Source organism: Streptomyces jumonjinensis (assembly GCF_009600885.1).
Lineage (GTDB): Bacteria > Actinomycetota > Actinomycetes > Streptomycetales > Streptomycetaceae > Streptomyces > Streptomyces jumonjinensis.
The window spans coordinates 1-57,671 of the sequence record NZ_VCLA01000023.1 but is presented as its reverse complement, the minus strand read 5'-3'; the positions used below and the strand labels follow the sequence as shown (position 1 = coordinate 57,671).

The following is a 57,671-nucleotide window of genomic DNA, read 5'->3' as shown; positions in this document are numbered from 1 at the left end:
CCGCGATCATCTCATCCGGAGACCGCCGCGGGCGGCACCCAGTCGCGTCCTCAGCCGAGGCCACTGCCGTGCAGTGCGCCCGCCACAGCTACGGTATGGGCGGTCGCCAGCTGTGCGGTCGATGAACAACGGAACCACTCGGGCAAACACAAGTGCCACAGCGTGGGCGTGTAGCCCAAGCACCGGGCACCGTACCCTCGACGAGCCTCATCATGAGCCAGTAGGTGTCACCTGCGGCGACCGCGCCGTGAACGGAGGCGGTGTCGAGCGCCGCCGCGACCTTCGCTTCCCGTATGAAGTAGCGCTGCGCTCGGTCGCGATCCTCCGACTCGGCGAGGAGCTCTGCGGTGACCGTCTTGAAGGCGACCGTACCCCCGGCGCAGGCCGCTTCCCTGCCAGACCCGTCCCATGCTGCTGCGTACGAGCGGACACTCCAGTGCGTACCGATCACCGAGCACGGCGCACTGGCCGGTAGCGGGCACGCACCCTCCTGATAAGGCGGTCAGAAGGATGGGCATAGTTCCTGAAGGGCCTGCGCTGCCCCAACATCAGTCCCGATTGCTGAGCAGGCTCGACGAGGAACGCCGTTGAACTACTGCCACTCACATGGCTGATCGCAAGCTACTCGGCCCTGGAGGCGGGGACCCACCCAGCAATATGATCCTGCAGTCCCGCAAGATCCAGGAGGTTACACAGATGGTCGCCGTCGCTCTGGTGCACAGCACTGCGCTGATGATGGAACGGCTCCCCGAAAGACCTCCAGCGTGGCTGCACCGCGGTGAGCGAACATTCGCATACCCCCACAAAGAATGGAGAAAGCCGCGCGTATGGTGTCTCGCCTTCTTCACGGACCGTCATGCCCGGCACGAGCAACGCAGGATCATCGGGGTGGGAAGCGTCTTCCCTGGCAGACGGTCAGGTACATACGAGCGGGCCCTTATCACACGCGACTTCACCGCACTCCAGTTGCCACTGCCACTCATTGATCTCCAGGGCGTCATGGGTGCCAGCCGGCGCTATCTCCGCGACGACGGCCGCATGTCTCCTGCAGCCGGCGAGAATTTGCTCGATGCCGTCCGGCACCTGCGGCCGGAACTGAACGAGACACTGGCCGGCCTGGAGAGCAGCCTGGGAGCCAATCCTCCGACCGGGGAGGTGGGAGAACGACTGAGCCTCGAAAAGGATGCCGTAGGCACCCTCCTTGAGACATTCGGCGCAGATCGCGACCCGCTCGAAGCGTGGCAGCCACCGCTGGGTGAGAACGATCCCCATTCACGATCCGTGCCCTTCCTCGAAGGGCTTCCCACCCTCCGTCAGATCGAAGACCAGCAGATCGTCCATGACTACATGCGCTTCCCCGGCATGGAGGGCGAGGACGCCGTGCAGGTCGGCTGGCGGATCTACCGCCGCAGCTCCGAATCCCCCCACCGGTTGTTCGTGTACAACGCCAACCGGACGCATGCCGAGACCGTCATGGGCGTCGACATGATCTACGTGAACGAGCACGCGCGCAGTGTGGCGACGGTCCAGTACAAGCGCATGCGGCAGAGCGGACGCAGCTGGGTCTACTGGCACGACGGCACCGGTGAGCGGGAACTGAAGAGGATGGAGGCAGTGGACGAAGAGTGCAGGGCCACGGACGAGTGGGCTCGGGCGAACCACCAGGGCTCCGTGGCGCTGGGAGACCCGCGCCTGGTCACCACGCCAAGCATGGTCAAGCTGTGCCGAACCGTTCCCTTCATGATGAACTCAGCCACCCTCATACCCGGCATGTACCTCACACGGCAGCATTTCTGGGAGCTGCTCCAACGCCCCGAAGCCGGTGGACCGTCCGGCGGGACACGTATCGTCGAGGACTCGGTTCCCCGGTATCTGAACAACACCACCTTTACCACCTTGCTCAGGGACGGGTGGATCGGCACACGCGACACCGGCTGGGACTACATCATCGACCTGATACGCAAGAGTCTGTCCCCCGGGGGTCCGGGCTCTGTCGTCGTCGGAATGCACCGGAGCGAAGTCCCGCCCGGAAATCGTCGAGTCAACTGACTTGTGCAGAAATCGAAACCACCAGCCCTGCCGATGGCATGTGCAGACCTGTTCTCCCATCCGACGCCGGTCAGTAGTGCGATCGTAGTTCCTGGCAGGGCCGATCGGAGAAGCGGCAACGCTGCGCAACGACGGCTCGATGAGGTGAATTCAGCCTCGCGGGGACGGGCTAGTCGAGGTTTCCGTTTTCGCCAGCTGACTCCGGCGAGTTGGGTACGGTCCTTCGGCAAGGAACATCGCAAGTCCACGATGCCGAAGCCGGCCTTCTCGATGAGCTAGTGCCGCATCAGACAACTTTTGCCCCGTAGTGACGTGACGCGCTGTTCGGATGTCGGTCCGGACGGCGCGATGTCGCCAGGTTGTCCGGGTGGCGGAACGAGTACGTGTCCGCGAGATCGATGACGACGAGGGGACGACGGGCAGTGGGATTTCCCTGGGACTTTTCTGGGACTTCCGGCTACATCAACGGGCATGACCATGAAACAACCGAAAGAACATTTACACAGGTCAGCAACCTGACCCCAGCAAACGCGGCAGGTCACAGACCTGGCTGGTCTCTTCCGCGACATCTGATCGGGACGATCCGGCTCGGTGCACCACTCCTTGTCGCACCACCACCGGCGGAAGGGACGCAACCGCCTACGGCGCTGAGGGAATGACGGCTCCAGGCGCCCTTCACGCAGAGTGAAGAGCCGGCTCGAACGACGACCGGCACCGAACCCCGTCGCTCGCCCGAGCCCTCTTGCGCTTGACGCTCATATGACGCTCGTGACCCAGAATCAGCCGCAACCGCGCTCACCAAATAGCCTCTGACCTGCACTTATCTTCAACCACACCCAGGCCGACATCTTCCCGATGACGCACCACGTGGAGTGCGTGGCAATCCTGGAGCCGGTGAAGAAGGACGCCTGACCTGCGGTTTTGTCGATGTGCGTGAGGTGCGTTGTGGGCCTCGTCCGTTCGGGAAGGACGAGGCCACTGGGCGGTTCGTGCTGTCGGCCGGGGCCTGCTGACCTCGGGAACCTCTCGATACAGGCCATGGCGGCTGCCGTCAGTCCTCGTCGCCCCACTGCGGCCCACGCCACTCCGCCGGGGCGACCTCCACAAGCCACCGCGCCGAGCGGAGTGATCCCCGTACCGACCGGCCCCCACGCGCTCGGGAACCGGTCGATCCTGGCCGCTCCCTTCACCGAGGAGACGACCGTCAGGCTCAACAGGACCAACGCGGCGGTGATCACTGGAGCCCTCCGGCAGCGCGCGGGGCGGGAGCACTGAGCGGTGGAGCGGCGGTGTCCCCGGCCGGACGTACCCCGGCGGAAGGGCAGGTCGCCCGCGCGCACCCTAGGGGGAAGTAACTCGGCTTGTACGACCGATGGTTGACGCGGGTGGCACCCGCAGGTGGACGCGGTGGCCGCGCCGGCGCCGGAAGGATGCTCGGTGACCGACCACCGGAGGAACACAGTGACACCAGAGATATCAGCCGCATCCGCCGTCGAGGACCGCCGGGGCAGGCGTCCGGCGTCCCGGCGCGGAGTCCTCATCGCCGCCGGGACGGCACTCGCCCTCGCGGGCTCCCTGTCCACCGCCGCCGCGGCGCCCGCCCCCGCCGCGGTACCGCGATCCGGGTCCGGGTCCGGGTCCGGGTCCGGGTCCGGGTCCGGGGGAGTCTCGGTCGAGGGTGTCTGGCAGATGGACGGATACGGGACCGTCGTCTCCATTCACGGCCGTGATCTGCGGGTCTGGGACACCACCGAACTGAGCTGTCTGCCCGGACCCGCCGCCCGGAGCGCGGGCGGGACCGGCCCTGGCGGCGCCGTGCGTTTCGACAGCCCGGAATACAGCCTGACGGTGACGCCACGGGCCGGCGACCGCGCAGCACTGCGCGTCCACGGCTCTCTGGGCCCCCGCTCCCTGCGCCGGATCGCCGCACTGCCGCCGCGCTGCGAACAGCCCCCGCTCACCGGTCCGGTGGCAGTCTTCGACGTCTTCTGGCAGACCTTCAAGGAGAACTACGCCTTCTTCGAGCGCCGGGGCGTCGACTGGGACGCGATGCGGGCCCGGTACCGCCCGACGGTGCACGCGGGCACCACCCAGGAGGAGCTGTTCGGCATACTCTCCGCGATGGCCGAGCCCCTCCAGGACGCCCATGTCGGAGTGGAGGCCTCTGATCTGGGCCGTGTCACCTCCGGGCAGCGCGCCGGGACGGTCCTCCCCGACGACGCCTACGACGAACGGGTCCGTGCCTTCGTCGAGCGCCGCAACCTCGGCGGTACCCCGCTGGAGACCCATGCCGGGGGTGCCATCGGCTACGCGGAAGTCCCGGGCGGAATCGGCTATCTGCGGATCGGCCGGTTCGGGGGGTACACAGCCGGCTCTCCCACCATCGAAACCGACGCCGCCGAACTCGACCGGGTGCTCGACCGTATCGTCACCCGGGCCCGCACCCGGGGTCCCGGTGCCTGGCGCGGACTCATCGTCGATGTCCGGGTCAATCAGGGGGGCAGCGACGAGCTGGGCCTGCAGATCGCCGCCCGGCTGACCGACCGCGGCTATCCGGCCTACCGCAAGGAGGCCAGGAACGACCCCGATGACGACACCCGTTTCACCCCCCGGTACACCGCCCGCGTGGCCCCGGCTCAGGGAGTGCCCCGCTACACCGGCCCGATCGCCGTCCTCGCCTCGGGAGCCACCGTCAGCGCGGGTGAGACCTTCGTCAAGGCCCTCGCCGAACGCCCGCTGCCGACCACCCTGATCGGCGAGCACACCCAGGGCGCACTCTCCGACATCCTGGCCCGGGCCCTGCCCAACGGCTGGCGCTTCGGCCTCTCCAACGAGCGGTACACCACCCCGCGCGGGAACTCCCACGAAGGCCCGGGCATACCCCCGCACATCACCGTTCCCGTCTTCACCGCGGAGGAGTTCGCCGCCGACCGCGACTCCGCGTTCGACCGGGCGGTCACCCTGCTCACCCGGCGCCGCTGAGCCCCGCCGACACCCCGGTGGCGCCGGCCCCGATGGCCGGGGCCGGCACCACCGCCCGTCGCCAGGTGTCTTCGCTCTCCACGGAGCCGAGGAGGTGGCCAGTAAATCGGTTGCCACTGCTCCGGGGGCTGTTGTTAACCTGGCGGAGCTCCGTCGATCTGTTCTGGGCCCGCTGTGCCCTGGAAGAGGGATTTTTATGTTTCGGCCCGCGCCGAGCGCGCCTCGCTGCACCGCCTAGCCGTCTGTTTCCCTGACGCCGTCCTTGCCGGACGGCGGACCGGACGTGATTCTCCGGTGCTCTGAACCAGCCCACGCTTCCAAGTCCGCACGTATGTCGCGGCGAGCGGGTGGGCGTCTTCGTCGAGCCGCTCGGCCTGCTCTTGCTGTCATGACGGACTTCTCAGCAAGGAGCACCCCGAGTGTCCAGTACCCAAAGGACTCTCCTACCCCTTCCACACACCGTCCCGACCGGCGCGTTCATCCGCGCGTGGGCAACTCGCCGGGAGCTGCCATGCGTCCGATGACCCGGGAAGAGGTACGCGGCGCGATCGTGAACCTGGACTCAACCGACAACAAGGTTCGGCTGCCCACCTGGTTCGACGACGTCCGCTGGGACCGAGTCGACTACCTCGGATGGCGGGACCTGCGCTCCCCGCAGCGTGCCTACCTCGTCACCGAGGCCGACGATCAGGCGTTGGGAGTGCTGCTGCGGCAGGCCCCGAACGACGCGGCACACGGATCGCGCGCGATGATGTGCGACCTGTGCCGGTTCACCCGCCGGTTCAACGAGGTGTCACTCTTTACCGCTCGACTCCCGTCCCGGGACAAGCGCAAGCGTCTGAATACGGTGGGCCTTCTCCTCTGCACCGACCTCGACTGCGCGGTGAAGCTGCACAGCAAGCCGATCCGCCAGCCTTTCGATCCCCCGGTCGAGGAAATGATCGAGCAACGCCGTGTGGGCATGCGTTCCCGCACGATCACCTTCGTCCATTCGGTGTCCGAAAGGGAACGAACCACTCGGCAGAAAAGGTGATGGGGTCACCCAGGGGAAGGCCCTGAAACATCCACTGCCGTCGCGGTCGAGGACGGCCGCCCATCCATCGGGGCCGAGCTCACTACGGAGCTCGGCCCCCGTGGCACGGGCCGCCCCGCGCAGACCGGACCGTGGCATGTTGACCTCGGCCGTGATCTGGTGCCGATTCCCGCTGGTCTTGTGGACGGTGAAATTGTGTCCCTTACAGAGGATGCCGACGGCCGTTGACTTGGTGGTGGCCAGGAAGGGGATGGTGACCGCCCTTGTCTTGCGCCCACCCGTGGGCGGTGCATGTCGACGGATGGCGTGGTCAGCGGGCCCGGCCCGGAGGCGGCGAGGCCGGTGTCGGTACGGTGGGCAACGCCCCGCCGCCACCACCCACCTCACCGGCCCCACCCGGGCCGCCGCCTGGCGGAACATCCTGTTCTGGGGCCTGGTTGCCGCCGCGGACAAGGCCATACCGCCCGCCCTGCAACGCTGGGAGTACGACCGCGCGAACATGCGGGGCCAGGTCGAGGTACGGGGAGCCTCCCACTCCGTCATGGTCAGCCACCCCGGCGCGGTGGAGAAGCTGATCCAGACCGCCGACCGCGCCATGCGCTGAACCGGAAGGGCTGACGCGCGAGCAGGCGCCGTCACCCAGGCGTTTTCCCAAGCCGGGCGGAACGCCCCGCCCCCGTACGGCAACCGGAACCGTTCACCGGCAGACCTCTCCGGTCACACTCAGGCAACGGTCCGGATGAGTTTTTTGTTGACGAACTCCTCGATCCCGAGCCGTCCGAGCTCGCGCCCGAACCCGGAGCGCTTGACGCCGCCGAAGGGCAGTTCGGCCCCTTCGGCGCCGACGCCGTTGACGAAGACCATGCCGGCCTCGATCCGGTCGGCGACCCGCTCGGCCTGCGCCGGGTCGGTGGTGAAGAGATACGAGCCGAGACCGTAGGGGGTGTCATTCGCTATCCGCACGGCATCCTCCTCGTCGACGGCGGCGAAGACCATCGCCACCGGGCCGAACAACTCCTCCCGGGCCGCCGGGTGTTCGGTGGTGAGACCGGTCAGGACCCCGGCCGGGAAGTAGGCGCCGCGTCGCTTCCCGGTGCTGTGCAGGGTGGCTCCCTGGGCCACCGCCGCGTCGACCTGGCGGCCCAGGTTCTCGGCTGCGGCGGCCGACGACAGCGGCGCACCGGTCTCGCTCGTGAGCAGCCTGGCGGTGAACCGCTCGACGAACGCGTCGTGGAGGTGGTCGAGGACCACGAACCGCTTGGCGGCGTTGCACGCCTGCCCGGTGTTGTCGAGGCGGGCGGCGACGGCGGAGTCGACGACCGCGTCGAGATCGTCGGCGGACAGGACGATGAAGGGGTCGGAGCCGCCGAGTTCGAGGACGACCTTCTTGAGGTGCCGCCCGGCGATCTCCGCGACGGCCGCGCCCGCCCGTTCGGATCCGGTGAGCGAGACTCCCTGGACACGGGGGTCGGCGATGACGCCGGCGATCTGCTCGTTGGTGGCGTACACGTTGACGTAGGCCCCGGCCGGGAAGCCCGCCTCGGTGAACAGCTTCTCCAGCAGCGCTGCGGTGGCCGGGCACTGCGGCGCGTGCTTGAGCACGATGGTGTTGCCGAGCGCCAGGTTCGGGGCGGCGAAGCGGGCGACCTGGTAGGCCGGGAAGTTCCACGGCATGATGCCGAGGAGTACGCCCACCGGGCTGCGCCGGATGACGGCGGTTCCGGGGCCGGAGAGGACGTCGAGCGGTTCGTCGGCGAGGAACTCCTCGGCGTGGTCGGCGTAGTAGTGGTAGATGTCGGTGCAGAAGTCGATCTCGCCCTCGGCCTCCTGGAGCGGCTTGCCCATCTCCTGGACGATGCTCGCGGCCAGCTCGTCCCGGCGCTCGGTGTGCAGATCGCCGAGCCGTCGCAGCAGTGCCGCGCGCTCGGCCACGGAGCCGGTGCGCCCCCAGGCAGTGGCCGTGTGGGCGGCCTCGACGGCCGCCGTCACCTCTGCGTCCGTGGCGGTCCGGTAGGTAGCGGTGACCTCACCGGTGGTCGGGTCGGTGACGGCGTACATCATGCCTCCTGGAACTGGTTGGGACGGCCGCGGCCTCCGTCGCTCCTGCTTGTGCGCATGTGTGTGCCGTGCCGCGCCGGGCGAGGGGGTGGTGTCTCACGGTTCGAGAATCGTTCTGACGCCGGTGTTCGACCGGAGGTCGTCGAACGCCGCCGCCGCCTCGTGCAGGGGCCGGGTGCGGCCGACGAGGTCGTCCAGGGGCAGTTGGCCTGCCAGGTAGAGGCGGGCCAGTTTCGGGATGTCGATCTCCCCGATGCTGGAGCCGTAGTTGCAGCCGAGGATCCGCTTTCCCTGGTCGGCGAGGTCGAAGGGGTCGAACGAGGCTGTCGCGCCGGTCGCCGCCATACCCACCAGAACCGCCGCCCCGCCCGAGGTGAGCATGGCCGGGAGCGTGCCGATGACCTTGGGGCTTCCTATCGCCTCGAAGGCGTAGTCCACCCCGCCGAACTCCTGCCGGCACCAGGCGGCCACATCGGTCCCGGCGCCGTCGAGGATGTGGGTGGCGCCGAACCGCCGTGCCGTGGCGAGGCGTTCGGCTGAGAGGTCGACGGCGATGATGGGGTCGGCTCCGATCAGGCGGAGGCCCATCACGACGGAGAGTCCGACTCCGCCGGTGCCGATGACCACCGCGGACTCGCCGGGGCGGACGCCCGCGGTGTTCACGACGGCGCCGATGCCGGTCGTGACGGAGCAGCCGAGGAGGGCGCCGATGCTGAAGGGGAGCTCGTCCGGGACCTTCACCGCAGCCACTTCCGGCACGATCAGCCGCTCCGTGAAGGCACCAAGACCGAGGTAGGGCCAGAGCGGCTCGCCCTGGTCGTCCGCGAACGCGGTGGTGCCGTCGGGGAGCATGTTGGCGACGGCCTTGGTGCCGGTGCACAGCCACGCCGTTCCGGCGACGCATCTGCGGCAGCGGCGGCACGGTGCGAACCAGGACAGGACCACATGGTCACCGGCCTTCAGCGAGGTGACGTCGGCCCCGACCGAGGTCACCACTCCGGCCGCTTCGTGCCCGAGGACGAGGGGGCGGTCGCTGGGCCAGTCGCCCGTCACGACATGCAGGTCGGAGTGGCACACGCCCGCTGCGCGTACCTCGATCTCGACCTCGCCCGGCCCGGCGGACCGGATGGACACATCACGCGAGCCCAGTCCCGCGGTGGGATCGAAGACGATGGCGGGGGAGAGTTTCGACGACATCAGGACGTCTTCACCTTTCCGGGGTCGGGGTGGCGGGCTGGGAGGTCGCGGTGGCGGGGAGCTTGGTGTGGGGCTTGACGATCACGATGTACAGCAGGCCGGCGACGAAGAGGGCGGAGAAGACCAGGATCACGGCCCAGACCTGGACCCAGCTGCCGTCGGCCGGGGCGAGCTCGGCACGGGGCCAGGCGATGTTGACGGCCTCGAAGAGCAGCCACACGACAGCGAGCACGTTGATCACCAGGCCGGCCCGTCCCAGCCTGAGCTGTCCCGCGGCAGGGTTCCAGCGGCCCGTCAGCCGGGCGACGAGCGCCACGACCGCGACAGTGAGGAAGATGAAGTAGAAGCCGCCGGAGCCGAACGCGATCAGTGTCGCGGCGGCGTTGCCGTTCAGCCCGAGGAGAAGTCCGAGGCTGGCGAGCACGGCCGTCGCGATGAGTGAGACGTAAGGGATCTGGCGCGGCCCGACGGTGGCGAGCTTCGCGGAGAAGGGCAGCTGGCGGTCTCGGGCGAAGGAGAAGACGGCGCGGCCGATGTACGTCTGGATCGAGATGGCGCAGGCGATGAACGCGATCAGGACGAGGAGGATGAAGGGCTTCTCGCTCCAACCGCCCAGCCCCTCGGTGACGGCGGTGAAGACCGGGTCCGCGAGGGTGCCGGAGACTGCGTCCTCGGGGCTGCGCAGCGCGAGCGTCACAGCGAGCCCGGTCAGCAGGACCGTGAGAGCGACGAAGAGATAGGCGCGCAGTAGCGCCCTGGGTACGTTGCGTCGCGGCTGCTCGGTCTCTTCGGCCACCTGAGTGGTCGCGTCGAAGCCCAGGAACGCCCAGCCGGCGACCGCTAGAGCGGTCAGGAAGCCCGCCAGGGCGGAGCCACCGGAGGCCGACTCCGCCCCAAGCGTCTCGAAGAGGATCCCGAAGCCGTTGTTGTGCACGAAGAGCAGCAGGAACACGCTCACCGCGATCGAGGCGACGCCCTCGGCGATGATGCCGGCGTTGAGGAAGTGCTTCACCGGGTTGACGCCGAGGAGATTGATCCCGAGCGCCACCGCGACGAAGACCACGCCCAGGAGCACATGGGTGGCGCTCGACGGAGTGCCTTCGCTGAAGAGCATGTACAGCCAGGCGGCCCCCAGGTAGGCCACGGTGGTCAGGGATGCCACGGCGGAGGCCAGGTAGATCCAGCCGACCAGCCAGCCGAGTCGTGGCCCGCCCAGCCGGCGCACCCACTGGTAGACCCCGCCCGTGACCGGGAACTGGGACGACAGCTCGGCGTAGACCAGGGCGACCAGCAGCTGGCCGAGGAAGGCGACGACGACCGCCCAGATCCACGCGGGGCCCGCGAAGACGAAACCCAGCTGGACGACGGCGTACACCCCGACGACGGGGGAGATCGTCGCGAATCCGATCGCGAACACGGCCCACGCGGACAGGGTCCGTTTCAGCTCTTGCTGGTAGCCGTACTCGGCGAGTTCGCCGGCATCGGTGTGAGTGTCGTGCACGTTGGTCTCCTGTACAGGTGCTGTGCGCCGGTCTGCGTGCGCGGGCTGTGCCCGTGCCGCGAGATCGAGGGTCGGCACGATGCGCCCCAGGTGCCGGTTCCAGGGGAGCGGGGATTCGCTCCCCTGGTGTCGGGGCGGGATGCCGACCCGAGCTGCGGTTTTCCACAGCCCTACCGCTATTGGTCACCTGGCCAATTGCCGATTGGTCACTCACTCAATAGCATTCGCTCCATGACGTCAAGGGATTCCGGCACACGAACCCGCAAGGCGCCGACCGAGCGCCGCCAGGAGATCGTCCGCGCCGCCGCGCTGGTCGGGCTCACCGAAGGACTGGAGTGCATCACGCTGCGGCGGGTCGCCGACGAGCTCGGGGTCCAGCCAGGACTGGTCAGCCACTACTTCCCCGCCGCCGACACCCTGGTGGCGGAGGCGTTCACCAGCGCCACCAGGGCCGAACTCGACGGGCTCCTCCCGGAAGGGCCTGCGGGCCCCGGGCACGAGACCCCGTTGAGTACTCTGCGGCGCTTCTTCGTCCTCATTGCGGGCACCGAGTTCGACAACGTCAGCAAGCTCTGGCTGAACGCACGGCATCTGTCGCGCTATCGCCCCGTGCTCCGCGACCACGTCGTCGACCAGGAGCTGCTCTGGTGCCGCCGCATCGAACAGCTCATCGCAGCGGGCACGGGCACGCGGCTCTTCCACTGTGCGAACCCGTGGGCGGCGGCCGTACGCATCCTCGTCGCGATCGACGGAAGCAGTGCCTACATCAACACCAGCGCCGGCGCCCGTACCGACCCGATCTCGGACCTGGCCCGCACCGTCGCGGAGAGGGAACTCGGACTGGCGCCCGATACCCTGGCCACCCTCTGAGGTCCCGAGCACTCACCACCGCTCGCGCATGCAGGTCATCGGAGGGCCCGGTGGATGCCTCAGCTCTGGACGGGTGTCTGTCGGTACCGGCCCGTCGACAGGGACCAGGTGAGGTTGCCGCGCATCCATGACTGGAGCCCGTCCAGGTAGCGTTCCAGTTCCGGTCCTGCGGTCACACGGCTGCGGAGTTCGACGTAGGCGGCGACCTCGTCGTCGTGCATCCGGGCGGCGAGGTCGATCGCCGCCTGGACCGTGCCGCCGTCACGGCGGTGCAGCAGGGTGGGCAGGTTGACCGGATGGCTGCTGCGGGCGGCTTCCTTCTCGTAGGAGTGGATGTCATTGGCCCAGCAGACGACGTTGACGGCCTTCGTCGTCAGTGCTTTCACCTCGTGACGCGCCAGCTCGGCCGCTGGGAGTTCGAACCGTCCCACGACGTCGATCAGCGCCAGACAGGTCGGCACCGCGCCCGTGTGGACGCGCATGGCCGTGTACTCCTCGACGGTGGGCCACACCGCGTCAGCCCGGTTTCCGGCCTCCCAGACCTGGGCGAACCAGTAGCCCAGCACGGAGGTGATGAAGCGGTCGAGCTGTAACGGGCCCGCGACCAGGCCCAGGTGGCGGCGGAGATCCCGCAGGGCCGCGGTGAACGGATCCTCGTCCCGTACCGGCGTATCCGGGTCCTCAAGGATCCGCAGACAGGGCACCAGGCTCCGGGCCATCCGGCCGGGATGGCCGCCCGCCTCGGACTCCTCCGATCGGACATCGTCGAAGGCGAACAGCCACATCTGCCAGTCGGAGTGCAGCTGCACCAGCTCCGCGTCGGCGTGCGGTGTCGTGCGTGATGCCTGCCAGCCGATCTTCGACTGGCCGAAGCGGGCCCGCGTGGCGGGATCGGTGATGAGGCCGAACCTGTCGAGCCACCTCAGCGAGGTGCGGTCGATCGTGTCGGCCTCGGGATGGACATCGTCGGGAAAGGGGCAGTGGAGCGGTGGAATCCTCAAGGGCGGGGCCATGACGCCTCCTTCGGTTCGTTCACCTTCATGTCAGCTCATTCGGGCCAGCCGGAGTTCTCGATGACCTCCACGAAGTCGCCGCGCTGGAACCCGGGGGCGAAGTGCGCGAGGACGTCCGCCTTGACATTGCCGAAGGTGGTCCGCGGACGGTCCTTGACGCCGTCGGTGAACGCGGCGAGGATCCGGTTCTTGAAGTCCGGGCGCGGGTGCGCCGCGACGACGGCCGCGCGCTGTCCGTCGGAGACCGCCTGGTAGCCGATGCCCAGGACGTCGAGCTCCACGCCGCGGGTGACGAGAGCCACCTCGGGCGCCATGTGGAGTGGGATCTCAGGGGTGGTGTGCAGGGCGATCGCCGTCCAGACCCGGTCGGCCCGTTCGCCCGTGATGCCGTGCCCGCGGAGGAAGCGGCGGGCCTCGTCGGCGCCGTCGATCTCGAACCGCTGGTCCGTACGGCGGAAACGCTCGGTCAGCCCCAGGTCGTGGAACATCGCGCCCACGTACAGCAGCTCGGGATCGAACTCCAGCCCCTGCTCCCGGCCGCGCAGCGACCCGAACAGGAACACCCGCCGGGAGTGATCGAACAGCAGCGGCGGGGCGGCGTCCCGCACCAGCTCGGTAGCCTCGCGCGCCAGGGCGCTGTCCGGGATCCGCACGCCCGCAATGGTCTCGCCCATGATGTGTGTGCGCCCTTCCATGATGTCCGCGGATGTCCGCGGATGTCCGCGGATGTCCGCGGTCATCCGCGCTCTCGCTCCGTGTTCGCTGATGACCTCCACCTTCGCGCGTGCCCTAACCTGTTGCCATGTCTATTGAGCCAGGGAAACCACGGATTCGGACATGACCGACGTGACGGGGCGCGTGGCCATCCTGGTGTTCGACGGCGTGACCATGCTCGATGTCACCGGCCCCGGGGAGGTGCTGCACCAGGCGGGCCGGCTCGGCGCCCCGTATGCGTACGACGTGGTGCTGGTCTCGCCGCGCGGCGGCGAGGTGAGGACGTCCTCGGGGCTCACCCTGACGGGGGCGGCGCCGGCGGCCGATGCCGGCCCCGTCGGCACGCTCGTCATCGCCGGCGGCGACCGGCTCGCCGAGCGGGCCGTCGAGGACGAGCTGCTGTCGGCGGCCGGAGCCCTCGCCGAGCGGGCCGCCCGGGTCGCCTCGGTCTGCACCGGCGCCTTCGTCCTCGCCGCCCTCGGCCTGCTGGACGGACGCCGGGCGACCACCCACTGGCGGCACGTCCAGGCCCTCGCCCACCGCCATCCCCGGGTACGCGTGGAGCCGGACGCCCTCCATGTCCGCGACGGGCGGTACCTCACCTCCGCCGGGATCAGCGCGGGCATCGATCTGACCCTCGCGCTGGTGGAGGACGACCACGGGGCGGACACCGCCCGGGAGATCGCCCGCGAGCTGGTCGTCTTCATGCAACGCCCCGGCGGACAGTCGCAGTTCTCCACGGCCGTCACGACCCCGCCGCCCCGCAGCCGGGTGCTCCGCCCGCTGCTCGCCGCCGTCCTCGCCGACCCGGCGGGCGAGCACACCCTGCCCGCCATGGCCCAGGCCGCGGCCGTCAGCCCCCGGCATCTGACCCGCCTGTTCCAGAACGAGCTGAACACCACCCCCGCCCGCTGGGTCGAACGCGTCCGCCTCGACCGCGCCCAGCAGCTCCTCCTGGACGGACACAGCGTCACCTCGGCGGCACAGCACAGCGGCCTCGGCAGCGACGAGACCCTCCGGCGTGCCTTTGCCCGCCATCTCGGCACCACGCCCAGCGAATACCGCAGACGCTTCGGTACGACTTCGGCGACGGCTGCCGCCCCCCTCCTCACGGAACCCGGTGATCGCGGGGAGTAACGGTCATCGCCGCCCGGCCGGGTGAACTCCCACCCGGCCGACAGCCCTCCATGCAGGGTACGGACAGCTCGGCCCACGCGGTCTTCCCCGGGGCTCCAGCGCGCGGCGAGATCGCCCAGCGGTCCGCCAGCCGGGCCACCAGGAGGAGCCCGCGCCCCGACTCGGCGTCACCCGGCGGCTCCTCGCCGGAGAAGAGCGGTACGCGATCGGTGCGGCTGTCGCTCACCTCGATGCGCAGAGTGCCGGCCTCCCACGTCAGTCGGAGGTGGAAGTCCCGGCCGGGGACATGGCCGTGCCGTACGGCGTTGGAGGTCAGCTCGGCGGCGATCAGCGTCAGCGCTTCGTTGGCAGAGGAGGAGTAGGGGTGGCCCCAGCTGTCGAGCCGCTGCGAGACCAGCCGCCGTGCGAGGCGCGCACCTCGGGGCGAGGAGGTGAAGCGCATCGAGAACTCCAGGGCTACCGGTGTGAGGGAAGTTTGGCCGTTCATGCGGTAAACGCTTCCGCCGCGCACCTACCGTGGGGAAGGAACGGCGCGCATACGGCCGGTGGCGGTAAGCGATCGGCGTACGCGTGTAAGCGGGGCAGGGCGTGACGGCGAACGCGGAACGGCGTTGGCCGGTGGAGGTGATGCCGGGCATGAACGAATCGACACAATCGGCAGACGACGAACCGGGAGCCGAGCCGAAGCCCGAGCCGGGATCGGGCATGCTGCGGGTCTTCGGCCGCCAGCTCAAACGCTTCCGGCTACGGGCCGGCATGGAACGCACCGAGTTCGGCGCGCGGCTGGGTTACTCGGCGTCCACGATCGCCGCGTACGAGCAGGGACGCCGCATTCCGCCGCCGCAATTCATCGACCAGGCCGATGAACTGCTGGACGCGGGCGGGGTCCTGAAGGAGATGAAGGAGGAAGTCGCGCGGGCGCAGTATCCGTCGTTCTTCCGCGATGCGGCAAGGCTGGAGACGGAGGCGGTCGAGCTGCACGCCTATGACACGCACGTGGTGAAAGGGCTGATGCAGACTGAGGAGTACGCCAGGGCCGTGTTCACCATGAGACGCCCCTTGTTGAGCGAGCGCACGATTGAGGAGCGGGTTCAGGCCCGTCTAGCAAGGCAGCAGATCTTTGCCCGTCAACCCTTGCCGACCATCAGCTTCGTGATCGAGGAATCGGTGCTTACAAGGCCGCTGGGTGGTGAGCGCGTGATGCGCGGCCAGCTGGAACAGCTTCTGTTGTACGGCCAGAGGCGCAACGTGGAGATTCAGGTGATGCCCAACAAGCGTGATGAGCACGCCGGGCTGGCTGGTCCATTCACCTTGATCGAGACGGTTGAGGGGCGGAGGATTGCGTACGTGGAGGCGTACAAGGACAGTCGTCTGTACTCGGAGCGGAAGTCTGTACGCGAGCTGGAAGAGCAGTACGGTCTACTGAGGGCCCAAGCCCTCACCCCGCGTGAATCGCTGGCCCTCATCGAGAAGTTGCTTGGAGAGTGATGATCAATAACGAGCGCGATCCGGCCATGCCAGGTCTGGTCTGGTTCAAGAGCAGCTACAGCAGTGGCGAGGGTGGGGATTGCGTCGAGGTCGCCATGGCGTGGCGCAAGTCGAGCCACAGCAGTGGGGAAGGGGGACAGTGCGTCGAGATGAGCATCTGCCCCCACGCCATCCACGTGCGTGACTCGAAGGACACCGCCCGCCAGGGTCTCACCGTCAGCCCTGCCGCTTGGACCTCATTCGTCGGCCTCGCACGCCAATAGGGGTCTTCAAGGCAACAAGGTCTGCCTCCGATGCGACCATTCGGGTCGGAGGCAGACCTTTTCTACGTCCGGTCGCCTCGGTGCGCGCGGACATGCGCCAGCGCATACCGTCATGAATCAGCCAAGTGATCTCGCCCCTGTCCATGAGCCCGCCCGGTTACAGGACAATGGCCGATGATGAGCGTCACCACCACCGCCCCGGAACCCGGACCGGGCGGGTACGGCCCCTTCGCCCACCTCACCGTGCAGAACACCGTTCTCTACCGTCAGGTGATGCGGGTGTTCGTCGTCGCCAAGGAGCGGTTCGCGGTCCATCTGCGCCCCGAGGACGTGCGCGCCGCGCTGCCGGCCGAGGCCGGATCCCCTGAGCCCGACGCCGTGGTGAAGGCGCTGGACGCCCTCGTGGGCTGGGGGAATCTCCGCGCCGACCCCGACACCGCGCGGGTCACCGCCGTCGAGGACTTCTACCGGAAGCGGTTCATCTACCAGCTCACACAGGCCGGAGAAGCCGCTGAGGAGGCCCTGGGCGTCTACGACGAGGCGCTCGGGTGGCGCGGCGCCCTCCAGGCCGTCGCCCTGCACGACATCGTCACCCAACTGCGGGCCCTTCTGGTGCTGGCTGCCGAGGAGCAGCCGGATCAGGCCAAGACGCATCTGGCGCTTGACACGCTGGCCAACAGGTTCGCCGCGCTCGCCGACAACGCCCGCGCCTTCATGGGATCCCTTCAGCGGACGATCGATCTGCACAACGTCGAAGAGGAGGTCTTCCTCGCCTACAAGGACCGGCTCATCCAGTACCTGGAGCGGTTCATCCAGGATCTGATCACCCTCGGCGGACGGATCGCCCGGCTGATCCTGGAGCTGGAGGAGGCCGGGAGCATCGAGCCGCTGCTGTGGGCCGCCGCCGGTCGTGAGGCGGCGGACGCCGCACCGGAGGAGGCCGAGCACGCCGAGCGGGAGGCGTACGACCGCTGGGCCGGGCGCTGGACCGGCCTCGCCGCCTGGTTCATCAGCCGGGACGGGCGCGCGTCGCAGGCCCGGCTGCTGCGCGGACGGGCCCTCGGCGCGATCCCCCAGCTCCTCGCCGTCGTCCGGTCGCTCAACGAGCGCAGGGCCGGGCGCTCGGACCGGTCCGCCGACTTCCGTACGCTCGCCCGCTGGTTCGCCGAGGCCCCCGACGACGACGCCCGGCACCGGCTGTGGCGCACGGCCTTCGGGCTGTACCCCGCGCGGCACCTCACCGTCGATGCCGACACCCTGGCCGCCCGCGCCGCGCTTCCGGTGCCCGCCGCCACCCCGTGGGCCGAGGCCGAGCCGCTGCGGATCAGTCCCCAGCTGCGCCGCACCGGCAGCTATGAGCGGCGCGGAAAGCCCCGCAGGGTCGAGAACCGGGAGAGCTCGCGCCGCAGGCTCGCCGCGATAGCCGCCAAGCAGGCCGCCGAGACCACGGCGGCCCGTGCCCGGCTCGTCACCGGCGGCGTCACCCGGCTCTCCGGGCTCGGTGAGCTCGACCCCGCGTCCTTCGGCCTCTTCCTCCAGCTGCTCGGCGACGCGCTGGCCACCTGGCGGCCCGGCATGCGGCACACCGTGGCCACCAGCAACGACGGCTCCATGGAGATCAGGCTCAGCGCTCTCGACGACGGCGCGACCGCGGAGATCCGGACGGTGGGAGGCGTCTTCCGCGGCCCCGACCACCTCATCGAGATTGTGGACCTGACGGACGGAGACGGCGACCGATGAACAGCACCCCGGCCGCCGAGGTCCTCGACGGCCAGCACGCCGCCGACCTCCGCAAGGCGGCCCGCGCCCTGCTCAAACAGCCTCTTCTGCTCGCCGGCGGGCGGTACGCCGACGAGTTCCGGCTCGTCCGCCGGCACGCCTCCGAACTGCGCGAATGGTTCGACCGAAACACCGGCTGGTCCCTCCAGACGGACGCCGGGGCCGCCCGTCTGCGCAAGATCCCGGGTGTACTCACCGACTCCACCCACCCCGCCCGCGAGGCCACCCGGGGCGCCGCCCCCTTCACCCGCCGCCGCTATGTCCTGCTCTGCCTCGCCCTCGCCGCCCTCGAACGCGGTGAGGCCCAGATCACCCTCGGCCGCCTCGCCGACCAGGTCGTCCTCGACGCCGCCGATCCCCGGCTCGCGCGGTCGGGAATCCAGTTCACCCTGGACCGCCGCGACGAGCGCCTCGATCTCGCGGCGGTCGTCCGGCTCCTGCTCGGTCTCGGAGTGCTGCGGCGCGTCACCGGCGACGAGGAGGCGTACGTCAGCGGAGCCGGGGATGTGCTGTACGACGTTGAACGGCGGGTGCTGGCCGGGCTGCTCGCCGCCCGCCGCGGTCCTTCCACGGTGCACGCCGGGACTCTCGCGGACCGCCTGACCGAACTCGTCGCCGAGACCGCCCTGGACAGCGACGAACTGCGCTTCCGCGCGATGCGGCGCTCACTGACGCGCAGGCTCCTGGACGACCCGGTGCTCTACTACGACGAGCTGAGCGACGCCGAGCTCGGCTATCTCACCCGGCAGCGCGGCTTCCTCACCTCCCGCATCACCGAGCTGACCGGACTGGTTCCCGAGGTGCGGGCCGAAGGCATCGCGATGGTCGACCCCGAAGACGATCTCACCGACCTCCGGATGCCCGAGCAGGGCACCCACGGCCATGTCACCCTGCTGCTCGCCGAGCACCTGGCCGCGGCGGACGGCCCGGTCCCGGCGGACCGGCTGGCTCAGAGAGTCCGTGAACTCACCGCCGAGCACGGCGGGTTCTGGGCCAAGTCCGCACGACAGCCGGGCATGGAAGCCGAACTCGTCGAACAGGCCGTGGCCCGGCTCGCCGCCCTCGGGCTCGTCTCCCGTACAGCCCACGGCGTGGCACCGCGCCCGGCCCTCGCCCGGTACGCGGTCGGCGAGACCGTCGTACGCGAATCCGGCGCCGCCGATACGCCCGCGCGACGAGCCGCCGCCCGTACGCCCGCACAGCGAGCCGACCGTACGTCCGCCCAGCAAGCCGCCGACCGTACACCCGCGCAACAAGCCGACCGTACGCCCGCCCAGCGAAAGGCCGGCAAGCCGTGACCCCGCTCCCCGCCCCACCGCGATCCCGCTGGCAGCCTCTGCGGATCGGACTCGTGGACCTCTTCCACTACGACGTGGAGGAGTTCCACTTCCGGGACGGCCGGCTGCTCCTGCGCGGCAACAACGGCACCGGCAAGTCCAAGGTGCTCGCCCTGACCCTGCCGTTCCTGCTCGACGGGGACCTCAGCTCACGCCGCGTCGAACCGGACGGCGACCCGGGCAAGAGGATGGAGTGGAACCTGCTGCTCGGCGACGAGCATCCGCACTCCGAGCGGCTCGGCTACACCTGGATCGAGTTCGGCAGACTCGACGAGACCAGCGGCGAGCCCCATTTCCGTACGCTGATCTGCGGACTCAAGGCCGTCAGGGGGCGCGGCATCGCCCGCCACTGGTACGCGCTCACCCGCCAGCGCGTCGACCACCGCCCGGAGGGACCCGCCGAGGCGTCCCTCAGCCTCCTCGACGCCACCGGCACGGCCCTGACCCGGGACCGGCTCGCGGAGGCCCTCGACGGCCGGGGAATGGTGTACGACCAGGCCAAGTCGTATCGCAGGGCCGTCGACGAGGCGCTCTTCGGCCTCGGCGAGCAGCGCTACGGCGCCCTCGTCGACCTGCTCATCCAGCTGCGTCAGCCGCAGCTGTCCAAGCGCCCCAACGAGGCGTCCCTGTCCCGCGCCCTCACCGAGGCCCTGCCGCCCATGGACCAGGCCGTCATCGCCGATGTGGCCGAGGCATTCCGCTCCCTGGACGAGGAGAAGGAGGAGCTGGCGGCGGCCTCCGCCGCCGAGCGGGCCGCCTCCGCCTTCCTGGACCACTACCGGCGCTATGCCAGGATCGCCACCCGCCGGCGGGCCCGGCTGCCGCGCGGTGAGCACTCCCGGTACGAGCACCTCCAGCGGGACCTCGCCGAGGCGCAGACCCAGCGGACCCGCGCCCAGGAGGAACGGGCCGCCGCCGAGGAGCGCATCGCCGCCCTGGAAGAGACCGGCGCGCGCTTGGGGGCCCAGGACGCGGCCCTGCGCGAGGGCCCCGACATGCGCAGCGCCCGGGAGCTGGAGCAGTCGGCCAAGGCGGTGGAGCGGACCGCCCACGGCCTGGACCGGGCCCGCGACGACCGGGATCAGGCCGCCCGTCTGCACAGCCGGGCGCTCGGGCGGCTCGGCGCCGCCGGGAACCGGCTGGACGCCGCCGGGCGCCGTGCCGAGGACACCCTGCGCCAGGCGCGGGAGGCCGCCTCCGCCGCCCGGGTCCACCTCCCCGGCGACGACCGGCTGCCCGACCTGCTGTCCGACCTGCTGCCCGAGCCCGAACTGCGCCGCGCGGCGCAGGAGTCGACCGACCGCGGTCATCGCGCGCTCACCCACGCGGAGGGCCTCGCCGAGACGGCCGAGCGCGCGGCCGAGGACCGTCGGCGGGCCTCCGTCCGCCTCGACGAGGCGGACGCCGATCTCGACCAGGCCGCGACGGCGCTCGGTCAGGCGGAGGAGACCACGGCCCGCGCCGGCCGGTCCCTGCTGGACGGTGTACGGGAACACGCCCGCTCCTGGGCCGAGCTGGCCTGCCCCGACCCGGTCGGCCTGCTCGAAGAACTCCAGGAGTGGACGCGGCATCTGGACGGGCCCTACCCGGCCCGCGCACACGCGGCACGAGCCCACAGCGCCGCCTCGCTGCACCTGGCCGACCTGGCGGCCGGCGCCGCACGCCGGAGCGCGGAGCTGGCGGCGCGCACCGACGAGATCCGCCGGGAGCTGACCGCGCTGGAGGCGGGCGGGCGGCGCGGCCCCCGGGCCCCGCACACCCGCACACCCGGGCTGCGCGAGCGGCTGCCCGGCACGCCGCTGTGGCGGCTGGTGGACTTCCGCGACGGCCTCCCGGAGCCGGAGCGCGCCGGACTGGAGGCGGCACTGGAGGCGTCGGGGCTGCTGGACGCCTGGGTGCTGCCCGACGGCTGGGCCCTCGCCGCGAACGGGCACGACGTACTGCTCTCCCCGGCGACCGGGCCGGTGGCCGGGGACTCGCTCAACGGGCTGCTGCGCCCGGCCGTGGACGGCGGCGACGCGCGGGCCGCGGAGGTGGGCGAGGACACGGTGGCGCGGCTGCTCGCCGCCATCGCCGCCGCCCCCGCCGTCCCTGCCGTCGCCGCCGTCCCCGCCGTCGCCCCGGGAGAGGACGGCGGAGCCGGAACCTGGGTGGGAACCGACGGACGTTTCCGCGTCGGTACGCTCACGGGCCGCTGGGCCAAGCCTGCCGCCGAGTACATCGGCGAGGGCGCGCGCGATACGGCGCGACGGGCCCGTACAGCCCTACTGAGCGCCGAACGGGAACGGCTTCAGCAGGAGTCGGAGACGGTCGCGGCGGAGTCCGAGCTCGTGGCCGCGCGCCGTCGCACGCTCGACGCCGAGCTGGCGGGCGTACCCGACGAGACCCCCCTGACCAGGGCGCATGCCCGGGTGACCGCCGCCGCGGAGTCGGTACGCCGGGCCCGGCTGCGGCGCGAGGAACGCGCCGCGGACCTCGCCACGGCAGCCGAGCGGGACGAGCGGGCCGTCACGGAGCTCACCCGGACCGCCGCCGAACTGGGTCTGCCCGCCGACCGGGCCGGCCTCGCGGAGGTACGCCGGGCCCACGGCTCCCTCGCCGTGGCCCTGGCCGCCCTCTGGCCGGCCCTGCGCGAACGGGGTGAGGCGGTCCGCCAGACGGAGGAGGAACGCGCCGAGGCCGGGCAGACGGCGGAGCGGGCCGCCGAACTCGCGCTGCGCGCCGAGGAGGCCGGACGCGAGGCAGCCGCGGCGGACGAGCGCCACCGGACGCTGCGCTCCACCGTCGGCGCGGCCGTCGCCGAACTCCAGCGGCTCCTCGCCGAGACGGCCGGGGCCCTGCGCGCCTGCGAGGCAGACCAGCGGGCCGCCCGCAAGCGCCACGCGGAGGCCGACCGTGCGTCGAGCAGGGCGGAAGGCCGGATCGAACAGCTGGAGAAGGGCCTCGCGGAAGCGGCCGAGGCGCGCGCGGAAGCCATCGCGGGACTCCAGCGGTTCACCGCCACCGGGCTGATCGCCGTCGCCCTGCCGGACCTCACGGTGCCGGCGGCGGCGGACGGCCCCTGGGCGGCCACCCCGGCCATCGCGCTCGCCCGCGCCATCGAGTCCGGTCTCGCCTCGGCCGACGACTCGGACGGCGCCTGGGAACGGGTGCAGCGGCGGCTGAGCGAGGAGCTCAAGACCCTTCAGGACACACTGTCCCGGCACGGGCACACCGCCTCCGCCCGCATGGTGGAGGACGGCATGGTCGTGGACATCCTCTACCAGGGCCGTGAGCGCGCCGTGCCCGAACTCGCCGAGGCGCTCACCGCCGAGGTCGGCGAACTCACGCGCATTCTCTCCTCCCATGAGCGGGAGATCCTCGAAACCCACCTGATCACCGAGGTCGCGGGCACCCTCCAGGAGCTCATCGGGGCCGCCGAACGGCAGGTACGGGACATGAACGCCGAACTGGAGGACCGCCCCACCTCCACGGGCATGAAGCTACGGCTGGTCTGGAGGGCTTCCCGCAAGGCTCCGGCCGGCCTGGCCCGGGCCCGTGAGCGGCTGCGTCAGTCCGCCGACGCCTGGACCCCGGAGGACCGTACGGCGGTGGGCGAGTTCCTCCAGGCGCAGATCGCCCGGCAGCAGACCGACGACACCTCCGGCAGCTGGCTCGAACACCTCACCGTCGCCCTCGACTACCGCTCCTGGCACGAGTTCGGGGTCGATCGGCACCAGCACGGCCGCTGGGTGCCGGCCACGGGCCCGGCCTCGGGCGGCGAGCGGGTCCTCGCCGTGTCCGTACCGCTGTTCGCCGCGGCTTCCTCGCACTACGCGAGCGCGGCCAGCCCGTACGCGCCGCGCCTGGTCACGCTCGACGAGGCGTTCGCGGGCGTCGACGACGACTCGCGGGCCAAGTGCCTGGGGCTGCTGCACGCCTTCGATCTGGACGTGGTGATGACCAGCGAGCGCGAGTGGGCGTGCTATCCGCAGGTGCCCGGCATCGCCATCGCCCAGCTGTCGCGGATCGACGAGGTGTCGGCGGTGCTCGTCACCCGCTGGGAGTGGGACGGCGCCAGGCGGCGGCGCAGCGAGGATCCGGTGCGGTCGCGGCACGCGATGGGAGACGTGCGTACGGGGGCGGTCGGCGACGCGGGATCGGAGCCGGTCTCCGAACCGGAGGCAGTCACCGGACCGGAGGCAGTCACCAACGCCGGACCGGGGGCAGTCGCCGCCCCGGAGCCGGTCACCGGACCTGAGCCGCTATGGACGTGACGCCCGCCGCCGGCCCGGTGGACGGACCGACCCCGGTGGACGGGCCGAGGCTCCGCCGTCTGCTGGGTGATCCGGAACTCGCCTGGCTGGTCGACCGGGCACGCCGGCGCCTGGCGCGCGAACAGCCCCTCACCGGCTCGGTCTTCCTCCGTACGCCCACGCCGGCCCAGCGGACCTCGGTCGAGCGGCTGCTGGGCCGCTCTCCGGGCAGCGGGCGCTCCCTGACCGTTCGGCTGGACGAGGTGGACGCCGTCCTGCGCCGCTCCGGGGTCAGCCCGGACGGCCTCGCGTCGGCGGTGGTCGCGCTCACCGGGCCGGTAGTCCTCCTCGGCCCGGCCCGTGCGGCCGAGAACCGGGCCTGGCAGGAGGCGTACGCCCCGCTCGACGCCCTGGCGGCAGAGCTTCCCGCCCTCACCGCATGGGTCGAACGGCTCCGGGCCGAGGGCCTGGTACGGCGGCTGGCCGGCACCCCCGCCGCAGCGCAGGCGCTCCTGAGTCGGGTCGCCGTCGCCCTCGGCGCCCTCCCCGCCGGGGCGCCCGTCTCGCTTCCCACGTTCTCGGCCCGGCTCCTGGGCGGTGCCCACGCGCTGGACGACGGCACCCCGCTGGCCACCATCACCCTCGCCGGTGTGCGAGCGCTGACGGGCTTCCCCGACGGCACCGGCGCCGCATGGCGCCGGGATGCCTGGGCATCGGCCGGTCTGCTGCGCGACGAGCTGTCCTCGACCGTCCTCACCCTGAACCTGCGGGGCACCCCCGCCCTGGACTGGATGGCCGATGCGGGAGAACCGTCCGTCCTGACCCTGCGGCAGCTCATCCGCCGCTCTCCGAACGTGTCCGCTCCGGCCGTCCGGATCTGCGAGAACCCCGCGGTGCTCGCGGCGGCAGCCGATACGCACGGCGCGCACTCCGCGCCGCTGGTATGCCTCCAGGGCCAGCCGTCCGCCGCGGCGCTCGCCCTCCTGCGCCATCTGCACGAGGGTGGAGCAACGCTCCTCTACCACGGAGACTTCGACTGGGGCGGGCTCCGTATCGCGTCCGCCCTGCTGCGCCGCGTCCCGTGGCGGCCCTGGCGTTACACAGCCGCCGACTACCGCGCCGCAGCGCTCACGGCACCTGACGGCCCGCCGCTCGCGGGGCAGCGGGCCGAGGCTCCCTGGGACCCGGATCTCCCGCAGGCCCTCATGGAGTCGGGCGTCCGGGTCGAGGAGGAGTCGGTCCTCGACCTGCTGCTGTCCGATCTGGAATGACGACGGTTCGGGGGCCTGCGGTCATCCTGGGACACACCATGGGGAGTACGCGGTGCCACGCGGGCTCACGCCGGTGCGGGCTCCTCGTCGGTGTGTCCGGATGCGCCGGCCCGTACCGGCATCGGGTGGGTCTCCGGCAGTGCGGCGAAACAGGCCGTGCTGAGGAGCGCGACTCCGGTGAGCCAGGCGGCCACACCCCACGGCGGGCGGACGCCGTCCGAGAGGGCGGTCGCCACGATGGGCGTGAGCGCGCCGCCGAGCAGACCGGCGAGGTTGTACCCGACCGCCGCTCCCGTGCACCGCACCCTCGGCTCGTACAGCTCGGGCAGATACGCGGCGACCACCGAGAACATCGTGACGAGCGCGATCAGCGCCACGAGCGAGCCCAGGAACATCAGCAGCGGCTCCCCCGTGTTCAGCAGCGAGATGAAGGGGAACATCCATACGGCCGCGAGGGTGCTGCCCGCCAGGCACATCGGACGGCGGCCGAAGCGGTCGCCGAGGAGCGCGGCCAGCGGTGTCAGCATGCCGTTGACCCCCGCGGCGGCGGTCACCAGGATCAGCATCGTGGTCCGGCTGACTCCCAGCTGTTCCGTCCCGTACACCAGGGCCCAGGTGGTCACGGCGTAGAAGACGGCGTAGCCGACCGAGAGGCCGCCCGCGGTCAGCAGCAGCAGGCGCCAGTGGTGGCGCAGCACCTCGGCGGCGGGGGCGACCGCGCGGCTGCCCGTCTCCGCCAGTTCGCGGAAGTGCGGGGTCTCGGCGAGCGAGGTACGGAGCAGCAGGCCGCCCACGGTGAGCACACCGGCGGCCCAGAAGGGCACCCGCCAGCCCCAGGCGAGGAACTGCGCGTCGGAGAGCACCGCGGTCAGCGTCAGCATCGTGCCGTTGGCCAGCAGGAAGCCCAGCGGCGGCCCCATCTGGGGAAAGCTGCCCCACAGAGCGCGCCGCCCGGCCGGGGCGTGCTCCGCGGTGAGCAGCACGGCTCCGCCCCACTCGCCGCCGAGCCCGAGGCCCTGGAGGAATCTGAGCAGCAGAAGCAGTACGGGCGCGGCCGTGCCGATGGTGGAGTACGCCGGCAGACAGCCGACGGCGGTGGTGGCGAACCCGGTCGTCAACAGGGACGCGACCAGTACGGGGCGCCGTCCGTACCGGTCGCCGATGTGCCCGAAGAGCACGGACCCGAGCGGACGTGCGATGAATCCGACGGCGAAGGTGCCGAAGGCGGCCAGCGTTCCGGTGAGCGGGGAGAAGGTGGGGAAGAACAGCGGTCCCAGGACGAGCGCCGCGGCCGTCCCGTAGACGAAGAAGTCGTAGAACTCGATGGCGGTCCCGACGAGCGACGCCGAAGCGATCCGCAGCATCGACGGCCCCCCGCTCCGGCCGGGCTCGGATGACGCAGCGCTATATGCAGACACACCGGGTCAACTGTCCGCGCATACGGGTGGTTACGGGGTGCCTTGTCCCGGGATTCCGGCGCTGTCAGATCAGGTACGGGACCGTGCGCGGCGTGGCCGGTCAGCCGCCCGCGCCCCCGGGAGTCGCCGGACTCCACGCGCTCGGCGCTTCAGCGATGGACCGATTCCGCCGATTCCGCCGATTCATCCGATCTGGAATCGCACCGGCTCCCCGAGCACGGTGCGGGCTCCCTCGAAGTCGGCCAGTCGCGCGGCGAGCGTGGCCACCGCGAGGCGCTGGGGCAAGGCGGCCGAGAACTTCAGCCCCTGCACCGCGCGGTGGTCGACATCCGGCAGTACCAGGGCGGCGCCCCCGTCGGCCCCTTCGAGAGCGGTCCGCCACAGGTCGGGAGTCAGATCCTCCCGGAGCCGCACCCAGCAGTCGGTCGGCCGCTGGACGGGGTCCGTGATCGACGCGAGCGTGGCCGCGAGGGTCGCGTTCGCGCGGTGGCCCGCCCAGGTCCACCAGCGCACATCGGTTCCCAGGCGGGTCACCAGGGTTCCGCCGGGGTGGGCCATGTGCGGAGCGTCCTCCGTCCGCCAGTCCGTCAGGCACGCTTCGGCCCGCCCGGTGAGCGAGACCGGCGGGTCCGCTCCGAGGAGTACCTCGCGCATCGCTCGGGTCAGGGTGTAGGAGAGTCCGGCGAGCGAGCCGCTCGTCCACTTGGCGATGCCGCCGCCGTCGACCGCCTCGACGAAGACCCGTCTGCGACCCCAGTCGATGAAGGTCACCTGCCAGCTGCGCCCGCCGAGCAGCAGCCGGCGTGGCCCCGGCCGGTCCTCGGTCAGAACGGAGGGGTCCGTCTGTCCGATCTCGGTGCGCCCGGACAGAACGGTGAACTGCGGGGGCGCGGTGAACGAGGCGGTCAGTTCGATGAAGTGGCGGCGGCCGAAGCGGCGTTCCGCCTCGGGGCCGATGAACAGCATCCCGCCGTCCTCGTCGAGGAAGCCCTCACTCCTCAGATGCCGCAGGATGGGGGTTGCCGAGCGGTCGAAGGGCGCGAGCCCGTTCCACAACCCGGGCCAGAGCTGATCGCCCATCCGGTGCTGTTGCAGGGCGGCGGCGAGGAGTTGCTGCGCCACGAGGTGGCGGGGCTCGGGCGGCGGGGTCACCGCTTCGACCCAGCCACGCCCCCAGAGCAGCAGGAGCGCAGCCGCTTGGAGCAGCGTGTCCTTGGTGGTGGCGAGGAGCAGGCAGTTGCGGGTGCTTCCCGGCCGCCGCCCGGTGCGTCCGATGCGCTGGAGGAACGAGGCCACCGTGCGGGGCGAATCGATCTGGATGACACGGTCCAGGTCTCCCACATCGATGCCCAGTTCCAGCGTGGACGTGGAGACGATGACGCAGTCCCGCGCCTCCGCGAAAGCCTGCTCCGATCTGGCTCTCTCCCCGGCCGACAGGGAGGCGTGCGAGAGGAACACCGTCACCTCGCGCGCTCGCAGCGCCGCACCGAGCTCCTCCACCTGGCGTCTGGACTCGCAGAACACCAGCCGCTTCTCGCCCCGATGCAGCGCGGCGATCAGTTTCGCGGCGTTGCCGAGGGAGCCCACATAGTCCAGCTCCACCTCACCGGGGGGTGGTGTGCTCCCCTCACCGGTACCGGGTACGGGGGCGGGTACGGGGGCGGCGTCCGGAGGCGTGGTGAGGTCCGGGGCCACGACCCGTCCCGGGCGTTCGCCCGCGCCGGATCCCTGGAGCCAGGTGAGCAGCTGCCGCGGATTCCCGACGGTCGCCGACAGCCCGATCCGCTGGATGGGGCGTCCCGTGACCTGCTCCAGCCGCTCCAGTACGGCCAGCAGATGCCAGCCGCGGTCGTCCCCCGCGAAGGCGTGCACCTCGTCCACCACGACGGCCCGGACGCCGCCCAGCAGCCGGGTGTGGTCGGTCTTCACCCCGATGAGCATGGCCTCCAGCGATTCGGGGGTGGTCAGCAGGATGTCCGGCCCATCGTTGCGGATACGTCGCCGCTGTGACTCCTTCGTGTCCCCGTGCCACAGCTCCGCGCGGCGCCCGAGCCATTGGGCGTAGGCGTCGATGCGGGTCACCAGGTTGTTGAGCAGCGCTTTGAGGGGGCACAGATAGAGCACGGAGGTACCGGACCAGCGCTGCTCGGACATGGCCGAGAGGATCGGCAGGCAGGCGGCCTCGGTCTTGCCGCCCGCGGTGGGTGCGAGGAGCACGGCGTCCTCGCCGTCCATCAGCGGGTGGATCGCGGCCCGTTGAAGCGGTCGCAGATCGGGCCAGCCGAGGGTGTTCACCACATGGTGAAGGACGACGGGATCGAGCCGGTCGACGGGGTCACCCGGGGCCGACGGGGCAGGGTCGAGCCGGTCGACGCGGTCGCCCGGGACCGATGGAACGGGGTCGCCCCGGAGCAGGGCGTCGTGCTCGTCGGAGCCGCTCATCACACGTCCAGGTCGATGTCACCGGCTGACACGGCAGTCGCGAGATTTCTCTCGACGTCGGTGAGTTCGCCGCTCGTCACCGTGAGGCGGTAGTGCCGGCGGGGGTCGAAGTCCTCGAACTGATCGACCCGGTCGAGAACATCGCCGACCAGCTTCTTCAGGAAGAGCCGGGGCGCGACTCCGGCCTTCCCCCCGAGGGCTCCGCCGACCGCCCGTGCCAGGTCGGCGACGTACGCGTCGTCCGCGAGGGCCTTGACGCGGTCGGGGGCGCCGGCCCCCTCGGCGTACAGATCGCGGATGGTCGTCCCGAGACCGATCAGCGACTCCTGGGTGAAGCCGGGCAGGCGCAGTTGGACAGCGCGTGGATTGTCGAACCGCGGGTCGGTGGTGAGGTCGGTGGCGAGACGCTGGGCGAGCGGGGCGAGGCGCTGCACTCCCTGCGGGCCGTCGTAGAACGCCGGTGTGCCGGTGATCACCAGATAGAGGCCGGGGAATCGGCCCGAGTGAACCTCGTCGATGAGCTGCCGCAGCGCGTTCAGCGCCTTGTCGCGAGCGTCCGACCGGACGCGCTGAAGGGTCTCCACCTCGTCCAGGACGACGAACAGTCCCCGGTGTCCGGAGTCGCGCAGCACGGTCAGCACTCCCTGGAGGAAGCCGAAGGCCCCGAAGTGGTCGAGGTCGCCGCGGACCCCGGCGGACCGGCGTGCCGCCGCGGCGACATGGGGCTGGCCGCCCAGCCAGGCCAGGACCGCGGCGGCGGTCGCCTCGTCGCCGTCCGTGAGAGCGGAGCGGTAGCCGCGCAGGGCGGTCGCGAAGGACGGAGCGTGCCGGGACACCTCGGCCAGCCGCGCGGTCAGCAGCTTCTCGACTTCGTCCGGCAGATCGTCCTCGTCGGCCCCGGCGGCGAGGGCGTCCTCCTCCAGTGCGTAGAACCAGGAGTCCACGACCGGTCGGAGGGCGCTCGGCGGGAAGCTCGCGGTGGCCAGCCGCTCGGTGAGCCGCCGGTAGACCGTCTCCAGCCGGTGCAGCGGGGTCTCGGTCTCCGAGATCTGGATCTCGGCCACGGCGAGACCCCGTCGCTTGGCCCGCTCGCCCAGCCACCGGGTGAAGAAGGTCTTGCCCGATCCGTACTCGCCCCGCACGGCCTTGAACACCGACGCCCCGGAGGCGACCGCGTCCAGCTCCGCGTTGAGGGCGGCCTCATACCGGTCAAGGCCGGTGGCCAGCAGGTCCAGTCCACTCTCGGGCACGGCGCCACGCCGCAGCGCGTCGAGGACGGTGCGGCGGCGGGCGGCGGAGACGGAGATGGTGGGACGGGGCTCGGTCACCGCCCCAGTCTCCCATCCGTGCCTGGCCGCGTCCGCCTGTCCGCCCCACCCGACCTGCCGGAGCCGCCGCCCTCACCGGCGGCGGCCCCGGCAGGTCGGTGAACGGGGCGTCAGCCCAGATCGAACTGAGTACGCAGCAGGGAGAGATGGAGCCGGAGCGTCCGCCCGTCGGGGAGCGTCTCCAGTACCTGTACTCCGTCGTAGTTGAGGAGCTGGCGCAGGACTGCGGCGAAGCCGTCCGCCCGGGTGGCCGGGTAGTCGACGCGCTGCGCCAGCGCGGTCACCGGAAGGGTGCCCCCGGCGTCGAGGAGGGCGCGGACCGCCTTCTCTACCCGGTCCATCGGCGGTCTGCGGGCGAGCAGCCCGACTTGGTCCTTGAAGGTGTCCGACGCGAAGAGCACGGTGAGCAGGGCGTCGTCCGGCGAGACCAGGACTGGGCTGATCAAGGTGGGCGCCCCTTCGACCGCAGGTACGAGAGCGACGTCGAAGAGGGAGTCGTGCGTCTCGGCCAGTGCGGCCTGTGCCTTCGTCGGCCTCGCCCGGCCCGGCTTCTCCGGGACCACGGCGGGATCGGCGGACGGCTGCGCCGGGATCGGCGGACGGGCGTCCTGGCCGTCCGGCAGCCACCAGTCCGGGCTCGGGTCGCCCAGTTCGCGCCAGTCCGCGGGCGGGGTGGCGCCGAAGGGGAGGAACGCGAGGACTGGGATGGTGAATTCCCGGAGGGCCGCGCCGCCGTGGTAGCCCGCCTTGAGGGCGGTGTAGCGCGAGTCCGCGTCCCACAGCGCGACGATCGAGGCGCCGGGCTCGGGCCAGACCACGCGCGGGCCGGTGAGCGCGACCTCGGATGCCCCAAGCGGTCCATCGGGAGTGCGATGGCGGGCGGATTCCGGCTGGACCGCCTCCGCCTTCGTGCCGTGCCGGTCCACGACATGACCGTGATCGCTGGTCAGGATCACCGCCATGCCCTGCGCGGCGGCGACCCGCAGCAGATCGCGGAGCCGCCCTATCTCATCGAGGCGCCAGGCGCCGTCGCCGAGTTTCTGCTCCTTGGCGAGGCGGTCGTCGATGGTGTTCAGGACGACGGCGACATGGGTCCGCTCGTCGCCGAGGGCGTCGGTGAGGGCCGGACCGAAGGTGTCTCCGGAGCCCTCGGCGCGCAGGTCGTCCTTGTGGAACACGGCGGCCGGCGCCCCGCCCCAGAAGGCGTGGGCGGGGAACAGTCTCCGCTCCTCCGCCTGTGTGCCCTTCATCAGCTTTCCCGCGAAGAGGGACGTTCGGCTGACGGCTGTCAGTGTGGGCAGCGCCGCCGCCATCGCACGGCGGCCCGGCGCACCCTCCTTGACCGGATCGAACTCGGCCCACGAGGCACGAAGCTCCTCGCCGAGTTCGGTGGCGATGGCCGCGCTCATCCCGTCCAGGACGAGCAGCAGTACGCGCCTGCCGCTCCCGTCCCGTACGACGGGTCCGACGACCCGGTCGAGGAAGGTCTCCACCGTCAGCATCGAGCCGGGCGGGGTCCCCGCAGCGGTCCAGTTCGCGAGGGTACGGGCGAAGTCGCGGTCGATCTCGTGCCGTTTCCGGCGCACCCGGGTGCCGAGCGTGTCGTACGCCGACCTCAGGACCGGGTCCGGGTCGCCGCCCGCCTCGACGTGTTCCAGCGCCCGGTCCACCCATCCGGTCTCGGCGATCTGCCGCTCTATGGCGGCGGCCACCGTGCCGGACTCGGTGTCCGGGTCGCCGGCCAGCCACTGGGCCAGCCGCTGTCCCATCCGGGCGCGCTCCAGCCGCGCCCGGGTCTCCGGCCCGTCGGCACGCTGGTGGTCGCTCAGGGCGCGGACCGCCTCCGAGACCGTGGCGGACCGGCCGGACGCGAGGGCACGCCCGACGGCCGCGAATCTGGCCTCCAGGCCCGCGGCCAGTACCGGGCTGGCCTCGGCGGCGGCCTCGGCGCCGAACTGCCGGACCAGCGCGGACGCCCGGTCCAGGACGGTGTCGCTGAGCCGACGGGCCGCGCGGGCCTCGTCCTTGTCCCCGGCTCCGCCGCGGGCGGCGGAGGCGAGCAGGGCGCAGACGTAGTCCTCGGCGGCCAGGGCGAAGCGGGACACCAGGGCGTCGAGCTCCTCGCCGACGGCCGGAGGCCGCTCCCCGAACCAGCGCTCGGCGCGGCCCCGGGCGCGATAGGCGGCGGCGTCCGGTTCGCCGTGCAGCCACAGTGCCGCGCAGACCAGGCCGAAGGCCACCGCTTCCGCGCCGTGCTCGGCATCGACCAGGGCGAACAGGGCCCGTCCGGCGGGACCGGCCTGGTCCTCCTCGCCGAGGAACGCGGCCAGTCCCGCGCGTTCCGGGCCGCGCAGTTCCAGCAGGCGCTCCGGGCCGCCGGGGGTCAGGGACCAGCCGAACAGGGTGTGGGTGTCGAGGCTGTCGCCCGTCGGCGTACGGCCCGTGCGGTCCGTCTCGGCGTCGTATCTGCCGAGTCGCAGCCGGCGCAGCGCCAGGGCGGAGAGCGCGGTGCGCCGGGAGAGCATGCCGCCGGCCAGCGCCGGCCAGCCGCCCGGCGGGGTGGCGCCGAGAAGGGCCTCCGCGGCCCAGTTGGCGTCCTTGAGGCGGGGGTCGACCTGCTCGGCGCCGAATGCCTCGCGGACCACATCCCAGGTGTCGACGTTCTCGATGCGCGGTTTGTGGGCCCGTGCGAGGATCGCCGGGTCGAGTTCGCTCTGCTCGCGGTCGGTGAGGACGACGAGAACCAGCGGACCGGTGGCGGCTCCGGCTCCGGCTCCCAGATGATCGAGGAGCAGTTCGTGAACGGCGAGCGGGGAGGACGCGGCCACGATACGGGCGGTCAGCCCGTCACCCCATACGGGTTCGGCGGGGCCGTCCCACTGCGGCGCCGAGCGGAGCAGGACGACCCGGCGCTTGCCGCCTCCGGCCAGGGAGGCGGCGAGTGAACTCTGGGACGACAGATACTGGGTGACGGTGGCGAGGTTCAGCCGTACGGCGACAGTGGGGCCGGTGGTGGCAGTAGGGCTCATCGGTCGACGACCCGCCAGGTGATCTCGATGGTGGCACCGGGCTCCCGGGCGACCAGCTCGGCCAGCTCGTCCCGGAGTTCGGCCACCGCGTGGGCGGCCGTGGTGCGCCGTCCGCCGGAGCGGGCCGTCCGGCTCGGGCCGGCTGCGGCGGGCAGGGACAGGGGCCCGTCGATACGGGGGTCGCTGGTTCCCGTGTTCAGCGGCACATCCCCGGCCCGGGGGTCGGGAGCGGTGGGTGCGGGCGGCGTCGCGGGGGCCGCGTCGGTGCGCTTCAGCAGTGCGACGACATCGATCTTCGTGCGCTCCAGGGCCGCCTTGAGGTCGCTGCTCCACTGATCGGCGCGGGCCGCGGTGCGCAGGGATTCAAGGAGCTTCTGGCCTTCGGGACCCTTGGCCGAGGCGAGACCCAGGATGTCCCAGGGCGCCGCGCCCAGTGCCTGGACCACCTTGCCCGCCTGTTTGACCGACGCCCCGTACCGGTCGGCGCCCACCGGACCGAGGTCGAAGCCGGCCAGGGCCTCCACCGTCTTCTTCGCCCCGGCCGCGCCGTGGCCCACTCCCTGGGTGAGGGCCTTGAGCAGGGCTTCGGCCCGCCGGGCGAGGGCCAGCCGCCCGGTCTCGTCCGTCTCGTCGAGATGGAGGAATCCGGCGTGCTTCTCCAGTTCACCGACCAGCTCGGTGGCGGGCCCGTCGTAGGCGCTCGCCTGCCTGCTGATCTGCCGGGCGAACTGGTTGACGATGCGTCCTCGCCGCAGGGAGGGCGCCGGTTCGCCGAAGACAGCCTCGAAACGCTGCCGGGCCCTCTCCCAGTCCTCCTCGGAGGGCAGGGGCTGGTTCCGCAGTGCGTCGCGGTCCTTGACCTGTGACAGCTCGGGCGCCGGGTCGAGCGGCATGCCCTCGCGCACCCACACCCGGTCGTCCATCTCGGCGAAGGACACGACGACGAGCCGGGCGAGGAAATCGGGCAGGCCGCGCGGGGCGGGCCGGTCCGTCCAGTCGGTGAGGGTGATCAGGGTGAGGTCGCCGGTGACGCCCTTCTCGGCGGCGAGCTGCCGGAAGTGGTCCGCCCAGTAGGGGGACAGCTCGAAGTACGCCTCCTTCTGCCGGCCGAGCAGCAGCGGTCCGGCCAGTCGGCGCATCAGCGCCCGGTCACCGGCCGGGATCTCGGTACGCCCGTCGCGGGCCTCGGCGGCGGCCCGGATGTGGGTGAACACCTTGCGGGCGTCGGCGGGCTTGACGTTGGCGCCGGTGTTCTCGGGGTCCAGGTTCGGATGGTCCGGATACTGGGCGGTGAGCAGCCTGCCGGCGATGTGCCGGATTCCGTCGTGCAGGGACTGGCCGAAGGAGAGGGTCAGGCCGTCGACCTCGCGCAGCGACTCCAGATGGTCGCCGAAGCCGAGTTCCACATCGGCGGCCTTCTTCTCGGCGAGCCCGTATGCCTGCTTGAAGGCCAGCTTGACGTTCTTGAGCAGGGACTCGCGCTGGGTCTCCAGGAGGCCCTTGGCGCGGGCGCGGTTGTCGGCGTTGAGGTGGCCCGCGTACTGGCTGTCGAAGCGCTGGCCGTCGGCGAGCGCCCGGTCGATGACGACGAGCCGGCGGAAGTCGCCGTACCGCTGGGCGGAGAGGTGGGTGGGGAGCCAGGCGACGGTACGGGACTGTTTGTCCTGCTGCTTCCGGCGCAGCCGGCGCATGCGGTCGGCGTCCTCGACGGGCCCGTACTCGCTGTCGTCGAAGGGCAGGTCGACGGCTATTCGCCAGTGCCCCTCCTGCTGCGGCATCAGATCGTGGTCGGGCAGCTCCTCCTCGTCCGCGACGTTTCCGAAGATCACCTCGACGGAACGGTCGGTGCCCCGCCAGACGAAGTTCAGCTCGTCGATCAGCTTGCCCTGTTCGATGCCGAGTTCCCCGGCCAGCAGCCGCTTGGCGAGGGCCTTCCTGTTGCCCGGGTTGTCGTTGACGTTGGCGTTGGCGATGACCGAGTCGACGTCGACACCGGTCAGCTCCAGCCGGACGCCCGGGTTGGCCTCGGTGCCGGTCTCCTTGATCTCCGGGAAGCGGCCGGCCCATTCGGCGACCTTGTTCTTCAGGATGCCGTACTCGCGGCCGGGGATCGGGGCGACGACCGACCCGTAGTTGAGTGCGGAGAGCCGCCGGATCGTCAGATCGGCGAGGGCGGGCACGCTCGGGGCGAGCGCGGAGAGCAGCAGGGTGCCGATGATCCTGTTGTCGCCGGTGAAGGCTTTCACCCGGCCCCGCAGAGCCTGGTCGGTGATGCTGTCGGAGCGGTGGGTGTACTGCTCGATGTCCTCCTCCGACACGTTGTACGCGGCGAGGAGATAGGGGCGCAGCTTCGTCCGGTACAGCTTGTCCGCCGCCTCGAAGACGACCTTCAGGCTGTCGGTGAACGGCTTGTCTCCGCCCGCGGTGATCAACGGATACAGATCGCCCACCGGGATCAGATCACCGAGCCGCAACTGGTCGCGGTGGTCGGCGAGGAGCTGCCCCATGAGCTTCATACCGGTCCGGTTGCGCTGGAGCGCGGAGGACACCTGGACCAGGGTGTCCATGAACGCGGGCGAGAAGGGATACGTGAGACGGAAGCTCTCCTCGTCTGCGCCGACGCCGTCGGCGCCCCGGTCGGAGCCGAGCAGGGTGTCCCACACCTCCTGGCGGACCTTGCGGGTCTTCTCGAACTCGGCCTTGATGAGCGCCGCCGCGTCCGCGCTCTTGGGCCGGAGCAGCCGGGCATGCGCGACCTGGGGGAGGTTGCGGTCTTCCAGCGTGATCTTGTCGAAGCGGCCGGATGCCTGGTTGAGGGTGTCCTGGATGGAGGACTCGGCCGCGCCCGACAACTCCTCGCCGACCAGCTCGCGCAGATCGCGCTGGCGGGCGATGAACGACACGATGGGGATGGCCCGGCGGGCGTCCGCGCCCTCCACGAAGTTGGTGATCTTGCCTGCCTCGCGCCCCACGAACTTCTGGTCGTGGATGAGGGTGGCGAGCCAGAGGATCAGCTCGTCGAGGAAGAGGATCAGACCGTCGTAGCCCAGCGACTTGGCGTGCTCGGCGATGACGGAGAGGCCCGCGTCGAGCGAGATGAATCCGTGCTCGCTCTCGGCGGCGTTCTGCGCGAAACCGGGCAGGAGATGGGTACCGGCGTCCTGAACGAGGCGCGCTCGCAGCTCCACCGGAGTGGAGGGGCTGACCAGGTTGAGTGCGTAACCCGCCTCGTGGATCTCCTCGGCGGCGAGGGCGGTGTCGAGGAGAGCGGGGCTCCAGGCGAAGGACTCCCCCCATTCGTCGTCCTCGTCCGCCGCGCCGCCGGCGGCCGGGGCGAGCCCCCTGATGACGGCTTCGTCGCCCATCCGGTCCCGCATGGCCCGGAGGTCGGCGAAGAGGGCATCGGTCCGGTAGACCTGCGGGGTCGGGGCCTCCGGGTGGAGCTTCCCGACATGGCTGACGTAGGTGCCGAGGACGCGCTGTTCGAGAGCCTTCGCCCCGAGCATGTGGTACGGCACGAGCAGGAACTTCTTCCCGTCCGTGCCGAGCCATTCGTGCCGGCTCAGCACGGGGTCGAAGTCGCCCCGGCTGCGGGCCGCCGGGCTGCCGCTGAGCAGTGCGTGCAGTACGGCCATGAAGTGCGACTTACCGGAACCGAAGGATCCGTGGAGGTAGGCCGCCTTGGATGTGTGGCCGTCGAGAGCGGCCTTGATCAGGCCGAGGGATTCGTCGAAGTTCTCCAGCAGCCGTTCCGTGACGACATAGTCCCTGAGCGCGTCCTCCGCGCCCTCCGGGGTGGTCGCCTCGGAGAGCTGAAGAACGAAGTCGGAGGTCGAGATCGACTTTTTGATGTCGATGACATCGCGGAGCAGGGGTGGCTGCTGAGCCATTGCGCGTCTCGCTCACCTTCTGACGGCACGGCCGTCGCTGTTCATTGCGGGGGTCGACGTTTCCCGGGACACGCTCCGACACCACTGGTGAGCGCGGAACCACTGGTAGCAACCTTCCTGACGCCATGTCAACCGCCTTCGCCCCTCGCACAGGCCGTGGACAGTGGCGAATCTCCTTTCTGCCCCGGCCCGTCCGGTCCGCTCAGCCCGCGGCGGCGCTCTCCCGGCTGCGGGCGTTCACCTCGGCGACGCGGGCGCTCAGCGCTTCCGGCGGGGTCAGCGGCACCACGCGTTCCGGGTCGGCGTCCCACTCGCGCCCGCCGCCGAGAGGCCGGAGCTGTACATACGGTCCGACCCGGCCCATCACGACGCCGACGCGCTTGTGCTCGGCGTCCCGCACCGTCTCCCCGATGCCGGGGTGCTTCTCCGGCGTCATCGGGAGACCCCCTTGGCGATCACGGCCGCCAGGGCGTGCGCCACGGGAGCCGAGCAGGGACCGAGGTGGACGAGGGCGTAGCGGGCCTCGTCCGGCCAGGGGGTGCGGATGTCCATGGCGGGCAGCTGGATGCCGGCCAGGGTGAGGGCGGAGGCGAGGGCGTCGCGGGCGTCCATGGCCTCCTGCTTCTTGCGCTGGGCGGCGGATGCGGTGGGGGTGGCGGGGGTATCGGCGGCGGCTCGTCGCTCGGTGGTCACGATGGGGCTCCCTCTGCCGTTCTGTGGGGTTTCGCTGCCCTGACGACACAGAGTGGATTACTCTGCGTAGCCTGGGCATTACGAGAATGAATCCGGAGAAGGCCGCCTATGCCGTGGGTGAGCTGTCGCTTCCGCGCCGATCTGCGTTAGTTCCACACCTTCCACGGACCTCACGGGCGTCACGGAGGGGAGCCGACATGCCGCCAAGGCGGGTGATCACGGGCCGGAGCCAGGAGCCGCGCCAGCGGTTCGCAGAAGAAGTGCGGCTGCTGCGGACGGGACGCGGGGTGAGCCTGCGCCAGCTCGGGGAACGACTGGGCTGGGACTGGTCCCTGTTCGGGAAGATGGAGAAGGGCGAGACGCTGGGCGGCCCGGAGGTCGTGCAGGCGCTCGACACCTATTACGGGACGACCGGGATGCTGCTGGCCATGTGGGAGCTGGCCGCCGGGGACAAGTCGCAGTTCCGGGAGCGGTACCGGCGGTACATGGGGTTGGAGGCGGAGGCGGTGAGCCTGTGGCATTTCGCGGTGAGCGTGATGCCGGGGTTGCTTCAGACACCGGGGTACGCGCGGGAGCTGCTGGCTGCGGGTGGGTTCAAGGGGGATGAGCTGACCCAGCAGGTGGAGGCGCGGATAGGGCGGCAGGAGCTGCTGGAGGGGGAGGATGCGCCACCGTTCCGGACGATCCTGTCGGAGGCGGTGTTGCGGACGGCCCTGCGGGATGCGGGCGAGTGGCGGAGGCAGTTGGAGCATCTGGCGGAGATGGCCGAGCGTTCGAATCTGACGCTTCATGTGCTGCCGCAGGGTGCTGGATTGCATGGCCTGTCGAGCACGGACGTCTGGTTCCTGCGGCTGCCGGACGCTCGCACGGTGGCATACACAGAGCACGGCTACGGAGGCGAACTCATCGAGGAGCACGTCGCGGTAGAGCGCATTCAACGTGCGTACGATGCGACGCGTGACCTGGCGCTGCCACCGGCCGAGTCACTGAAATTCGTCTTGCGCATGTTGGAGGAACTGCCGTGCGACTCATCGACCTGACCGCCACGACCTGGCGCAAGAGCAGCTACAGCAATCAGGATGGCGGCGCGTGCGTCGAGGTCTCGGACGACTTCACCACCGCGATACCTGTCCGGGACAGCAAGAACCCGCACGGCCCGGTGCTTGTGTTCCCGGCGGGCGGCTGGTCGTCCTTCGTGACCGCCGTCAAGGATGACCAGCTGCGCGCCTGAACACCCGCCCCCAGCTGAACGGCCCCCGTGACCAATTGAGTTCACGGGGGCCATCGATATCTCCGACGGGCCTACTTCTTGGCGGTACGACGCCCCCGGGTCGCGGCAACCGGTCGCCACGCGCGCAGATCGTCGTCAGTCAGGCCATGCTGGCCCTGCACCATCTGCCGGTCGCCCTTGAAGTACTTGGCCGGCGACGTGCCAAAGGTGTCGTCGAACTCGTCGTGCCACTGCTCAAGCCAAGGCTGAAGCTCCAACAGTCCCGCGAGCAACGGCGTCAGCTCCTCGGCCGTCAACTCCTCGCGCGAGGCAATGTACGCATCGAGCGCAAACGCCTGCTCCTGATGATCCCAGCCCGCCCAGCCATACATCTCGGGCGTGGGCGTGTTGCTCTGCCCATACGAGATGAACCGCTCCTTGGGCACATCCAGCTTGCCACGCGCCCTCCAGTACGAGGGCCGCAGAAAGTCACCCGAGGTGTACTTCGGCGGTACGGGGATGGCGTCCCGAATCTTCCGCTTGGCCAACTCGTCCGTCTCGGCATCCTCCTGCCGCTGACGGTCCCAGACGTCCTCCCAGTCCTGGCGCTTCTTCAGGCCGGAGGGCTTGTACCGCAGGGCGGGGATGAACGGCACGTGCTCGTCAGCCATCAGCTCGGCGACGACGGCGGGCAGCTCCTTGCGCGGCGCGTAGATCTCCGCGACGGAGACGAAGTCCTCATCTCGGGAGAGCCCGTCCGTGAGCCGGGAGAGCGTGACCAGGGCGGGCATGTCGCTCTCATCGAACCAGTGCTCACGGCTCTCGATCCGGTCAAGCAACCAGGACCGGAGCGCCTTCTCCTGGAGCGAGTCCCATCCTTCGGTTGCCCATCGCCGTTTGTACTCGGGCCGCTCGATCATGCCGATCGCGCGGCTGGACTCGATGGCGTCGATCCGCTTTTGGACGATCTCACGGTAGGGGGCGGGCCAGTGCGCCGGGATCTCGGTGATGGGCGTGGAACCGTGCCGCTTGAACCACTCGCCGCTGGCCTCGCCTGCGGCTACTCGACGGGCGAGAACAATCTCGAAGGCGCGCTCGCCGAGGGAAAGCTCCGGGATATTCGGGTTCTCGGAGTCTATTGACATCCGAAGATCCTCAGAATGCAGATCATAGAGGGAGTAGACCTGCCAGTCCAAGTCCTCCTGAAGCGCGATCATACGTTTGCGAGTAGAGGACCAGGCAATTCGAGCAGCACGCAGGTCGCCGACCGTGAAGGTCGCTTCAGAGGCTAGGGCAGAGGGACTGCTGGCAGCGAGTTGCTGGGCAAGGAGATCAAGATCGGCGGCAAGGGCAGTCGGATATATGACAGGAAGGGGGAACTCCTCAAGGTTGGTTCCGGTGAACTCATAGCGCTCTTCCCAAGATTCACTTTGGATACCACGCCCGAGGCCACTTCCCCCCTTACCCTGGCTGACCTGCCTTAGCCAGAATCCGGCAGTTGAGCTGTTAAGCAGCCCCAGCAGTTGGAGATACTTCTCCTCCGTTTCACCTTCCTGTAGCTTGATCACGGGCGAAGTACTGCCGAACAGGCGGCCATTTCGGTCGATCGAGAAGTGGTTGTGCGTAGCGACAAACGGGAACGTGATACCAATCTGACTACCGAGTTTACCGGGGTAGCTTTCGAGGTGTGCATACCATGGGCGACCGTGCGCGGTGATTTCTTTACCGAAGATCCTGCGGCGCGTAAGAACTGTCCGCGCCTTCCACAAGTGCCGACTCACCAGACCCGACGACGCAAGAATCGGATCAGAATTCTTCCCATCCGAATACGGATTACAAAGAGTGATCGTGTCAAAAATCTCAAAATCTCGCACGCTGGCACCCGTAACAAGCTGCCTAACGGAATTCTTCAGGCCAAGACGAATAGCGGTCGCCTCATCCGGAAGAAAGAAAATGTCGTCGGCTCCCGACTTAGTCGTACGACCGATCGCATCGATTACCTGAGAAAGAGTCTGATTTGAAGCAGCCTGCAACTGCTCTACCATCTCCAGACCATCAGCGGCCAGAATCCACGGCTGCTTACCAAAGTACCGCTCACGCTCCAAGTCTCCCGCCGAGACCCATCGGCTAGTGGAACCCGGATTCTCGACTTGATCCAAGATGGCCTTCCAAACCAGCCCCTCCTCGGCCTTTTCTGGAAAACCAGGCTCTCCCTGCACCCCACGGACTGTTCGAATCGTCGAGGACCGGTCACTTCCCCGTCGGTTTTTTCCAATAAGAATCACCGTTGGTGTCCCATGCCCCGGAATATAGGCGCCTGAAGTATCGATAACCTCTGTCAATTCCACCTCATTCCGAAAATAGACCTCGATCAACTTTGCACCGAACTCTCGCTTCATGAATGAATTCGCAGTGATCTGCCCAACCATTCCATGCCCGCCCCCACCTACCCCCTCCCTCAGGGCCAGCTCGAAGAACCTCTGAGCAAAAGGAACCGATAGAGCATATGTGCCTGCACAAGCGTCATATAGCTCTCGGTAAAGCTTGTTGAGCTTGACATCTTCTACTTGAATGTAGGGCGGATTTCCTACTACCACGTGATACCGCCCCTGCTCCAGAATCCTCGGGTGCTCGTGCACATCCTCCGTCGCATAGGCGAACTCAACCAGCCGCCCCCCAGACTTCTCGCCAATCAGTTCCAGCTCCAGCTGCCGGTCCTTGATCAGCGAGTCACCCACTGCCAGGTGAATGGGCCAGTCATACTCCTTGGCCTTCGCCAGCGTCCGGATGTTCGCCGCCGCCATGGCTGCCATCAGCAACCGGAACCTTGCCACCGCCACCGCGAACGGATTCAGGTCCACCCCATGCACCGAGTCCAGCGCGGCCCGCACCCGCTCATGCAGATCGCGCCCCGGCTGCCCCTCCCCCCACAACCGCACAAGCCTCCGAAACGCCCCCAGCACAAAGTGCCCCGACCCGCACGTAGGGTCGATCATCTTCAGTTCCTCATACCCGAACTCCCGTACCGCCGGGTCCATCGTCCGGTCGAGGATGAACTCCTCAACGAACTCCGGGGTCTGGAGCAGCGCGTACGTCTTCCGGGCCGCCTCGCTCAGGTCCTGGTACAGGTCGCCCAGGAAGCGGGTGTCCCAGCCCTCCGTGCCGTCCTCGTTCAGCTGGTCCGAGAAGTCGTGAACGAGCACACCCACCTCGTCGCGCTCGCGCCAGAAGGTGACCAGCTCTCGCGCACCGTCGTGCGACAGAGGTATCTGGAACAGCGGATTGTGCTTCCGGTCGAAGAGCAGGCGCCCCGCCTGCCCCGCACCCAGCTCCCCGAACGCCCGCTCCAGCCAACCCCGGAACGTCGGGTCGTCGGCCGTCGACAGATACTCCTCGTACCGGGCCAGGGCCAGGTCACGGCGGTCGGGCTCCGGGGCCGTCAGATACGGCTCCGGGATCAGCCGGTTGTCCTCGCAGAAGCGGACGAAGACCGTGCCCAGCACCCAGGCGACGGCGACCTGGGTGACCCGCTCGTCCAGCCAGGAGTTCCAGGTCGCCGCCGTCCGGCCCAGCTTGCGGGCCCGGTCGTACTCGGCGCGCAGCCGGGTGCCGACTTCACCGACTGCTTTCACCTGTTGTGAAAGGTCCGCCTCGACCGCTTTGACCTGCTTCTTCAAGTCGTCCAACAGGGCTCTGCGGTCGATCACTTGGGGACTCCCTCGGTGGCGTCAGGTCTTTTGACCCATCGTCACATGAAGATCGCCGCCCCGGTGCTTGTTATCGACCCAGGAGTCCGGGAGTTCGATCCACTCCCCCAGGCCCGCCTGATACGCCACGGCGACCTGGCCCAGTTTCGGCTCCCGTGACGGGTCGGCCTGCGGGACCAGCAGCCACAGGCCCCGGCCGCCCTGGCGGGCCGCCTCCGCGAGGCGGTCCAGGATGCCCATCGCGTCGTACCGGGCGAACGCCGCTGCTTCCGTCAGCAGGACCGGACCCGAACCCGCCTCGGCACCCAGGAGCGAGCGTATCCGGGGCTCCACCGAGCCCCACGCGGTCCGCGCGTACTCCGCGAACTTCACCGCGCCGCGCGAACCCGCCTCCGCGACATCGGCCTTGAGCAGGGTCTCCCAGGTGGGCTTCGAACCCTCCGGGGTCAGGGCGTGCATCGCCTCAAGGAACAGCTCCGTCACCGAGACCGTCTGGGCGCCGATCCGGTCCGCGCCCAGCGCCCGTACCGCGTCCCAGGAACGGTCGCGGTGGACCGTCAGCACCCGGTAGCCGTCCCGGCGGGCCGAGGCCGTGAGGCGTTCCTCGGCCCGGACCGCGCCTGCCAGCAGCGGATCGTCGGAGTAGCGCGTCACCGCGCCCACATCGGTGGCCTGGCGCCATGCGCCGGTGGTCAGATAGCTGGACGCGCTGTCCAGCCGGGTGGGGAGGTAGCGCGGGGTTCTGGTGTCCTCACGGGTGGAGAGGGTGAGATCGAAACCGGCGTCCCGCAGCGCCTTGGTCAGCGGGGCGTCGACCGGCAGTTCGTGGGTGGCGGCGCCGCGCGCGTCCCGCAGGACCAGTTCGGGGAAGCGGGCGCGCACCCGCTCGTGGACGTCCTCGGCGGTGACTCCGGGCTGGCGGCCCTCCGGCACACCGGGAATCAGCCGCACCAGGCCGGCCTGGGTGAGCCGCAGCGCGCGCACCAGCGGGAGATCGCGGCGGTAGATCTCCAGCCGGGGGGTGGCCGCCGCGTTCAGCGAGGCGGCGGCGGCCAGCTCCACCAGGCGGCGCTCGTCCCACTCGACCGCGCCCGGCGTCGGGGGCAGGGCGCCCAGCTCGCCCAGGACCGTGGTCGCGGTCGGCAGGGTGTCCAGGTCGGCGAGCCGGTCGGCCCTGCGGCCCAGGCGCATCGCGTAGTCGAGCAGGCCCGGCGCGGTCGGCGTGTCCGGGGCGTCGGTCTCGCGGACGTCCAGGGCCAGCAGTCCCGCGCCCAGTGCCTCCTCGGTGGCCTTGCGGTTGGGCTGGTGCCGGAACTCGGCCTCGGCCGGCTCCAGCTGCTCCACCTCCAGCACGGCCCGTACGGCGGCCAGTGCCAGCGCTCGCCGCTGCTCGCGCTCGGAGAGCTGGGTGCCTCGCCGTACGGCGAGGGCGTCGGCGATCTCGGCGGCGGAGGCGACCCTGCCCAGACCCAGCAGGAGCTCGATGATCTCCTGGCGCAGGGACTGCACGGCGGGATGCTTCTTCCAGCGCTTGCGCTCCTCCTTCAGCATCTGCGGGATGCGGCCCGCCGACAGGGCGAGCGCGTCCGCGACATCCTTCTGTTTGGGCCAGACGCCGATGTCGGGGAGCTCGCCGCGCTCATTGGGGAGGCGCAGCAGCAGCCGGACCATCTCGACCTTGTTGTGGTTGGAGCGGTTGTTGTTGAGCTCCGGGACGAAGATCGTGGCGAGGGTGTCCAGGCTGACAGAGCGGAGGGCGGAGCCGGTGAGCCCGCCCGCGCCTTCGGTGGCGGCGAGCTTGCCGAGCAGGACCGACTCGGTGGCGGAGAGCTGGGCCAGCTCTTCCCTGGCCTCGGCCCGGCCCCTCGGGGTCAGCGGCGAGATCGGCGCCTCGCGCAGCCGGTCGCCCCATTCGCGCTGGCGGCGCTGCACCTCGCCGCGGGTCTTGGCGCCCAGCCCGGGGGCGTTGAGAAGCTTGCGGCGGCTGTAGTCGAGCAGCTGACCGACGGTGTTGACGCCCAGTCCGTAGAGGAAGGACTCGGCGGCCGGGGTGAGACCGGCGCCGGACAGATGGGTGTCGCGGGTGGCCTGCGCGGCCAGCAGCTCGCGCTGCCGCTCGGCGGTGATCGGCTCCGCGTCCGCGATCCCGGGCTGTCCCGCCTGCCCGGTCTGTCCGGCATCGGGAGACACGGCCGTCTCCGGGTGGCGGGAGCGGTGGCTGGACGGCACGGTCCGCGAGGCGTCCAGGAAGATCTTCTTCCAGGCGTCGCGCATCGGCTTCAGCTCGGGGAAGCGCTGTGCGGTGTCCCGGTGCAGGGCCTTGTGGAAGAAGGCGACCAGGCCCTCGCTGACGGCGGGATCGAAGGCGTCGCGGGCGATGGTCGGGTGGGGATGCTCCTTCGGGTCCGTCATCCTCGGCAGCACCGAGCCATCGCCCCACCTGGGCAGTTCGCCCGAGGCCATCTGGTGCAGGGTGACCGCGACCGCATACCGCTCGGCGTGGGAGTCGTAGGCGGTACGGGTCAGGGCGCCGATGAACGGGTCGAGATAGCCCTCGGTGCCGGCCTCGTGGTCCTTCGCCGGGTATCCGGCGAGCGAGAAGTCGATGAGGACCAGCTCGCGGGTACGGTTCGGGCGGATGCGGATGGCGATGTTGTCGGGCTTGATGTCGCGGTGCCAGACGCTCTCCCCCTCCAGGAAGTCGACGGCGCCGAAGAGGTAGTCGCCGTACGCCTCCAGCTCGTCGATCAGGAGCCGGCCCCGCTCGCGCAGCTGGCGGGCGACGGTCTCCTCGCGGCGGCGGGTGCGGGAGGCGCCTGACTCGGTGCTCCCCGCGCCGGATCCGGCCGGAGGGTCCTCCCGCTCGTCGCCCACGTACTCCAGGGCGAGGAGGGTGCGTCCGCCGATGCGCAGGGGTTCCGGCTCCACGAGACGGATGACACGGGAGTCCGGGCGCAGCCCGCCCATCACCCGGGCCTCATGGACCAGGATCTCGCCCCGGCTGTCGGAGAGCGCGACCTTGAGCACGGCCAGCGGGCGGGTCCGGCGTGCCTCGGCCTCCAGGTCACGGACGAGGAAGGCCCGGCTGGTCGAGCCGGTGCCCAGGCGGCGGCGGACCTCCCAGCGGCCCCCCAGCACATCGCCCGCGACGGCTTCCAGCGGATCCTTCTCGGGGGCATCGGGCGAAGGCGCGGCGGCCGGGGTGGTGAGGGTGTCCTCGACCAGCTCCAGCATCTCCAGGAACTCATCGATCGTGGAGAGCCGCTGCCCGGGGCGGTAGGCGGTGGCCGCCTGCACCAAGTCGTCTATGTCCTCGGAGAGGCCGTCCACCAGCGAACTGGGGCGCAGCCCCTCGCCGGCCTCCAGCCGGGCCAGCAGCTCCGCCTGGCTCGCGGCCGGCGGCTTGCCGGTGACCAGCAGATAGGTGAGCACGCCGAGGCCGTACACATCGAGAAAGACCGGATCGGCGCTGAGGGCGGTCAGCTCGGGGGCGAAGTACGGATCGGAGCTCTCGGAGAGATGCATCGCGGAGAGCGCTGTCGGGGCGAACCGGGTGGCTCCCGGGCCGGTGCCGGTGCCGGTGCCGCGCTGGGTGGCGATCTGCCAGTCGGAGATCTGGAGGTGCGGGGTGAGCCAGGCGCCGTCCTCGCCGGGGGTCTGTCCCCGGCCGCCCCGGGCACGCGGGATCACATGAACGGATCTGGCGGCCAGCGCCCGGTGGTGGATACGGCTGGAGTGCGCGGAGCGCATGGTCTCGGCGAGCTGCCGGACGAGCGCCATCCGGCCGAGGATGTCGAGCTTCCCGCCGTACCGGAGGAGATAGTCGTCCAGGCGCAGGGTCGCCGGGTGGTAGTCGAAGATCAGCGCCGGACCCGCCGAGTGCCCTGACGGGTCGTACTGCTTGAGCTGGACCACGCCGGGGTGGCTGAACCGGCGGAGCACCGCCGCTTCCCGGCGGGCCGCGGCCTCCACGGACTGCCGTATCGAGGCGTCCGAGCCCCGCTCGCGCAGATAGAGGCGGACCCGGACCTTCTCGGGCAGTTCGGTGTGGGTGGCCTCGTAGTCGGCCCAGGTCGGTCCGGAGTCGAAGGATTTCCGCTCCAGTTGGTACGGGCCGACCTTGTACTCGGCGTCGCTGCGGCGGATGCCGACCCGCTCCAGGGCCGCTTTGATCTCGCGGGAGTCGATGGCGGTGATGCGTCGGCGCTCGTCGCGCGGGGGCTGCTTCAGCAGCTCGATCAGCTCGGGAACGGTGTGGACGCCGTGCTCGTCGTGGGCGGGGAGGCGCACCCGGAGCGCGCCGTCCGTGAAGCAGACGGCCTCGGCGACCCACACCCGTTTGCCGTGCTGCCCGAGCAGCCCGGCCAGTTCCTTGGCCTTCTTGTTGACCAGATGGAGCGGATTGCCGTGCGGGCGGCGGTGACCGCCGGGTGTGATCTGTACCCAGGTGCCGTTCTCGCTGGTCAGCGAGCCGTGCCAGTCCTTCAGCTCGATCATGCATACGCCGCCGGGGGCGATGACCAGGAGGTCGACCTCGCGGACGTGCCCGGTGTTCGCGGTGAAGGTGAAGTTCGACCAGGCACGCCATGGGTCGGAGTCGGGGAGCTTCTCCCTGATGGCCTCCAGACCTCGGCGCTCATGATCGAACTCGGACTCGGTGACCGTGGTCCACCGGCCTTCCCGCATGTGCCGCACCCCGCTTCCGGACTTCTGTGCTGACGAGCCGCCGCCTCGGTCGCCGGACGGCCGAAAGCTCTGCGGAGATCCTAACGGCGGCCTCTGACAATCGGTCAGCCGCGAAGAGGCGGGCAGGGGGACCGGTCCGGCCTCCCGCCCGCATCACCGAAGACCGTGCCGGTCGAGCATCGCCATCAGCCTCCGCTTGCGCTTCTGGTCGGCGCGCAGGCCGGCCAGGTAGGCGGTGAACTCGTCCTCGGTGCCCAGCGCGCGGTGGCACGCGCGAGCGCTGAGCAGCAGCTCGGTCAGACGCTCGTACGCGCTGTCGCCGGTCCGGGTGCGGAACGGCGCGATATGGCGCAGGTACACGGTCAGGGCGTCGGCCGGACGGCGGTCCCGGAGCCGGTCGGCCAGGGTCAGCCACTGCCGCTGATCGGCGTACCCGTCGACGGCGGCCTGCCAGGCGGCGTCGTGGTCGCCGTCGTCGATCAGGGCGTCGACCAGCACGGCGCCCCCGCACTCATGGCTCTTCCGGGACCGGACATCGGCATCGGCATCGGCGCGCAGCAGGTCCAGCGCGCTCGTACGCTCGGCGCCGTCCCAGCGTCCGGTCGTGCGGGCCGCCGTGCGCAGAGCCTGGTAGGCGGCGAGCGAGCGGCGGCCCTTCAGCACGTCCCGGTGGACCGTCACCACGTCGGCCGGACGGTCGGCGCGGAGATACCGCTCGCAGACGAACTCCACCAGACGCGGGTCCGGGCCGCGGTCGGGTCCGGCCTCGCGCAGGCCGCGTTCGGCCCACTCCAGGGACTCGGCCGGGCGGCCCGCGCGTTCCAGTTCCTGGGCGATCAGCAGATGGGTGGCGCCCGTGGGAGACAGATCCGCCGCGTGGACGGCGATCAGCGCGTCCACGCTCCCCTCCGACCTCAGCAGTTGCTCCATGAGGTACTTCTCCGCCCAGCCCTTCGGGTTGCGCCGCCATGCCTCGGCCACCAGCTCGCGCGCCCGGGCCAGTCCCGGCTCGCCCAGTACGTCCGTGTAGTCGGTCAGGTCGATGTCGGTGGCGTCGTTCAGATCGCCGAGGAGATGCTCCACCAGCCAGTCGGCGGTTCGCACCGGGTCGGGCCGGGCTGCCCGGCAGGCGTCCAGATGCGCCTCGGCCAGCCCGCTCGCCACCGTGCCGATCACCCCGTCCGAGTCGTCGATCTCCCCGTAGGTCCGGCCGAGGGCGCGCATGGCCTCCCGGGACGCCTCCACGGCGTCCGCCGCCCGGCCGCTGTCGGTCAGGGTGCGCAGCGCGGTCACCGCCTCGGCCGCCTGCTGTCCATAGGCGTGGGCGTCGGCGTACTCGATGTAGCCGTACCGGGCGAAGGCCCGGGGGTCGAGGAGGCTCAGCACCCGCTCGCGTACGGCGCCGAAGTCGTCCCCGGCGGTCGCCGCGCGCAGCTCCAGCCGGCGGCGCAGGTCACGGTCGTCCGCGAGGTGTCCCGGACCAGCGACAGCAGTTCGTCGCGGCTGCGGGACTCCAGCCAGGCGTCCAGCTGCCGTCGGCGGGACACGGCGGCGGCGCGCTGCCGGGGTACCGACTCCGCCTGTCCCAGCACGGTCAGGCCCACGGCGACGCAGTGCTTGCAGAAGTTCCCCTCCTGCCCGTACGGACAGTCGCACCGGCCGGTGAGCCCGGCCGCGTGCGCTCTCTGCCCCGGGTGCTGTGGGTGCTGCGTCAGCTCGACCCGGTACGCCTCGGTGCCGTCGACCGTCGCCGTGATCGTCCCGTCCCCGATCTCCAGATCGGACACCGAGGACCGGTAGCCGAGCCCCCGCTCGAAGGAACGCGCTCCGGCCAGCCGGCGCAGGTCGCGTTCGGTGAAACCCACCGCGTCTGTCATGCCGTTCATTCAAACGGAACGGGGCGAGGGCACGCGGCCGATACCGTCAACGGCCCTCCCCCGCTGAGCCTTTCCACAGGCTCAGTCGAACAGTGATTCAAGCACCGGGCCTCCGGTCAGAATCCGCCATGCCGGCACCCGGACCGTACGCGCCACCGGGCAGGTATCCGCTCCCGCGCCGCCGGACGGCAGCCCCACCAGCAGGTCACCGCGCGCATGCGTCAGCCGCATATGCCGTGCGGGGTCCTGACCGTGGTGCGGGCCCATGTCGATCAGCACCGCCGTGTTCTCCCCGTCCACCGTGAAGAGCAGGTCCACCAGGTGCCCGCCGACCGTCGCGGCCCGTTCCAGAGCGGTGATTCCGCGTGACCCGAGGTACTGCTGGAGGCGGTCGGCGAGCTCTTCGCGATGCCTTGGCACCGACGTACCGGACCCTCGATACGGATCGGGGACGCCGTGGGCGCGCTCGCCGAGTACGACGGACCGCTCCGCGAGCAGTGCGGGCAGTCCCGCCTGTCCCCGCCAGAACGCGTGGCTGCCCACGGTGAGCAGCTGCGACTTCGCCCGGGTGACCGCCACGTTCCACAGATTGACCTGGCTCGCCGCCCAGTGCGTCGTCCGCGGCGGTGTGTTGTCCGTCGCGACCGGGCTCAGCACCATGACATCCCGCTGCCCGCCCTGAAAGGCGTGCACGGTGCCCACCCGCACCCGTTCGTCGTCGGCCCACACACGTGCCAGCGCCTCCTTCTGTGCCAGGAACGGCGTCACCACCCCGACGGTGGCGTGCTCGGGCAGCCGCGTGAGCAGCTCGTTCACCGTCCGCCGTACGGTCTCGGCCTCGGCCGCGTTGCGCCAGGACCGACCGTCGCCGCCCCGGGCGGAATCGCCGTCCGGTACATCGATCCAGCCCAGCACCGGCGCCGGAGCGACGACGCCCATCGGATCGAGGGCCGGCGCCTGTGTGCGGACGTCGGTGAGGACCTGAAGCCGTCCGGCGTAGCAGTAGCCGTTCACCACGGCGGCGATGGCCGGGTGGCACCGGTAGTGCTCGTCCAGCAGCAGCGCCGTCTCACCGTGCTGCGCCGCCGCGTGGTAGGCGGAGTACACATGGTGGGTGAGCCGGTGATCCTCCAGGACCGCCGCGCTCAGCCCCGACCTCACCCGGGCCTGGCGCTCCTGCTCCGCGGTGATGCCCGCGATGTGCCCGAGCTGCATGGGGTCGCCGATGATCAGTGCCCGCTTCGCGCGGAAGAGCAGCGGCAGCACCGACGGAATGGAGCACTGGCTGGCCTCGTCGATCACCACGAGATCGAACAGCTGGGGAACCAGTTCGAGCTGGCGCACCGAATGGGTGCTGATGGCCCAGCCCTTGATGTGCGCCAGCAGATTCCGCTGGCTCTTCTGATAGCCGGAGCGGCGGCGCAGCGCCTGGAGCCGCTGGCTCATCAGTGAGTGCCCCCGTGCCATCGCCTCGGCGGCCACGGCCCGGGACAGCTCGCCCGACACCTCGGACAGCCCGGCCGCACTCGCCAGCCGCGCCTGTTTGAGTTCCTCCTCGTCCCGGCGGAGATGGCCGGGTACGAGTTCCCGCAGGGCCCGTTCCACGCCCACGGCATCGGCGAGCTCGATGAGCAGCTCGGGCGGAGCGGGCCGCTCGGCGGCCCAGGCCGGCCACGGGCTCGCCTGGTCGGCGGAGAGGGCGGTGGTGCGGGCGGCGGCGGGGGCGGTGGTGAGCGCGGAGAGGGCGGAGGTGAGCGCGGAGAGGGCGGTGGTGAGCGCGGAGAGGGCCCGCCCCCTGCGCCACCGGCCGAGGGAGAACCATCGCGCCCCGGCCGCCTTCCGGGCGCGCTCCTCCCAGCGGACGAGAGCGGCGGGCCCGGCTCCCGCCCAGAGCCCTTCCAGCAGTTCCACGGAGAGCCCGAGCCCGGCCGCCCGCTCGTCCCGTTCCCGTACCAGCTCCAGCAGCCGCGTCTCCTCACCGACCAGCGCGGCGGCCTCGGCCCGCTGTGCGGCAGCCCCCGCATGCCGGTTGCGCAGGTCCCCGGCCACGGTCGCCGAACCGCGACTCGGCGGCTCGACGGGCTCGGCGAGCAGCCGTTCCAGTGTGGCGGCCTCGCGCTCCAGTGCCGCGGAGTTACCGGTCCGCATGAGCAGTCCTGGCGAGATCGCGTCACAGCGCTCGGCGACGACGTTCACCGCCTCGTTGTTGGTGGAGGCGACGAGCACGGACTGGCCTGCGGCGAGGGCGGTGGTGACGACCGCGGTCACGACCTCGCTCTTCCCGGTGCCGGGCGGCCCGGTGGCGACGGTGAGCGGGCGCGTCATCGCCGATGCGATCACCCGTTCCTGGCTCTCGTTGCAGGGGCCGGGGGCGACCACGGCGCCGAAGGCGTCAGGGTCGGCGTCAGGGTCGGTGTCCGGACCGGTGTCCGGACCGGTGTTCGGACCGTCTCCGGTCAGGAGCGCGCCCAGCGCCGTACCCGGGATCTGTCCGGTACGCGCCGATATCTGGAGCAGGTTGTCCACCAGGGCCCCGGTGGCGACGCGCTCCACGCCGGAGGGCACCAGCAGCACGGCGGCGTTGTGGGCGCCGGGCCGCAGCGACTGCATCACGGAGTGCTCGCTCAGCACGGACAGATCGAGGGGCTCCAGCTCCGGCAGGCCGAGTTCCGTCAGCAGCTCCCGCACGGCGCGCACCATCTGGGTGCCGTTCCCCTCCTGCCAGGTCGGCTGCCAGCGGGCGAGGAGGTCGGCGGCCTCGTCGTCCGCCAGGAGTTCCGTGATCACACCGGTGTGGAGCGCGGGCACTCCACTCGGGCGGAGCGTGTCACGGCCGTTCTCGTCCGGAGCGAGCTCCATCGGCTGGATCAGCAGCGGAGCGATCCGTACCGCGGTCCGCCGCCGGCCGTCTCCGCCGCGCTCGGGGAGGGTGACGGCCGGGTATCCGTACCAGTACTCCTGTGGCGCGTCGACACGCGTCGGCACGCCACCGCTCCGGGGTTTCGGCAGCTTCTTGGGCGCGGGCAGGACCGCGCCGAGGCCGGACTGGATCGTCTCGGAGCCCCGGCCCAGCAGGAAATAGGCGGAATCGAGCCCCTTGTCCCGGTCGGGCAGTGTCCCTGACGCCGCCTGCGCCGTCAGGCAGTGCACGTAGTAGCGCAGCAGCCGCTGCCACTCCACACCGTCCTGGGCGTGGAGCGCGGCCAGTTCCCGCGCCTTGAGCAGCGCGGGGGAGCTCGGCACGGACTCGGCGGCGCCGGGGGGCGGCGGCGGAAGACTGACGGACCGGGCCACCGAGCGGGCGAGAACAAGGCTGTGCGTGGCGCGGATGGTCGACTTGGTGGGCCGCTGCTCCTCGGGGACACCGTCGCGCGCCATCTGGGAGGTCAGATACTCGAAGAGGTCGTCCGGTGTGATCCAGCCGGCGCTCTCCTTGATCCGGCCGGTGCGCAGCCCTTCCACGATCTCGCCGGTGAACCGGGAGGTGCCGAGGGAGGATCCGGCCGGGGCCATGGCGGAGGCGGCCTGGAGGGCGTCGGAGGCGGTGATGAAGTAGACGCCGGTCGGCTGGAGCAGAGTGCTGGGCCGGGGCCGGTCACTGGAGTCCGTCGCGCCCTTGGCCGTCCACCCCTGGACGACGGAACCGCTGGAACAGCAGTCCAGCAGCACGATCTTCGAGGAGGCGCGACAGGACTGGAGCGTACGCTCCAGGAACTCGGCGGAGACGGCCGTGCCCGGCAGATCGTCCGGGTCCGTGTCCCGGGTGAGGAAGTACAGCTGGTTGTCCGCCTCGCAGAACTCCCCGTGCCCGCTGAAGTAGAGCAGGGCCGTCTCGCTGGACTGCCGGTCCTCCAGAAACGACTCGACGGCGTGCAGCATTTCGGCGCGTGTGGGCTCCGCGACCATGGCGCAGTCGTTGTACATGCCGATCTCGGTGCTCTCCAGGACCGCTCGCATGTAGTGCAGGTCGGCCCGGACGGGGGGCAGATCGTGGTAGCGGTCGCTGTCGTACATGGATACGCCGATGAGCATGGCGTACCGGTCGTTGTCGCTCATTCCGCGTCCGGCCCGCCCTCGCCGCTCCTGGTGGCGCCGGCGCTTCCGGTGGCGTCGGCCCTCCCGGCGGCGTCGGCTCGGTCGGCGGTACCCGCGAGGAACCGTGCGATGTGCTCGTCGTCGGCACGCGCCTGCCTGCCGGAGATACGCAGTGTGGCGCCGTCCGGACGGGTGACGATGACGGTCCGCTGCGGCACACGGGCCAGCCACGCCTGCACGCCGGTGACGACCAGGGCGGCCCCGCTGAACACCAGCCCGACGACGTCGGTGACCTCAGCGCCCTTGTCGGCGCCGTGGGCGGCCCGTGGGCCAGGGAGGTCGAGGGCGGCCTCAGGGTCGGCTTCGGTGATCGCGGCGAGCAGTTCCCGTGCGTCGCGCCGGGCGCGCAGTGGGTCCTCGTCGACGATGGAGATACGGCACTCGGCCGGAGGCTCGTGGATGGCGGTGCTCATGCTGACTGTCCCCCTATGGTTCCCCGTGCGGCAGACACACGGACCCACGAGGCTATCCGGGGACCGGACTGCCGGGCCCGCCCATATCCGAAAGCCCTTCCGAAAGCCCTTCCGCGAGCCCTTCCGCGACTCAGAAGTAGTCGGGGTGACGGCGGCCCGTCCGCCCCCGGAAGGCCCACCAGCTCCATGTCTGATACGCGAGGATCACCGGGATCACCACGACCCCGAACACGGTCAGTATCTTCAGCGTGGCGCCGTCCGCGGCGGCCTCATGGACCGTCAGTCCGGTGCCGGCCGAGTCGATCAGGACGTACGGGTAGTGGCCGGCCCCCACGAGGAGTACGGGCAGCAGGGTCGCACAGCAGGTGGCCGCGAACGCCCGGGCGCGGTGTCCGTGGGAGAGCCAGTGCCAGGCGGCGGCGAGCGCCGTCGCGAACAGGGCGGCGAGGACCGCCGAGGTCAGGCGGTTCGTCATCGAGGCGCCCGCGCCGAAGAGCGTCAGCAGCAGCGCGAGGGAGCCCGCGGCGCCGACCGCGCGCAGCAGGGTGGTGCCCGCTCTCCGTGCTCTGGCGGCGGGTTCGGGGGCGGAGCGCAGCGCGACGAAGGCCGCCCCGTGCGCGGCGAAGAGGAGCGCGGTGGTGACGCCGCAGGCCAGCACGAACGGGGTGAGCACATCGCCGGGCCCGATGTGGAAGGTCCCGTCGGCCCGGCGGGGTATGCCGTGGAGCAGCAGGCCCAGGACGAGTCCCCAGCACAGGGCGGGCAGCGCGCCGCCGAACACGATCAGGGCGCCCCACCGCCGGCGGGCGCGGGCGCTGTGGGCACGGCCGCGCAGCTGGACCACGGCGCTGCCGAGGGCCAGGCCGACGAGGATCGCCACGATCAGCGGGTACAGGCCGGACAGGAGGGTGCCTTCCAGATAGGGGAAGGCGCCGAACATGACGCCGGTGAAGGCGACCAGCCAGACCTCGTTGCCCAGGAAGAACGGCGCCATGGCGTCGAGGGCGGCGTTCCCTCGGGGGCGCTCGGTCTCCCTGTGGGCGTGCTCGGTCTCGTGCCCCCCTCTTCGGCCGCCGAGGAGGGGGTGCAGCATCTGGACGCCGTAGTCGTAGCCGCCGAGTACGAAGTACCCGGCGAGAAACAGGCCGAGGAGGGCCAGCCAGAGGGTCTCCAGACTCATCTCGCTCAACTTTCCATGGGGTTGGGGTGGTGTGTTGCACGTCAGCGCGGGCCGGGCCGGGCCGGGCGCAGAAGGCCGGCCGGGCCGGGCCGGCTCAGTAGGCCGGGACCGTCGGTCTCTCGTCGGCGTCGTCCCCGGGCACGTCCCCGGGCACGTCGTCGGGGAGCGGCTCGGTGGCCCCGAGCTGGGCGGCGTCCGGGCCTCGGCGGGCGAAGCGGGCGATCAGGGTCCAGTTCGTCACCGCCAGCGCGACGAAGACGGCGATGAACACGGCGCAGGACACGGCCAGTGAGGCCCTGCTGACGGGGGAGAGCGCGTCCTCGACCGTCAACTCGCCGTAGACGATCCAGGGCTGGCGCCCGACCTCGCGGACGACCCAGCCGGCCAGGGAGGCTATGAAGGGGAACGGGATCATCGCGGTCATCAGGCGGGCGAAGGGGCGCCAGCGCCACAGCCGGCCCTTCCACAGCAGGACGACGGCGACGATGGTGACGCTGGAGACGGTGTAGCTGATGACCGTCATGGCGTCCATCGAGATCCGCAGCCAGTCGTGCGCGAACACATAGTCGCCGGGCCCGTGCTCCTCGACGAGCCGCGCCTGCACCTGGGCGATGTCGCCGTTCTCCAGGGCGGCCGTCTTCATGGGCTGGTTCCGGCGGATCAGGGGGAGCTGCGCCTCGCCTGCGGTGACGACGAACCAGGCGGCGGGCGTGCCCACCAGGAGCCCCAGGCGCAGGGAGCCGCGGAACAGGTCGGTGTCCTCGGCGCCCCGGGCGAGGTGGTAGGCGCTGATCCCCATGACGAGGACGGCGCCCGTCGTCAGCGCGGCGAGCGTGATGTGGGCGAGCGCGATCAGCGCGTTGGGGTTGGTGAGCAGCGCCCCGAAGTCGGTGAGGTAGGCGACGCCGTCCCGGACTTCGTAGCCGACGGGGTGCTGCATGAAGCCGTTGGCGATCATGATCCAGTACGCCGACGCGTACGCGGTGAGCGCGACCAGCCAGATGAGCGCGGTGTGCACACCCCGGCGGAGGCGGCCCCAGCCGAAGATCCACATACCGAGGAAGGTGGACTCGGCGAAGAAGGCGATGAGGGTTTCAAGTGCCAGCGGGGCGCCGAAGACATTGCCCGCGAACTTGCTCAGGCCGCTCCAGCTGAGCCCGAACTGGAATTCCATGACGAGGCCGGTGACGATGCCGACCGCGTAGTTGATGAGGTAGAGCTGGCCCCAGAAGCGGGTCATACGCTCCCGGACGGCTCTCATGGCGGGATCGCGGGTGAACGCGGCCCGGGTGTGCATGATCGCCACGATGGGGACGAGCCCCATGGTGAGGATCACGAACAGCCAGTGGATACCGGTCGTGGCCGCGAACTGGAGCCGGGCCAGCTCAGCAGCGCTCATGATGCGACCTTCCTGGGAGGGGGGCGGGTGGCCGGTCGGACGCCGGACGTACGGGGCCGGGGCCGAGGGGGCGCGGTACGGCCCCGGGGCCCTCGCTTCGCGTGTGCGGACGGACACCGAGCGCCGGGCACCGGACGTCGAGCTCCGTTGCCCGTCGTCCGTCATCCGCCGTGCGGTGGCCCCGCTGAAGACCGTAGGGAGCATCGCTTATGCATTCCAAGACCGTTTTCGCCATGTGAAGATGACGTGGAAGGCATAAGTGAAGGTGGACCGTGGATCTGCTCCAGTTGCGCTACTTCCAGACCGTCGCCCGTTACGAGCACATGAGCCGCGCCGCGGAGGAGCTGCGCGTCGCCCAGCCCTCGCTCAGCCGCACCATCGCGCGCCTGGAGGCCGAGCTCGGCTCCCCGCTCTTCAGCCGGCAGGGCCGCCGCATCCGGCTCAACCAGTACGGCGCGATGTTCCTGCGCCACGTCGACCGCGCCCTGAGCGAGCTCGACGACGGCCGCAGAGCCGTCCGCGAGGCCCGTGACACCGGGCTCGGCCGGGTCGGCGTCGCCTCCGAGACCCTGCTGACGGTCACCCATCTCCTCGGCAGCTTCCGGGCCGCCCATCCCCGTGCCGACGTCCGGCTCTTCCAGTCGACCGCGGAGGAGATGGAACGCCGGCTGCGCTCCAGAGAGGTCGACTTCTGTGTGGCCTCACAGCCACTGAACGGCGCGAACCTCGACTCGATCGAGCTCGCCCGCGAGGAGGTGCTGCTCGCGGTTCCGCCCGGGCACCGGCTCGACGGCCGGGAGAGCGTGACGATCCCCGAGCTCGCCGACGAGCCCTTCGTCACCACGCGCCGGGGCCACTGGCAGCGCGCCCTCCTCGACCGGCTGTTCTCGTCCGAAGGGCTCACCCCGCTGCTCTCCTGCGAGGGCGATGAACCGGGCGCCAGCCAGGACATGGTCAGCGCCGGCCTCGGCATCGGCCTCATCCCGGCGACATCCCGCCGGATCGGCACGGATTCACACATCCCGGTCGCCTGGGTGCGCCTGGACGCGCCCGACTGCCACCGGGTGCTCACCCTGGTGTGGAACCGCGACGCCCATCTGTCCGACGCCGCCCTGAGCTTCCGTGAGTTCACCACCGGCATCCCCTTCATGACCCACCGCCTGCCCGACCCGCGCCGCGAGCCCGCCCACGATCCGTCCTAGGGAGTGTCTTCAAAGTAGCGTCGTCCGCCCGGAGGGGGGTCCCCCCGGGCGAAGCCCAGGGGGAGGGTCTGGCGGGGTCTGGTGCGTGCGATCGCAAGGCGGAGGAAGGAACCACTGCGGTGGGGGTACCTCCCGTGCCGCTAGGCACAGGGGGCCATTGGCGACTGACGACAAC

The 57,671-nt window shown here is 70.7% G+C and carries 37 protein-coding genes; 16 read left to right on the top strand and 21 right to left on the bottom strand.

The genetic code is table 11. The features are described from left to right. The first annotated feature begins 657 nt into the window (after positions 1 to 657). The 5 genes from FF041_RS02885 (at position 658) to FF041_RS02865 (ending at position 6,668) form a co-directional block, all read left to right on the top strand. Complete coding sequence (locus FF041_RS02885; RefSeq protein ID WP_153520882.1) at positions 658 to 2,049, top strand: hypothetical protein; 1,392 nt, start codon at positions 658 to 660, stop codon at positions 2,047 to 2,049. Between the two features lie 1,125 nt (positions 2,050 to 3,174). Continuing rightward, on the top strand, positions 3,175 to 3,324 hold the full coding sequence (locus FF041_RS02880) for a hypothetical protein (protein WP_153520881.1): 150 nt from the start codon (positions 3,175 to 3,177) through the stop codon (positions 3,322 to 3,324). 414 nt (positions 3,325 to 3,738) lie between these two features. Then, entirely contained in the window at positions 3,739 to 5,031 is a 1,293-nt protein-coding gene (locus tag FF041_RS02875) for a S41 family peptidase (protein ID WP_228388002.1), read from the top strand. Positions 5,032 to 5,551: 520 nt separating this feature from the next. Further along, positions 5,552 to 6,064, top strand: coding sequence for an FBP domain-containing protein (locus tag FF041_RS02870; protein WP_228388006.1), 513 nt, complete (start codon positions 5,552 to 5,554; stop codon positions 6,062 to 6,064). A gap of 301 nt (positions 6,065 to 6,365) precedes the next feature. Next, entirely contained in the window at positions 6,366 to 6,668 is a 303-nt protein-coding gene (locus tag FF041_RS02865; protein ID WP_194291914.1) for an alpha/beta fold hydrolase, read from the top strand. 119 nt (positions 6,669 to 6,787) lie between these two features. Here the strand turns inward: FF041_RS02865 and FF041_RS02860 are convergent, their stop codons facing one another. From FF041_RS02860 to FF041_RS02850, 3 genes are all read right to left on the bottom strand, one after another. Beyond that, a complete protein-coding gene (locus FF041_RS02860; protein ID WP_407698101.1) occupies positions 6,788 to 8,125 on the bottom strand; it encodes an NAD-dependent succinate-semialdehyde dehydrogenase in 1,338 nt (445 codons plus the stop codon). Between the two features lie 93 nt (positions 8,126 to 8,218). Beyond that, positions 8,219 to 9,319, bottom strand: a complete 1,101-nt coding sequence (locus tag FF041_RS02855) for an alcohol dehydrogenase catalytic domain-containing protein (protein ID WP_153520879.1) — start codon at positions 9,317 to 9,319, stop codon at positions 8,219 to 8,221. Positions 9,320 to 9,329: 10 nt separating this feature from the next. Next, complete coding sequence (locus FF041_RS02850) at positions 9,330 to 10,820, bottom strand: APC family permease (protein ID WP_323391060.1); 1,491 nt, start codon at positions 10,818 to 10,820, stop codon at positions 9,330 to 9,332. A gap of 231 nt (positions 10,821 to 11,051) precedes the next feature. Between FF041_RS02850 and FF041_RS02845 the strand changes: the two genes are divergently transcribed. Beyond that, positions 11,052 to 11,690: a TetR/AcrR family transcriptional regulator gene (locus FF041_RS02845; protein WP_153520877.1), complete on the top strand. Its 639-nt coding sequence runs from the start codon at positions 11,052 to 11,054 to the stop codon at positions 11,688 to 11,690. A gap of 59 nt (positions 11,691 to 11,749) precedes the next feature. Here FF041_RS02845 and FF041_RS02840 read toward each other — a convergent pair whose 3' ends face one another. Continuing rightward, complete coding sequence (locus FF041_RS02840) at positions 11,750 to 12,703, bottom strand: terpene synthase family protein (RefSeq protein WP_153520876.1); 954 nt, start codon at positions 12,701 to 12,703, stop codon at positions 11,750 to 11,752. A 35-nt stretch (positions 12,704 to 12,738) separates the two neighbouring features. Further along, entirely contained in the window at positions 12,739 to 13,377 is a 639-nt protein-coding gene (locus FF041_RS02835) for an HD domain-containing protein (protein ID WP_153520875.1), read from the bottom strand. Positions 13,378 to 13,540: 163 nt separating this feature from the next. Here FF041_RS02835 and FF041_RS02830 point away from each other — a divergent pair, with 163 nt between their 5' ends. Continuing rightward, positions 13,541 to 14,554 carry a GlxA family transcriptional regulator gene (locus FF041_RS02830; protein ID WP_153520874.1) on the top strand — a complete coding sequence of 338 codons (1,014 nt, stop codon included), beginning with the start codon at positions 13,541 to 13,543 and terminating at the stop codon, positions 14,552 to 14,554. Here the strand turns inward: FF041_RS02830 and FF041_RS02825 are convergent. Beyond that, positions 14,526 to 15,041, bottom strand: coding sequence for an ATP-binding protein (locus FF041_RS02825; RefSeq protein WP_228388001.1), 516 nt, complete (start codon positions 15,039 to 15,041; stop codon positions 14,526 to 14,528). The two genes, FF041_RS02830 and FF041_RS02825, sit on opposite strands and share 29 nt — an antisense overlap. A gap of 149 nt (positions 15,042 to 15,190) precedes the next feature. On the opposite strand from FF041_RS02825, the gene FF041_RS02820 reads away from it, so the two are divergent. The 6 genes from FF041_RS02820 (at position 15,191) to FF041_RS02795 (ending at position 24,927) form a co-directional block, all read left to right on the top strand. After that, positions 15,191 to 16,042 carry a helix-turn-helix domain-containing protein gene (locus FF041_RS02820; RefSeq protein ID WP_153520930.1) on the top strand — a complete coding sequence of 284 codons (852 nt, stop codon included), beginning with the start codon at positions 15,191 to 15,193 and terminating at the stop codon, positions 16,040 to 16,042. Next, complete coding sequence (locus FF041_RS02815) at positions 16,042 to 16,305, top strand: DUF397 domain-containing protein (RefSeq protein ID WP_228388000.1); 264 nt, start codon at positions 16,042 to 16,044, stop codon at positions 16,303 to 16,305. Before FF041_RS02820 ends, FF041_RS02815 begins: the two co-directional genes overlap by 1 nt. A 174-nt stretch (positions 16,306 to 16,479) precedes the next feature. Then, positions 16,480 to 18,045 (top strand): TIGR02677 family protein, encoded by a 1,566-nt coding sequence (locus tag FF041_RS02810; RefSeq protein WP_407698100.1) that lies wholly within the window; start codon positions 16,480 to 16,482, stop codon positions 18,043 to 18,045. Then, positions 18,042 to 19,382, top strand: coding sequence for a TIGR02678 family protein (locus tag FF041_RS02805; protein ID WP_153520873.1), 1,341 nt, complete (start codon positions 18,042 to 18,044; stop codon positions 19,380 to 19,382). The genes FF041_RS02810 and FF041_RS02805 overlap by 4 nt, the downstream gene beginning before the upstream one ends. Further along, the gene (locus tag FF041_RS02800; RefSeq protein ID WP_323391057.1) at positions 19,379 to 23,677 is read left to right on the top strand and encodes a TIGR02680 family protein; all 4,299 of its coding nucleotides are present in this window, start codon (positions 19,379 to 19,381) and stop codon (positions 23,675 to 23,677) included. Before FF041_RS02805 ends, FF041_RS02800 begins: the two co-directional genes overlap by 4 nt. Beyond that, on the top strand, positions 23,668 to 24,927 hold the full coding sequence (locus FF041_RS02795; RefSeq protein WP_153520872.1) for a TIGR02679 family protein: 1,260 nt from the start codon (positions 23,668 to 23,670) through the stop codon (positions 24,925 to 24,927). The genes FF041_RS02800 and FF041_RS02795 overlap by 10 nt, the downstream gene beginning before the upstream one ends. Before the next feature lie 65 nt (positions 24,928 to 24,992). Here the strand turns inward: FF041_RS02795 and FF041_RS02790 are convergent, their stop codons facing one another. The 7 genes from FF041_RS02790 to FF041_RS02760 form a co-directional block, all read right to left on the bottom strand. Beyond that, the gene (locus FF041_RS02790) at positions 24,993 to 26,291 is read right to left on the bottom strand and encodes an MFS transporter (protein WP_153520871.1); all 1,299 of its coding nucleotides are present in this window, start codon (positions 26,289 to 26,291) and stop codon (positions 24,993 to 24,995) included. Between the two features lie 237 nt (positions 26,292 to 26,528). Continuing rightward, positions 26,529 to 28,787 carry a DEAD/DEAH box helicase gene (locus FF041_RS02785; protein WP_153520870.1) on the bottom strand — a complete coding sequence of 753 codons (2,259 nt, stop codon included), beginning with the start codon at positions 28,785 to 28,787 and terminating at the stop codon, positions 26,529 to 26,531. Continuing rightward, positions 28,787 to 30,115 (bottom strand): BREX system ATP-binding protein BrxD, encoded by a 1,329-nt coding sequence (brxD, locus tag FF041_RS02780; RefSeq protein ID WP_323391054.1) that lies wholly within the window; start codon positions 30,113 to 30,115, stop codon positions 28,787 to 28,789. Before brxD ends, FF041_RS02785 begins: the two co-directional genes overlap by 1 nt. Positions 30,116 to 30,225: 110 nt before the next feature. Then, entirely contained in the window at positions 30,226 to 33,144 is a 2,919-nt protein-coding gene (pglZ, locus tag FF041_RS02775; RefSeq protein WP_153520869.1) for a BREX-2 system phosphatase PglZ, read from the bottom strand. Then, positions 33,141 to 37,034, bottom strand: coding sequence for a BREX-2 system ATPase PglY (gene pglY / locus FF041_RS02770; RefSeq protein ID WP_153520868.1), 3,894 nt, complete (start codon positions 37,032 to 37,034; stop codon positions 33,141 to 33,143). Before pglY ends, pglZ begins: the two co-directional genes overlap by 4 nt. A gap of 202 nt (positions 37,035 to 37,236) precedes the next feature. Beyond that, the gene (locus tag FF041_RS02765) at positions 37,237 to 37,470 is read right to left on the bottom strand and encodes a hypothetical protein (RefSeq protein ID WP_153520867.1); all 234 of its coding nucleotides are present in this window, start codon (positions 37,468 to 37,470) and stop codon (positions 37,237 to 37,239) included. Beyond that, positions 37,467 to 37,727, bottom strand: coding sequence for a hypothetical protein (locus FF041_RS02760; RefSeq protein WP_407698099.1), 261 nt, complete (start codon positions 37,725 to 37,727; stop codon positions 37,467 to 37,469). Before FF041_RS02760 ends, FF041_RS02765 begins: the two co-directional genes overlap by 4 nt. Positions 37,728 to 37,924: 197 nt before the next feature. On the opposite strand from FF041_RS02760, the gene FF041_RS02755 reads away from it, so the two are divergent. Continuing rightward, positions 37,925 to 38,767, top strand: coding sequence for a helix-turn-helix domain-containing protein (locus FF041_RS02755; protein ID WP_153520866.1), 843 nt, complete (start codon positions 37,925 to 37,927; stop codon positions 38,765 to 38,767). After that, positions 38,749 to 38,958, top strand: coding sequence for a DUF397 domain-containing protein (locus FF041_RS02750; RefSeq protein WP_323391052.1), 210 nt, complete (start codon positions 38,749 to 38,751; stop codon positions 38,956 to 38,958). The genes FF041_RS02755 and FF041_RS02750 overlap by 19 nt, the downstream gene beginning before the upstream one ends. A gap of 71 nt (positions 38,959 to 39,029) precedes the next feature. Here FF041_RS02750 and pglX read toward each other — a convergent pair whose 3' ends face one another. The 8 genes from pglX to FF041_RS02715 all read right to left on the bottom strand — a co-directional run bounded on the left by pglX (position 39,030) and on the right by FF041_RS02715 (position 56,294). Continuing rightward, the gene (pglX, locus tag FF041_RS02745) at positions 39,030 to 42,644 is read right to left on the bottom strand and encodes a BREX-2 system adenine-specific DNA-methyltransferase PglX (protein WP_323391051.1); all 3,615 of its coding nucleotides are present in this window, start codon (positions 42,642 to 42,644) and stop codon (positions 39,030 to 39,032) included. A gap of 21 nt (positions 42,645 to 42,665) precedes the next feature. After that, a complete protein-coding gene (gene pglW / locus FF041_RS02740) occupies positions 42,666 to 47,330 on the bottom strand; it encodes a BREX system serine/threonine kinase PglW (protein WP_153520865.1) in 4,665 nt (1,554 codons plus the stop codon). Positions 47,331 to 47,483: 153 nt separating this feature from the next. Further along, the gene (locus FF041_RS02735; RefSeq protein ID WP_323391050.1) at positions 47,484 to 48,716 is read right to left on the bottom strand and encodes a hypothetical protein; all 1,233 of its coding nucleotides are present in this window, start codon (positions 48,714 to 48,716) and stop codon (positions 47,484 to 47,486) included. Beyond that, the gene (locus tag FF041_RS40260) at positions 48,710 to 49,207 is read right to left on the bottom strand and encodes an SWIM zinc finger family protein (protein WP_323391049.1); all 498 of its coding nucleotides are present in this window, start codon (positions 49,205 to 49,207) and stop codon (positions 48,710 to 48,712) included. The genes FF041_RS02735 and FF041_RS40260 overlap by 7 nt, the downstream gene beginning before the upstream one ends. A gap of 81 nt (positions 49,208 to 49,288) precedes the next feature. After that, complete coding sequence (locus FF041_RS02730) at positions 49,289 to 53,263, bottom strand: caspase, EACC1-associated type (RefSeq protein WP_153520864.1); 3,975 nt, start codon at positions 53,261 to 53,263, stop codon at positions 49,289 to 49,291. Next, positions 53,260 to 53,715 (bottom strand): effector-associated constant component EACC1, encoded by a 456-nt coding sequence (locus FF041_RS02725; RefSeq protein WP_228387999.1) that lies wholly within the window; start codon positions 53,713 to 53,715, stop codon positions 53,260 to 53,262. The genes FF041_RS02730 and FF041_RS02725 overlap by 4 nt, the downstream gene beginning before the upstream one ends. A gap of 130 nt (positions 53,716 to 53,845) precedes the next feature. Then, the gene (locus tag FF041_RS02720) at positions 53,846 to 54,895 is read right to left on the bottom strand and encodes a cytochrome d ubiquinol oxidase subunit II (RefSeq protein ID WP_153520863.1); all 1,050 of its coding nucleotides are present in this window, start codon (positions 54,893 to 54,895) and stop codon (positions 53,846 to 53,848) included. Positions 54,896 to 54,989: 94 nt separating this feature from the next. Then, positions 54,990 to 56,294 carry a cytochrome ubiquinol oxidase subunit I gene (locus FF041_RS02715; protein ID WP_153520862.1) on the bottom strand — a complete coding sequence of 435 codons (1,305 nt, stop codon included), beginning with the start codon at positions 56,292 to 56,294 and terminating at the stop codon, positions 54,990 to 54,992. 272 nt (positions 56,295 to 56,566) lie between these two features. Here FF041_RS02715 and FF041_RS02710 point away from each other — a divergent pair, with 272 nt between their 5' ends. Next, the gene (locus FF041_RS02710) at positions 56,567 to 57,496 is read left to right on the top strand and encodes a LysR family transcriptional regulator (RefSeq protein ID WP_323391045.1); all 930 of its coding nucleotides are present in this window, start codon (positions 56,567 to 56,569) and stop codon (positions 57,494 to 57,496) included. Positions 57,497 to 57,671: the final 175 nt, after the last annotated feature.

Bases quoted from the DNA above. Each gene is read 5' to 3' on its own strand.
- FF041_RS02765 (WP_153520867.1), bottom strand. From the start codon at position 37,470: ATGACGCCGGAGAAGCACCCCGGCATCGGGGAGACGGTGCGGGACGCC.
- FF041_RS02720 (WP_153520863.1), bottom strand. From the start codon at position 54,895: ATGAGTCTGGAGACCCTCTGGCTGGCCCTCCTCGGCCTGTTTCTCGCC.
- FF041_RS02725 (WP_228387999.1), bottom strand. From the start codon at position 53,715: ATGAGCACCGCCATCCACGAGCCTCCGGCCGAGTGCCGTATCTCCATC.
- pglZ (WP_153520869.1), bottom strand. From the start codon at position 33,144: ATGAGCCCTACTGCCACCACCGGCCCCACTGTCGCCGTACGGCTGAAC.
- FF041_RS02860 (WP_407698101.1), bottom strand. From the start codon at position 8,125: ATGATGTACGCCGTCACCGACCCGACCACCGGTGAGGTCACCGCTACC.
- FF041_RS02875 (WP_228388002.1), top strand. From the start codon at position 3,739: ATGGACGGATACGGGACCGTCGTCTCCATTCACGGCCGTGATCTGCGG.
- FF041_RS02870 (WP_228388006.1), top strand. From the start codon at position 5,552: ATGACCCGGGAAGAGGTACGCGGCGCGATCGTGAACCTGGACTCAACC.
- FF041_RS02845 (WP_153520877.1), top strand. From the start codon at position 11,052: ATGACGTCAAGGGATTCCGGCACACGAACCCGCAAGGCGCCGACCGAG.
- FF041_RS02815 (WP_228388000.1), top strand. From the start codon at position 16,042: ATGATCAATAACGAGCGCGATCCGGCCATGCCAGGTCTGGTCTGGTTC.
- FF041_RS02810 (WP_407698100.1), top strand. From the start codon at position 16,480: ATGATGAGCGTCACCACCACCGCCCCGGAACCCGGACCGGGCGGGTAC.
- FF041_RS02755 (WP_153520866.1), top strand. From the start codon at position 37,925: ATGCCGCCAAGGCGGGTGATCACGGGCCGGAGCCAGGAGCCGCGCCAG.
- FF041_RS02830 (WP_153520874.1), top strand. From the start codon at position 13,541: ATGACCGACGTGACGGGGCGCGTGGCCATCCTGGTGTTCGACGGCGTG.
- pglY (WP_153520868.1), bottom strand. From the start codon at position 37,034: ATGGCTCAGCAGCCACCCCTGCTCCGCGATGTCATCGACATCAAAAAG.
- FF041_RS02825 (WP_228388001.1), bottom strand. From the start codon at position 15,041: ATGAACGGCCAAACTTCCCTCACACCGGTAGCCCTGGAGTTCTCGATG.
- FF041_RS02805 (WP_153520873.1), top strand. From the start codon at position 18,042: ATGAACAGCACCCCGGCCGCCGAGGTCCTCGACGGCCAGCACGCCGCC.
- FF041_RS02795 (WP_153520872.1), top strand. From the start codon at position 23,668: ATGGACGTGACGCCCGCCGCCGGCCCGGTGGACGGACCGACCCCGGTG.
- FF041_RS02855 (WP_153520879.1), bottom strand. From the start codon at position 9,319: ATGTCGTCGAAACTCTCCCCCGCCATCGTCTTCGATCCCACCGCGGGA.
- FF041_RS02835 (WP_153520875.1), bottom strand. From the start codon at position 13,377: ATGGGCGAGACCATTGCGGGCGTGCGGATCCCGGACAGCGCCCTGGCG.
- FF041_RS40260 (WP_323391049.1), bottom strand. From the start codon at position 49,207: ATGACAGACGCGGTGGGTTTCACCGAACGCGACCTGCGCCGGCTGGCC.
- FF041_RS02730 (WP_153520864.1), bottom strand. From the start codon at position 53,263: ATGAGCGACAACGACCGGTACGCCATGCTCATCGGCGTATCCATGTAC.
- FF041_RS02840 (WP_153520876.1), bottom strand. From the start codon at position 12,703: ATGGCCCCGCCCTTGAGGATTCCACCGCTCCACTGCCCCTTTCCCGAC.
- FF041_RS02790 (WP_153520871.1), bottom strand. From the start codon at position 26,291: ATGCTGCGGATCGCTTCGGCGTCGCTCGTCGGGACCGCCATCGAGTTC.
- FF041_RS02885 (WP_153520882.1), top strand. From the start codon at position 658: ATGATCCTGCAGTCCCGCAAGATCCAGGAGGTTACACAGATGGTCGCC.
- FF041_RS02820 (WP_153520930.1), top strand. From the start codon at position 15,191: ATGAACGAATCGACACAATCGGCAGACGACGAACCGGGAGCCGAGCCG.
- pglW (WP_153520865.1), bottom strand. From the start codon at position 47,330: ATGCGGGAAGGCCGGTGGACCACGGTCACCGAGTCCGAGTTCGATCAT.
- FF041_RS02865 (WP_194291914.1), top strand. From the start codon at position 6,366: ATGGCGTGGTCAGCGGGCCCGGCCCGGAGGCGGCGAGGCCGGTGTCGG.
- FF041_RS02785 (WP_153520870.1), bottom strand. From the start codon at position 28,787: ATGAGCGGCTCCGACGAGCACGACGCCCTGCTCCGGGGCGACCCCGTT.
- FF041_RS02715 (WP_153520862.1), bottom strand. From the start codon at position 56,294: ATGAGCGCTGCTGAGCTGGCCCGGCTCCAGTTCGCGGCCACGACCGGT.